Genomic DNA, 57,671 nt, shown 5'->3' with positions numbered 1-57,671 from the left:
GGTACAGCGTGACAATGACAACAATCAGCATAAACAGGGTATTCAGCGTATGGAAAACGACGGGTTCCAGGCGAAACTGACTCTTGACTTCTGTTTTCATTTCCCCGTCCTCCTCTATACCAATCGTTCTTCGCCAAGACGCTTTGCGATGGAATTCGCAATAAGCACGAGTATGACGCTCACGATCGTTTTAAATATGCCTGCTGCCGTGGCAAGAGAATAATTCCCCATCGATATCCCGTACTTCAGCACGAAAATATCAATCGTTTGCGACCAGTCCACGACCAGGCCGTTTCCCAGCAAATACTGAACCTCAAATCCTGCATCCAGGATATGCCCGATATTCATAATGAGCAGAATGATAAAAGTGGACTTGATCCCAGGGAGCGTCACATACCTCATTTTATGAAACCTGCCTGCACCGTCGATGGAAGCTGCTTCGTAAAGGGACGGATCGATCGAGGTAATGGCAGCCAAATAGATAATCGTATTCCAGCCAACCTCTTTCCAAACGTTCGACAGCCCGACGATTCCCCAAAAATAGTGCCCTTTACTCAGCCACATCACGGGCTGATCAATCAGATGCAGCTTCATGAGCACGGTGTTGACGATGCCGTCATCCACAGATAAGGAAGTCGCAACAATGCCTGCCGCGATGACCCATGACAGAAAATGCGGCAGATAGGATATGGTTTGTACCGTCCTTTTAAAGAACCGCACCTTGATTTCGTTCAGCAGCAGTGCCAAGGCAATCGCCGTTACAAAACCCAAAACCAGGTTGATGAAACTCATGGCAATCGTATTTCGCAGCACCCCAAGGAAGGCATCGTCCTGGAACAGAAAACGGAACTGCTGCAGTCCAACCCAATCCTGCTTCCAGAAGGACAGGGCCGGACGATAGTTTTGAAAAGCCATCAGCCATCCCCAGACGGGGACATATGAAAAGATGATTAAGTAAATGGCAATTGGAACCGACATGAATATCAGCTGTTTTTGGGCTTTCAGGGTTTTCCAGCTCAGGCTGACACCAATTTCCGGGTCCACTCTCTTCTTCTTCTTCTTGCTCTTGACCTCCCCGGTCAGCACGATTTCAGACATCTCGTTGTTCCCCTCCCTTATGTCATTTCCAATACGGGGCGGGGAATGAATTCCCCGCCCCGTTTGGATTTCTACAGCTCTTACTTGCTGCTCCAGTTCTTAATCCGCCATTGAATTTGTTCATTCATGCGGTCTTCGTAAGCCTTAATATCCAGCTTGTGGATCTGATTCACATAATCCTGCCATACACTATCAAATTCCGAAGGGGAAGCCATAATCGCTTTCGGCAAATATTTTACCGACAGGTCGTTTAATTTGGTGCTGGCCAGTTGAGCGGCCGAACCGTCCTCCAGAATGATGGTATAAGCCGGGAAATATACCGGGTTCGGGCCGGGCTCCTTGAAAAATTCCGCCCAGGTTTTATGGTTGTATGCTTTCAAGATTTCTTGATCATACGGCTTCAAGCTATCATAAAATTCCTGCGGCTGGGTTCCGGGATCCGTCGCGTTGCCATCACTGTAAGATCCCTGCATTTTAGGCATGTATCCAAAGAACGAATCTGCCTTGTTGGCTAATTTCCAGGTATTGTTGTCGGCATTTTTCCGCTGCTCCGGAGTCCGGTAGAACGTGCCGTCTTCTTTGACCTCATAATCTTCTCCCTTGATTCCCCATTGCAGCGTCTTCTGCCAATCCTCTGTCATCAATGCATCCATAAACTTAATGATCCGAACCGGATCTTTGGCTTTTACGGAAATACCAAACCCGCGATTGAGGTTCAACCCTCCGCGATCACGATAGTATTCCTTTGCACCGGGATACATGAGCGGAAAGCCGACGTAAGTGCTTCCAATTTTCCCTTGGGAAATCAAGGAATTCTCACCATCTTGGAAGTTCCAATGCTGATCGAACATGCCGATCACTCGCCCGCTGGCGATTTTGGCCAGGTACTGGTCATAGTTCTGCACGAAGGCCTCTTTATCCAGCAAGCCCTGTGCGTTCACTTCATTCAGCTTCTTATAGTAGGTCTTCGCGATATCCTTGTCCGCAAAAATTTGCGCCTTGTTGTTGTCCACGATCACGCCGCCGTCATTAGGGTGACCGGATAAATGCTCCGGCGCGTTCTGGAGCGGAAATACCCTCCAGTCAAAATTCAAGGTTTCAAATCCGATCATATCCGGATGCTTAGCCTTATATTTCGCGATAATATCAAAGTACTCTTCCAGCGTTTTCGGCGTAGGATAGCCCATTTCTTTCAAAACATCCTTTTGCAAATAGAACCCCGGTCCCTGATAGGTCGTATCGTGAACCGAACCGGTATACACGCCGTAGCTTGGGAGTACATAAATATGTCCGTCCTTCGGATCCTTCATTTGATTCCATACTTCCGCATAATGCTTCTTCAAATTGGGCGCATACTTCTCAATTAAATCTTCCAGCGGAATATAAGCCCCCGCATTGATCAGTTTGTCATTGCCCGAGATGAGATCCGGGTAGTCGCCGCCTGCGATCATAACGCCCAGCTTCTGCTGCAGATCCCCGACCAAAAATTCCATATTCAGACTGACGCCGGTTTTTTCTTTAATCAATTTATAAATTTTGTTGTCGGCCGTAGGCTGCTGGCCCGGGGCGTCCATAAACACAGACAGGGTAATGGGTTTCGTATCGTCCCCGCTTGATTCAGCCGTCGATCCCCCGCCGCTCGTTTTTCCTGATCCGCTGCAGCCGGATAGCAGCAGTGCCGTAGAAATCATGCCGATACACAAAATGATGAGTGAACGTTTTACCTTTTTGCGCATTTCTTTGTGCCCTCCCCTTTTTCATCTATTGTCACATATTCTCACCTGGTGATAACTAAATTATATCTTTCTAGAAATCGCTTACAATTCACAAACTCAAGATGTTCCCCCTAAAAATATAGTCGCCCAAGGTTTAACACAAACAAGCGCCCCGCGGCGAATTGACGGCAGCCGCGAGGCGCTTGTAAACGGTGGATCATCTCATGACCCGGTCACTGAACATATTTCCTGATGCTAAGGTAGAACTCATAGGGTTTCGTTCATATTTTCCTTGTTATAGTATAGTAGAAACATCATTCCAAGGAGGGATAAGGATGGCCCGTATTCATTTTGTTGAGTATAACACGACGCACCCAAGCAACTTTGTGATCGATGTTCCCGTGGGTCATCACTGGCTTCTTGTCATCACCAAGACTCCCGCGCAGTTCTGGGTCAATGGTGCGCTGAAGGAATATCCTACGCACAGCGTTATCCTCTACCGCCCGCAGCAGAAAGTGTATTATCGGGCCTGCGCCGATCAATTCATCAATGACTGGATCCGCTTTGAATCTAATGAGCCCTATATTACGGAATCGCCGCTGCCGCTCGGAGTCCCCTTTTCCCTGGATGATCCGGACTACTGCCGCAAGCTGTTTGAACTGTTGACCATCGAACACAACTTTCATCGGGATTACAAGGCTTCGTCCATCGACTGTTTGCTGCGGACGCTGTTCAACAAGCTGTTGGAATCTTATTTTCACGAACCGATTACGCCTCAGTATTATAACTTGTTGAAGCTTCGAACCGCGATCCAGAACGATCCGGGCGATTACTGGACGATTGCGAAAATGGCCGAATATCTCGGAATCAGCCCAGGCTACCTGCAGAGCATCTACAAAAAAACCTTTAAGGTCACCTGCATGGAAGACGTCATCAACAGCCGAATCCGGTTGGCCAAAGAATATTTAATTCACAGCACCCAAAACATTGCTGAAGTCGCCTCCCGATGCGGGTATCAAAATGTGGAGCACTTCTGCAGACAGTTCAAACAGATGACAGGCTATTCGCCAAGAAAATTCCAGGAGCATAAACAAGCTTGATATCCATATCACGCCATGCTAAGCCTCTGGCTGCAAGACGGGTCTGTTCTTCTTGAAATATTGGCGCACCAGAAATTTCATGATCTCGCTCGGCTGCTCTTGGGAAAATTCAGCCTGATCCGCAAAGAGCATTCCATAAGGGGCTTCCGGGGTATAAGGCTCCCATCGCGGCAGTTCCTCTCCCGTTGCATCCAGCCCGTTCGGATCACCGTTACGGATGAAGTTCGCCCAGTAATTGCACATCTGGCGGGCCAAATCGTAATGCTTGCCGACAAACGGCCGCCAGCATTTCGCCAGCGTTTCGAAGAAAAACCAGAGATCTACCGAGTGGAAGGTGCCCGGATCATCCCAGCCGGGGATCTCGGCATCAAAATTGTAATAGTACAATGGCGTACCGGAGCCGGTCTCGGCATTGGCCTGTGCGGCGATGCGGATCGCATATTCGATGCCGCTCACCGCAGCCTTCTGCCGCCTCTCCTCCACGTTGGCCGATGGCGCGCCACACAGTTCCAGGAACGCCTCTGCGTCGTCTCCGAACATGTCTTCGGCCAGCTTCTTGAATTCTTCAGGCGTATGGACATCCGGAGTACTGAAGAACTCGGAGGACGTGTGGCCAAACATGACCGGCACATTCCAGCGCTTGTTCTCAAGGAACAATTCAAACGGATTGCCTACGCTGAACACCTGATCTGCGACGGTGCCCCAGAATCCCTTGTATTGCACAGCCTTGTCGCGGAGAGTGACGGCATCCAGCTGCCGGGCTTCCGCAAGTGAAGATACGCCAAGATATTCAAAAAATTTCACGCCATCCTGTTCGGCCTCAGCCAAATGACTCCGAAGCGGGGGCACGCGAGTCCCCGGATACAGCTTCGTGTAGATTCCGCTTTGAATGATCGCCTTTTGAAACAGCCCCTCATTCTGAGGCGAAGTCAGCTGGGTCATCACGCTGCCGCCGCCGGCGGACTGACCGCCGATCGTGATGTTGTCCGGGTCGCCGCCGAAAGCCGCAATATTGCGCTTGACCCATCTGGTGGCCGCCTGCTGGTCGAGATTGCCGAAGTTAGCCGGCGCTTCGGGCGCTTCCGCCGTAATTTCCGGATGGCATAAAAATCCGAACACATTGAGGCGGTAGTTGATCGTGACGACCACGATCCCTCTTCTGGCGATGCGCTCACCGTCGAACTCCATTTCAGCCGTATGGCCGACCTGAAGACCTCCGCCAAAATACCACACGTAGACCGGCAGCTTCTCATCGGTCCGATTAGCCGGTGTCCATACGTTCAGGTAGAGACAGTCCTCGTCCATGGCGATGTCCGGTTCCACGGCCCATTCCCGGGTATAGATATTGTTTTCGTCGATCTCCTGCCTTACCTGCATCGAGATTGGCGCGAATTCGTACGCCTTAAGCACGCCTTCCCAGTCGTTGGCCGGCTGCGGGGCACGCCACCGGTTGTCGCCTACGGGCGGAGCGGCGAATGGGATTCCTTTAAAACTGGTGATTCGGGGGTCGGCTGCCGGTAGTCCCTGCACCACCCCGTTTTCAACTTGTACGATTCGAAGCATGTGTAACGTCTCCCTTCATCGTTAGAATTTACCGGCCTTCACTGCCGGTGCTCTTATTTGCCGGCCGATGCCTCGGAACGCATTTGAACGATTTTTTGCGCTTTTGCCGTATCCGCAGCAAGTACGTCATTCCAGCCGAGACCTGCCACATCCGTTTTCATCTTTGCCCACAGCTGGTCAAACTCCGCCTGATCCTTCGCAAACACCATTTTCCAGGATGCATTTTTTACATAGTCCGAAATCTGGCTGCGTTTATTTTTAATATCCGACGAGTCGACGCCGAAGCTTGTATTGATATTCGGCACGATGTCGATCATCTTATTTTTCTGATAGTAGTCTGTTGCGTTCTTGGCGTCGTAGGTTTTTTGCCAGTCCGTGGTCAAGGCGGTCTTGTTAGCTTCTATAGTGGAACTCCAGTAATTGTTGTTATAGAATTCGCCGGTGTCCGGATCCTTGACAAAATCGCTCATGATCATGCTGTTGATCTTGCTCTGTCCGTCCTGGTATCCGCCGCCGCCATATTGATCCGGTACGGGGGTGTTCTTCTGGAAAGCGGTTTGCCCTGTTTCGGTCAGCTTGAACTTGCCGTCATCCGTCTTTTCGTAATTGAACCCTTCAAAGCCGTTCGTGTAGTAGCGCAAGCCCTCGGGAGAAACCGACCAATCGAGGAATTCCATGATCCTTTCGGGATTTTTGGCCTTTGAACCGATGGCAAAAACCCTGCCGTTGCCGTAGTAGGCATCACTGGTCTGAATGATCCGGGAATCCGCGATCGGGACTGAAACGTAGCCGTCGCCGTTTTTGCCCCTTTCGATGGAATTGTAGAACCCTCTTTGCCAGGAATACCATAAGAGGAGCACCTGTTTGTTGGTCAGTTTTTCAGAGACTTTGTTCCAATCCTGCGACGCGGAATCCGGATCGATCAGCCCCATCTGATTGGCCGTAAAATAAAATTGCAAAATCTTTTTGTACATGCTGTTATCATCGATGAGCGGAACGATATCGCCTTTCGCATTCAGCTGTAAGGTTGAAGTGCCGTCAGGCTGCTCATAGCCGTACCAGTTACTCAGCCAGCGTACGTTCTCCATCCCTCCGCCATCCCAATCCTTCCACAGGGTGATCGGAACGATCGGTTTCCCGTCCGGAGTCTTGGGATATTTCTCCTGCATTTTTTTCAGTACATTCAGGAGGTCGGTCAAATTGTTCAGCTTGGGTGCCCCTACCCCCTTGTAATAATCCCAGGGCAAAATGGGGCTGGAATAAGGCTGGTCTTCCGAGAAGGTCGTTGGCGAAGTATCGGCTGTAAACGTCGGTAACGCATAAATTTTGCCGTCCGGATTCACTTTATCGAAAGCTTCGTTGAAAGGTTTAAAGTGATTATCCACATACTGGGACAAGTACTTGGTGTTCTTGACCTTATCCGTCAAGTCCATAATGAGACCGGCCGGGATGAGCTCTTCCAGCTGACTGTTATCGATGATCAGGAGATCCCCCAAATTTCCTGCTGCCGACCTCGTCTTGTATAACTGATCCCCGGCAACCTGCGGAGCAAGGATGTTCAGCGTCAGATTAAACTTGTCTTTAAGCAGCTTGCCATACCATCCGGTCTGCTCGCCCTGGTAATTCGCCGCGTTATCGAACACCGTAATCGTCAGCGGCTTGCTGTGATCGATGGCTGTGTTATTCTCGGAAGTCTTTGTATCGGTACCCGGCTCCTCATTGGATCCGCTTCCACAGCCGGCCAGCCCGACCGAGGCGATGAAGAGGCAAGCGAACAATAGCATGACCGATTTTTTTGCTGCTTTCTTGCTTTTACTCATTGACCATCCTCCTAATCCATTTTTAATCCCATGCGAAAATCAACCTTTGACCGCCCCGATCATAATTCCCTTGACGAAAAACCTCTGGAAGATCGGGTAGACGAGTAATATGGGGGCAACGACGATAATGGTAACGGTCATGCGAATGGAAGTCGTGGTTTGCTCTGTGGCTAGACTGGCTATGGCCGTCGAACCGGCATTTTGCAGGTTAACCATGGTCGATAATGAGCTCGCCTGATTGATATAGTTATAGAGAATAAATTGCAGCGTGTATAATTTGCTGTCCGTAACGAGCAGCAGCGTATCCTGAAAAGAGTTCCACTGATCCACTGCAGTAAATATCGCGACCGTCGCCAAGATCGGCTTGCTTATCGGCAATATGATCCTGAAGAAGATCATCATCGTGCCCGCTCCGTCGATGCTTGCCGCCTGCTGCAATTCCTTCGGCGTCGATTCCACGAAGGTCTTGACCAGAATGATGAAGAACGGGGCTACGATCGTCGGCAGAATGTATGCCAAAAAATTGTTGGTCAGATGCAGGGAACGCATGGTGAGATACCACGGAATAATGCCGGCGTTAAAGAACATGGTGATGACGGTGAACCGGTACCAGAATCTTCTCCCCCACATATCCTCTTGGGAGAACATAAATCCCAAAAAGGCGGAGGCCCCTACCGTCAGCAGAGTTCCGATCACGGTTCTGCCCAGGGAGATCAAAGCCGCATTCCCCAATCCCGGTATTTTAAAAACGTCCAAATAGTTCTGGAAATGGATATGCAGCGGATAAAAGACGACGTCCCCCCGGGCACTGATATCGTTTGCGCTTATCGTATTAATGATGATGGAGTAAAACGGATAGACGCACACGCAAGCAAACAGGGAAAAAAGGACGTAGATCACTACGGTGATCATTTTGTCGGTCGGGCTTACCTGAACTGCTTTTCTCATACGATATTCTCTCCTCTTAACAATTTAGAGAATCCGTTTACCGAAAAGAGAAGAACAACACTAATCAAACTCTTCAGCATGCTGATCGCGACCGATACGGAGTAGCTGCCGCCCCCCATCGCCAGGTTATAAACATACAGGTCCAGAACTTGTATATTTTCCTTGTTGAAAGCATTCTGGAATACGAAATATTGCTCCAAGCCATTATTCAGAAAGCTGGCGATCTGCAGCATCAGCAGAACAAAATACGTCGGGAGCATGCTCGGCAGGATGACGTTCCATATCACCTGCATTCTCGTTGCCCCGTCCACATGGGCCGCCTCATAAAGGGAATCATCAATTCCCGTAATCGCCGCTATGTATAAGATGGCGGACCAGCCTAACGTTTTCCAGATCGTCCACAGCCACATGGTGATCCAGACGTGATCGGAGTTCTGAAGGAATAAAATCGGGGAATCGATCAGTCCCAGCTGCTTCAACAGACCGTTGACGATGCCTTCGCTGGAAAACATGGAAAACGCCAAAGAATATACCAGTACCCAGCTGATAAAATTCGGCAGGGTCGTTACCGTCTGCACAAACTTCCGGAACCGCACGGCCTTTATTTCGTTCAGGAATATGGCAAAAATCATGGGGAGCCAGGAGAACAGCAGCCCCAATCCACTCATCCCGAACGTGTTCTTGATGACCTGGAGCAGCTGGTCGATCTTGACCTGGTTTTCGATCAAGGAACGAAACCACTGTAAGCCGACAAACGGAGATTTGGACAACGGAATCGGCGGCGAGTAGTCGAAGAATGCATAGACCCATCCGTATAGCGGATAGTAGGCAAAGACAGCAAGCAAAAGCATGAACGGAAGTATGTAGAGGAATTTCCTGAAAGATATGCCTTTCGTGCTGTACTCTCGTATGCGCATCGTGTCACCTTCCCTAAAGATTCGTAGATTTGACGGGGAACCACAATATCACTCCCAGCCAATCATTCGAAAACGCTTTCAATAATAAGCAAAAAACGCTCTGACCCCATCCATTTCTCCAATCACAATGGTCCCATCTGTTTTTTCGGAACACCTCCATACATTCTCTCAAGATATCATTGTATCTCTATATGACTTGCACTAAATTTAAAAAAATTGTAAATGACTCCCCTGATTTAAACAATGATCTATACCAACATCTAATTGATATATCGTCACATCGGGCAGCCAGGGCCGTACAGAGCTTTATGAATTCGATCATCTTAACAAAAAGGAAGCCTATCTATAAAAGATAGACTTCCTCTGATCATGTCTGCATCAACAAAAGGGTGTTATTCCGCTATAAGCCGGAACAAAGAAGCTCCATGCGGCGGAACGGCAGAAGCCAATGTGCCGCCCAGCTCCCTGCGCTCCTCTCCGGTCCACAAATTTCGCGCATGCGCCGAGCCGGAAATGCCCAGCTCAGCCAGCGACACGGAAACTTCGGCAGCCTCCTCGCCGGTATTGAACAGCGCGGCGTAACGCTCGCCATGAGGACCCTCAGCAGCCCATATCACTCGGCCTTCGCTCCGGCTCACCTGGCGGGCGCCGAAGCTGTGCTGATGCATGTCCAGCACGTCCCGGTTTGTCAGCAGCGATAACGTCCACTCGTCGTTGTCGCGCATCTCCCCGCCGAACATAAGCGGCGAGCGGAAGATCGTCCACAGCGTCATCATCGTCAGCTGCTCGTCACGCGTAAAGTTCGTCATCCGGTCGGGATGACTGCACCGGACGCCGATGCGGCCCAGCGGGAGCATGTCGCAATCCGGCCAGCAGCCGGGCTTCGGCCGTCCCTGCCAGGTTTCGCAGCGGTCGAACATATCAAGCAGCAGCGGCCAGCGGTCCCAGAAATCGTCGGTCATCCGCCACATGTTGGCATGGGTTTCAAGGAAATCGGCATGCTTCACAGGTGCGGGTCCCGGCGACAGGCTCAGCACCATCGGCCGGCCGGCATGGTCGATCGCCTTGCGGATCAGCTCTATTTCCGCCAAATGCGGCCCTCCGTGCAGCCAAGAATCCGCAATGTCATCCACCTTGACGTAATCGACGCCCCATTCGGCGTACAGCTCAAACAAGGAATGATAGTATTCCTGAGCCCCTTTCTTGCCCGCGTCGACGCCATACATGTCCGTATTCCACCCGCAGAAAGAGCAGCTATGGGCGATATCCCGGGCCGTAACGTTCGTGCCCTTGATCGGCGTATTATCATGTACGGCCTGCCGTGGAATGCCTCGCATGATATGGATGCCGAATTTTAGTCCAAGGCTATGTACGTAATCCGCCAGCGGCTTGAAGCCCTGGCCTCCCTCCGCAGACGGAAAGCGGTTCACTGCTGGAATGAGGCGCGAGTAACCGTCGGTTTCCAGCCGGACGAAGGGCCTGTACAGGTCTGAGACCGCTCCCGGCTCGTACCACTGAATATCGACGACAATGTATTCCCAGCCGTAATCCTTTAAATGGCGTGCCATATATTCGGCATTGCCCCGAACTTCCGCTTCCGTAACGGTTGCGCCGTAACAATCCCAGCTGTTCCATCCCATAGGGGGTGTTGGTGCAAACGAATGATGCTGCATGACGTTCCTCCCGAATTGATTTCGTATCATAAAATTGCTTTTACGCCTCCTATATTACGTCCGGGAAGAACAACGTTTCCATAGTAATCTTTCTTCTATTACAGCAAAATATTGCGGTTTATTCGCCGACTAATCAGAAAAACGTCTATCGACGTTATAATCTTCAAAAAACATCCGGCTGAACGTCAGCTGCCCCTCTTCGGAGCGGAAGCCCCCGGGTGTCAGCCCGGTCATCTTGCGGAATACCTTGATCAGGTAACTGCCGCCGGAATATCCGACCTGCTCCGCGATCTGTTCAACGCTCATATCCGTCTGCCGGAGCAGCCGCATCGCTTGTTCAATGCGGACCCGGTTTAAATATTCGCTCGGGGTCTGGCCGACCGCAGCCGCAAACGTGCGCAGCAAATGGTATTTGGACCACCCGAGCCGGTCCGACAGCTGGTCCAGACTGATCATCGAGCGGTAATTCGCATCCATATACTCGGCGGCCTGGCGCACTTTCTCCGGCCAGTTCCGTCGCTCGTCATGCGGCGCTACCGCATACCGGCACAGCTCAGAAATGAAAGAGTATACACAGGAAGAGGCCGTGTAAGGGTCGGTAATCCGGCCGTGGCCCGCCTGATCCCAAATCTCCAGCAGCGCGCGGACAGGCCGGCTTGTGGGCGGCAGGTAGGGAGCCTCTCCCAACCGCAGCTTTGCTTCCTCCCAATTCGGCAGGATGAGCGATGGGCGTATCAGAATAAACACGAAGGACCATTGCGACCCATCCGCCGGAAAGTAGTAGCGGTGATCACCCGGGATCTCGGCCATAATTGCCCGTCCCTGATCGATCCGGTACGTCTCCGTCCCCGACTCGAACATGCCTTCACCCTCAAGCGTATACTGGAACAGCAGCAGCGGACCGTCCTTCCGCTCCTCCCCGTCCCATCGGTACGACGGATGCCTGATCTCGTCCCGCCCGACCGCAAACAATTCGCACAGCGCCAGGTGCGAAGGCGCCGTGAAACGAAAGCCGTATGTGCCTGTCTCCGTACCGGATGCCATGCGCTTCCCTCCTGTTCAAACATGATCTTTATATGATAAGGCTTAGTTATAACTATAATCCTTCACCGTTCATGCGCATATAGAAAAAGACCGCTGCACTGGAGGCTTCCCCTCCATTTCCAATGCTATATTCTTCAAAAAAAAAATTAGCAAAAGGTAAAAATATCTAATGTTTCACGCAAGGAATCATTTGAAAATCACGATAGATTATCCTAAGATATTAAATATCATTAAATCCTAGTGGTTTACACGGATTTATTCTATTTAATTCATAGGGGAGTGACAAACGGATATGAACAAAATTTATGCACCCATCCTCATTTTTACGGTTATGCTCACACTTCTTCTTTCCGGGTGCGGAGCCGGAAATTCAGCCAGCGATTCGTCCAACGAATCAGGGTCCGCCTCCGGCAATGTCACGCTGACATACGGACTGTGGGATCAAGTCCAACAGCCAGCCATGGAGAAAATTATCGCGAAATTCGAGGAACAGCATCCGGATATCCATGTTGAGATCAAGTTAACCCCATGGAATGAATACTGGACCAAATTGGAAACGGCAGCTACCGGAGGCAACCTCCCCGATGTATTTTGGATTAACGGAGCAAGTTTGCCGAAGTATGCATCCAACAATCAACTGCTGAATCTGGACGACTACGCGAAAGACACAAGCCTCGATTTCGGGAATTATCCTCAGGGCCTCGTCGACATTTATACATACGATGGCAAACATTACGGGGTACCCAAAGACATGGACGCTATCGGTTTATGGTACAACAAAAGTTTATTCGATCAAGCAGGCATCCCTTATCCGGATGAAACATGGGATTGGAACAAGGCCGCCCTGGCCGCGCAGAAATTAACTGATCCGGCCAATGGCATATGGGGACTTCCCGCTCAGTTCCAGGGACAAACAGGATATTACAATACAATACTTGAGGCCGGGGGTGGATTCTATACGGATGACGGAAAGAAATCCTTGTACGATTCTCCGGAGAGCATTCGCGGCCTCCAGCTTCAGACCGATCTGATTCACAAGTATAAGGTTTCTCCAACGCTTGCCCAAATGACGGATACGTCGCCCAAAGATCTGTTTAAATCCGGAAAAGTAGCCATGCTGATAGATGGATCTTGGAATGTCAAAGATTTTGCCACCAATGAGTATACCAAGAACAATGTCGATGTTGCTCTTCTACCTAAAGACAAGTTAAGAACAAGCGTCATTCATGGGCTGGCTAATGTAGGTGCAGCTAATACGAAGCATCCTAAAGAAGTCATCGAATTCCTTGATTTCCTGGGTTCCAAAGAATCTGCCGATATCCAAGGGGAAGACGGAACCGCACTGCCTGCATTTCATGGCGGACAGGAATTGTGGCTCAAATCGGTACCCCAGTTCCACCTGCAGAACTTGCTGGATATGGCTAACGCTGCAAAAGCATTACCGCGCGGACCGCAAAATGCCAAGCTCGACGGTTTGGAAGAAGAGTACCTGAAAAGTGCTTATACAGGTGAATCCACTCCTGAAGAAGCCGCCAAAGCGTATGCCAATGCTGTGAACGAAGCCATCGCATCCAATCCATAAACGTCATTGCATCGGAGGGAAACTCATGTGATGAATGCAAAACAACCATCCACTATCAACGCCAAGCGTTCAAAGCTGAAGAGGAGGGAATATGGATGGGGATACGCCATGGTATTACCCCTTCTGTTCGGCATGAGCGCGTTGTTCATATGGCCGGTACTGAGGACCATTTATTTATCCTTCACGGAATGGAGCGATTTTGGCAATTATCATTGGACAGGTCTGAGCAATTACACCAGGCTGATCCGTGATACGGCCGTATACCATTCCCTTCTGCACACGCTTCAATACGTAATCATCTATGTGCCTGCGATTGTCATTCTGTCCACCTTGGCGGGTGTTCTGCTGAGCAGCAAAGTTCGCGGCATATCGGTGTATAGGACGATTTTTTTCCTGCCGTCCGTGTTGATGCCGGCTGCCATCGCCATGTCTTGGAAATGGATATTAAATGGCGATTACGGGCTGCTGAACGCCGGCCTGAAGCTGCTTTCGATTTACGGCGTTAGCTGGCTGACGGATTCCCGAACCGTTCTCATCTCCGTCGTAGGCGTAGCTGTATGGGGAGCGGTTGGTCTTCAAGCCGTTATTATCATATCGGGAATTAAGGGAATTTCCCCTATGCTTTATGAAGCGGCTTCCATCGAAGGCGCAGGCCGAGTGTCCCAATTTTTCCGGATCACGCTCCCTTTGATCACGCCGACCCTGTTTTTCGTATCGGTTACTTCGCTCATCGGAGCCATGCAGGTATTCGATCTCATTTATATGATGGTCGGCACAGTAGCCATCGATCATGTCAATACGGTTGTCTACTTGTTCTATCAACAAGCTTTTATTAAAAATGATAAGGGATATGCGTCTTCCATTGCCGTTCTATTATTTATCATGATCCTGATCGTGACGGCGCTCCAATTCAAACTGCAGAAAAAATGGGTGCATTATGATTAAGGAGGGGCCGCAAAGATGACCACAGTCACGCATGCAAAACAGAAACGAAGATTCCAGCCTATGATCATCCATATCGTGCTCATGGTCGGGTCGTTCCTTATGGTTGTTCCTGTATTATGGTCACTCCTTACTTCCTTAAAAGCTCCTGATGAAGTGACCCGGATCCCGATCACGATTCTTCCGGGCGAGCTGCATTGGGACAATTTCCAAAAGGTAGCCGACTTGCTTCCTTTTATGACGTTTTATTGGAATACGGTTGTAACGACGCTCGTCAAGGTGCTGTTCGGTTTATTAATCAGTTCCCTGGCCGCTTATGCCTTTGCCAGAATTCATTTTCCCGGCAGAACCCTGCTGTTTTTGCTGGTTTTATCGGTTATGATGGTGCCCGGCCAAGTCTTTCTGATTCCCCAATACTTATTAATGAAAGATTTGGGGTGGCTGAACTCCCTGAAAGCCATTACCGTAACCGGTATGTTCAGCGCGTACTCCACTTTTCTGCTTCGTCAGTTTTTTCTCGGGCTTCCTTCGGAACTCGAGGAATCTGCCAAGATCGACGGGTGCAATCCCTTCCGTATCTACTGGAATATTATGCTCCCGTTAGCAAAGCCAGGATTGATTTCCGTGGCGATCATCTCCACCCTATGGTCGTGGAACGACTTCCTCTGGCCGCTTGTGGTCAACGATTCGATGGACAAAATGACGCTGGCCGTCGGACTTGCCTCCCTTCAGGGGCAGTTCACGACAAATTATCCGGTATTGATGGCAGGCATGCTCTTGGCCGTATGGCCCATGATCCTTATTTTTTTTCTGCTGCAAAAGCAGTTCATCGAGGGAATTACCTTAGGCGGGTTAAAGGGATAACGATTCAAAACCTAAATGACTGGAGGGTTTCATATGGAAAAGTGGAACGTACTTGTAATCACGGCACATCCCGATGACGAAGTATCCTGCGGCGGCACGCTGGCCAAACTGGCCGAACAAGGCCATTCGGTAACCATCGCCATCGCGACGAACGGGAATCGGGGAACGCAGGATACGTCAGTGAAGCCGGAACAATTAGCCCAGACCCGCGAAAGGGAAATGGCGGATGCCGCCCGTATTCTGGGTGTGAATCGAGTGATCCAGCTCGGATTCGATGACGGAACCTTAAGCGAACAGCCGGACTTGAAGGAACGCATCTTCCGCCTGATCCGGAACGAAAAACCCGTTGTGGTGATCACTTTGGACGCCTGGAAAAAATGGGAATTCCATCCCGACCATCGCGCACTCGGCCTAGCCGCTGCCGAAGCCGCTTATTTGGCCGACAGCTACGGTTATTATCCGAAGCATCTGGAAGAAGGCATTCAGCCGTGGAAGCCGCGCGAGGTCTACCTCCTATGGTCGGATGAACCTAATTATACGGTGGATGTCACTGGCACATGGGAGGCCAAGCTTCAAGCCGCTGATTCGCATGTCAGTCAAGGTTCCGGAGGCAGAACGTTCAAGGAGAACTATTTGAGACATGTCCAGTCCGCTTCGAAAGATGGCGAGCTTCGGAAAACCGAATCCTTTCGCAAAATCTATGGCAGCTCATATCTCATATAATCCAATAAAACCGGGGGAGGATGAAGAGATGGATAAGCACAAGAACAATATCTCCCCGAAGGATGGTCTGCCCGATTCATTAAAAACGTTCCAGGGATTCGATGAATTTCAAATATTTACGAATCTAAACGAGGAAGAGTGGCGGATGCCCTTTGAATGGCATGAGCAGTTGGAGGTGTTCTATGTCTTATCGGGACGGGGGCAGTTTTATATCGATAACAAAACCTATGTGTTTGAACCAGGCGACCTGTTCGTCATCGGCAATCAGGAGCTCCATAAAAGCCAGCTGATCAACAACGAACCGTTTGAAGCCAAAGTACTGATGTTCAACCGGCAGCTTGCCGAAACCGATCCGCTGCTGGACGAGGTCAATCTGCTGTCATTGTTCGAAAAACGCGAGCCGGGGTTCTCCCATTGCCTTAGAATCAATGAACCTTTAAAAAAGAAGCTCGAATTCGGCTTCAGTCAGCTGCAAGAGCATTACAACCATCAAAACCGTTATTCAAGCCAAAAAATCAAGTCACTCCTGCAATGGATTTTACTGGAGATCAAAGAAGGTTATGAGAACAATTCCCCATATTCTAAGATGGAGGACGCGTCGCATGTGCATTTCAAACCCGTTGTATCCAAAGCCATGGAATACATCGCGCAGTACTATACCGAAGAAATCACTCTGGACCGTATCGCCGATTTTATCGGAGTGAATTCATCCTATCTGAGCCGCGTATTCAAGCAAAATTCAGGCTTTTCCGTCGTGGAGTTCATTACCTTCAAACGCATTTGGCGGGCCAAGGAAATGCTCCTGTATACGAACCAGCGGATTACGGATATCGCTCATTCGGTCGGGTTCAATAACGTCACCCATTTTCAATGGACTTTTAAAAAAATGTTCGACATGAGCCCAGGGCAATACCGCAAATCCCCGCGCAACTATTACCACTTGGAGAAATACTGAGCATCTTCTCTGATTCAAGACTTGTGGTTGCATAAAAACTACCCGCCCTATAAAAGGGCGAGTAGTTTCTTTTCAAATCGACTACAGCTTTTTCCACAGTGTACGGTACCAATAAAAACAACCATTACACATTTTCGGCCTCAAAAAACAAGTTACGCGTATGAAATTAAATTCCTTCCTAAACATAGATCTCCGTAACCACTCTCACAGCATCTTTAGTGATTATGAACTTATCGCAATTCAGAATGTCATATACATTCAGCGAATCGGCTTCTGTGGTTTGTACACCCGGAATGTTATTTGCGCTTTTAAAGATCATATGATCTTTTTCAGGTAAGACAATGAGCGCTTTTCGATCGGAACCCAGAGCATTCAGCATGGCAACGATGGTCTTTGTCCTGTAACTCTCTAAATGAATGCGGTCGACGACAATGAGCTCGTAATTTTGTACTTTAGCCGACAAAGCCGATTTGATCGCCAGACGCTTGACCTTTTTATTCAGGCGGTAACCATAGTCGCGAGGTTTGGGGCCAAACGCAATCCCTCCATGACGCCAGTGCGGCATACGAATCGAACCCGCTCTGGATCGGTCGATTTTATTTTGTTTATAGGGCTTTCGGCCTCCGCCTCTAACTTCGCCGCGGGTTAAGGTGGAATGCGTCCCGCTGCGCTTATTCGCGAGAACATTGACCACCGCTTCATGTAAAACGGATTCGTTCGGGACAATGCCGAAGATGGATTGTTCGAGCTCCATTTCACCGGTCACTCTACCATCCATATCATATACTGAAATCTTTAACAATCTAACTACCTCCTGATGATCCTCTAGACGTAATGGGCATTATATGCGTAGGTACGATCAGCCCTTAAGCAAGCATAAATAGCGATAATTAGTTGTTACCCGTATAATTTATCTTCTTACTTTTATGCTCACTTAAACTACAACCGAAATATTTACGATGGCATTCATGACTTTGACCCCCTCTTCCCTGCCTACATTTATACGTTAACAGATTGGATTTTCCTGATCTATATACCGAATGATGCTGTAGCATTTCGTAGCAACAACGTAAAAACCCCCCTGCAAGTCACACCATGCTTTCCTTTAGCACGATTTGCTTGAGGGGGGGGATCCACTTCTACTTCTACTTCTGATAAATTATTTTTCTGATCGCATAGGTCGATAAATGGAACGATTCCGAAAGCTCCTCGACGGATGCTCCCAGTAAATATGCTTTCAGTATTTCACGGTTTCTTTTATTAATCTCTTGTCGGGCGCCGGATAGCTCTCCCCAGCTTCGATGTTTATTTTTTATAGCCGGTATATAGAGGTATTCCCCTTGGACAAATTCCTGTAATTTTTCAACCAATTCCTCCGGCAGGACGGCAGAGGCGTTAATGTATCTCACTGAGACTCACTCCTTGAAAAAATGGTTCAGGCAGCAAAATTTCAAAATCTCACTGTGATCCGTACAGCTGACCGCATGCTGCGTTGATATCGGAACCGAACTGGGTTCTGACGGTAACATGGACTCCTCTGGTCTTTAAGATTTTAAGAAACATGCTGATTCCGCTGTGATCCGATTCTTTATAACTTTGCGGGGTGGCCGTGGTGGCATTGTAAGGGATGAGATTGACGTGATATAAATGTTCCCATGGTCCTCTTCCCCGCAGTAAATCAGCAACCGCTTCAGCATGTTTGGCCGAGTCGTTGATTCCCCTCAAAAGGATATAAGCAATGTATACCTTTCGTTTCGTCGTTTGAATATGCTCATCAAGCACCTTCATCACTTCTTCCAGCGGAAAATGATGATTGATGGGCATGAGCTCGCTTCTCTGATCCGGAAATGGGGAGTGGAGAGAAAACGTTAGATTCATCTGCGGAAAATCCTTCATTAATTTCTTTACTCCAGGCAGGATGCCTATGGTAGACACCGTAATTCTCCGATGCCCCAGGCCAAAAAGCTCAGGATCGGTCAGCACATGTAAGGCATCAAACACATACGGATTTGCAAGGGCTTCGCCCATCCCCATAAAGGACACGCTGTCCAATGGGTAGCCGTTCAAATGGAAATAAAGAAGCTGGTCCGTGATTTCATCCGCTGTGAGATTTCTCTTCAACCCCAACGTTCCCGTAGCGCAAAAGGTACAGCCAAACCCGCAGCCGCACTGGGATGAGATACAATAGGATTCCCACCCGTTTTTATAACTTAACTTTACGGACTCAATGTGCTCGTCGCCAGGGATGGCAAAAAGAATTTTGCTTACTTGCTTGGACTGCTGCACGATTTTGGGCGTAATGCTCAGCACAGGGTTGCCAATCTCCTTGATTAATTCGTTTCTTACGGCTTTAGGCAAGCTGCTCATTTCTTCAAAATGTCCGATTTTCTGCTTGAAAATAGCATCAGTTATTTGCTTGTATCTATAATCCGGTTGTTTCAGGATAGATAGGATCTGACGGATTTTTTCATACTTAGTGATGTGCTTCAACGTTAACGATCTCCTTTTACACGGAGACAACGCAAAAAAAAAGCACCAGCATACCGGTGCTTTCTTGCGATACATTAACCAAGCTATACACAAACAAGCGACTATTTTAAAAACAAGTCACCTGCGATATTTATGCATAGAAGGATAAAGCTCCGGTATCCGATTTGTGATTTGGTGAACCTTGCCCAGCATTGCTCCCGAAGACAGGTTCACCTGATCATCTACAATCTCAGAAATCGTCATCGCTTTATCCCTCCCTGTTCATTTGATATGGATGAAACTATCACAGAATGCCTCTCCCCGTCAAGCATTTGTCATGCTGCTCTGGAAGAAAACGCGATACGGGTTCAGATAACGGACCGGCCTGCTCATGATGCAGCTTCGATCGTTCGTTTTTTATGCGAGTACCCTACGCTATCAGTCCATACCTCTTCCTTCTTTGATCATAGAATACATAGAACTTGATTAAAGGAGGACTTATGATGGCGGAACAAGTAAAGGTTAGCCCGCAGTTCAAAAGACTTTGTACCCAATTCGGAAAAATATTGGGAGGCGAATCGGAAATTGAAGCAGGTCCGGTTTGCTTTGTTACGCGGATGACGAATTTAAGAGAAACCATTCTTGGCAAAAGAACACGTTCCCCTTTGGTTCAAATGCAAATGTTTTCCTTCGAATCTCTTGATAAGTCGGGCCGCGCGCTTTGTTTGGGTGAAACGGCCGTTCACCAAAATCAGGTGAACCGGTTGATGTCGAACCTCCGTAAACGCGGGATTAAAGTAACCGCAGTCCATAACCACTGGCTGAAAGAGCAGCCTCGCTTAATGTATATGCACTGGGAGTCTATTGACAATCCGGTTGCATTCGCCAGAAAAACAAAAGAATCCATTAAATTCCTGGGCTAACACGGTTAAACGGGCAGGCTGTATTATATCATTTCATGGGAGGATGATTTCGGATGGCGCAAGTTAAAGTAAGTCCTCGCTTTAAAAAACTTTGTAACGAATTCTCAGCTATTTTAGGTGGAACGGAGCACGAAATCACAAAAGGTCCGGTTTGTTTTGTCTCCAGAAACCGGGTCATTAGAGCCTCGATTTTAGGAAGACGTACCACTTCTCCTTTGGTCCGCTACCAGCTCTTCTCCTTCGAATCCCTGAACAGTTCAGGCAAGGCACTCTGTTTAGGCGAAACCGCTCTCTTCCAAAGTCAAGTCAACCGCTTGCTGAGCAATCTCCGCAAAAACGGGATTAAAGTGACGGCCGTCCACAATCACTGGTTATTCGAGAATCCGCGCTTGATGTACGTTCACTGGGAGTCGATCGATGATCCCATTGCATTTGCCAGAAAAACCAAAGAATCCATTAAGTTTTTGGGCTGAGGAACAACAAGGAGTAAAGCGCTTCACGCATCAGCTGCACAGCATATAGAAAAAGTCCCCGGGTTTTCGAGCTCGGGGACTTAGGTGTTATTTATGAATAAGTTGAGTTCATTACTCTTCGTCACCCTCGGATGGATGTCTTCTGCCTTTTTTATCCGGCGATATCAACTGCCTGGCAATCGTATAACCAATAAGAAAAGCAGCGGCTGAAGTATTGCCGTCCACCGTATATGGAATGATGGAAGCATCGGCAACGATTAAATCCTCCACCCCATGCACATGGCCCGTTCGATCCACAACCCCTCCCTTTTTTAGCGGAGCCATGCGAAGGGAGCTTTGCTGGTGATGATTATGGTCGAAATTCTGTTTAATATACTCCTCCAATTGGGCGTCGTCCTCAATCATATCCAGTGTCGGCGAAACAAGCTGGTACGACGGATCGATGGCTGCGAGCTCTGCCGCTATATTTTTAACATAGGTTCTAAATATATTTTTTACGGCTTCCATGTCATCCGGATTGGTCAGAAATCCTTCATCCGCAAGCACGATTTTAAGCGGATCCTTGTTCTGAATCTTAATCGAGCCGCGGCTCTTGGGTCGCAAGTAAAGAACCGCTAAAGTTAACGTGCTGTCAGAACCAATGCCAATCAGTTGAACCGCCCGGCGATTGCTGTTTACACCCGTCGGATCGGGCAAAAAGGCCCCCCCTGTATAAAGGGCATCCGGGTCATTCGCAGGCAGGGCAGCATCGTTCGGATTGGTAGTGAAAGCGGCAAAGTTAAGCGTATGATTTCTCAGCCTCTTACCTACGTTCGGGTTATTAAAAATCACGGGGATACCCGCTTCTTTAAGTAATGCAGCTGGACCAATTCCGGACAGCATTAATAGTTGAGCGCTATTGATGCCTGCAGAGATAATGACCTTTTTTTGGGCGTAAGCACGAAGGCGTCTTCCTTCTTTCAGGAATTCCACTCCTGTGGCGCGTTTCTTGTCAAAAAGCACGCGCAGAGCCGTCGAATTAAAGAACACTTTAAGTTTCCTGCCGTCTACACCCCGGCCGGAAGGCGTCATGATATCCGAGGAGAGAAAGGCTCTAGAGGAACTTTCTCTTCGGCCTTTGGGATTTTGATACAACTGCCAGCGGGTAAATGGGCCCAGGGGAGTTTTAGGATCGTTATAATCGAGGATCTCGGGATAGCCTGTAGCCCTCTCAATAGCCGTCGTGAGCTTTTCCGCCATAGATGTGGGATTTGCCGGGGCCTGCCTGATATCGATCCGTCCATTGAATCCATGGGCGTTCAGATTATCTGTTTCTCCATTATACTTCTCTAATTTCTTGAATCGGCGAATGGCCCGTCTAGGTGACCACAGCGGACCTAAGAGCTTTTCCCATTCCCTGAAAACGGCTGATGTAGGACGTACATACTGCTCACCGTTAATCGATGACCCTCCGCCTAAAAGGCGTCCCGTTGTCCATTCAAATGCCCGTTCATCCAGCTCCTCTTGCGGAACCCCCTCCCCCTGCCAAAAATATTGGGGAAAGAACTGTTCTTCCAATTCCAGTGCGAATGTAGAGTCCTTAATGGGGGTGTCTTTATCGTTGTTCCCACCGGCCTCCAGGACAAGAACCGATACTTCTTTATTATCGCTTAATGTTTTGGCGATGACGGCACCAGCAGGACCAGTTCCTACGATAATATAATCAAAGGTTAATTTCCGGCTCATCTAAGCGCTCCTTGTTATATGGTCTAATGTAAGGATATTACATTGACCTGTACCATGTTCCTGAGCGGAATGTGGTCTTAATTCTAAGATATAATTAACAACGAATCCATGAAAGTTACCCCCCTCACAAAATCATGGGAGAAGAAAGTTACAGCGGAGATGCTTTTGAGCAGGACGACTTCGTTTGGGTGATTGATCCCATCGACGGGACAACAAACGATGTGCATCAGAAGCAGAGTTTTGCGATCTCCATCGCTTTATATCGGAATGGTCAGGGGTTATGCGGGGCTGTATATGATCCGACTCGGGAAGAGCTATTCTGGGCGGAAAAAGGCTCCGGTGCTTATCTGAACAACCAGCGACTATGGATTCATACTGAATCAGTGGAATTATCAAGATCGTTAATTGCGACATACATTCGATATGACCAGGAAGAAAAAGAGCTTGGATTGGGCCGGTTTGTACACCAAATAGCTAATGACTCCAGAGGAATCCGCATGACCGGATGCGGCTCTCTGGAATTAGCCTACGTGGCTTGCGGGTGCGATTTGATGCGTATTTTAGTTCTTACCAAAAGCCGTGGGATTTTGCTGCCGGTAAATTGCTAATCGAAGAATCAGGCGGTACCGTGACTTGTTTAAACGGAGAACCGGTTAATGTATACCTCCCTGGCACCAGCATTCTTGCTGCCGGAGAAGACCTCCACCAAGAGATATTAGGAATGTCCAAAGCCGTTTTGTATTTTTGAGACTCTAACAAAATATAAAGTGTCCAATGAATAGTGCAAAAGACTATCCGTCATCGGATAGTCTTTTGCTTGTTTACATTAAAAGTTTAAATGGCTTCAGTATGACCGCATGGTTCAATATTCGAACGTAAATACCGGATGTTCAAGATCGTTGACGTAGACCCGAAATTCACCCGGTTCGACCGTCTTTCGTAAATCGGCATCTACATATCTTAAGTCCTCCAAGGTGATGGGCATCTCGACGTTCGCGGAACCATAAGCCGGAACCGGAACGACCTGGTAAGCCTTCATTTCCCGAACCGGACGAACCGTCCTGGATACGACATCTTCAATATACAGGATGACGATCTCCGAGTGTTCGTATTGGCTGGGATTATTAATCTGAAAGGTCACCCATAAATCCTCGGTCTCCGTGATTCGGCTGCCTGATATTACGAAGTCCGAGTAGGTCGCTTGAGCATAGGTTAACCCATGGCCAAACGCGAACAGCGGTCCGATGTCGGAATCCTGATACCGGCTGCTGTAGCTGGATGTGTTGGCTGGCCGGCCCGTGCTGTACTCGTTGTAATAAATCGGCGTCTGTGCCGAAACGCGGGGGAATGACATCGTCAGCTTTCCGGTCGGAGTCTCTTGACCGGTCAGAAGCTTTGAAACAGCAACCCCTGCCCTTGTCCCCGGGTACCAGCACCATAGCAACGCCGGCATATCGTCGACGATATCCTGCAGCGCCAGCGGCCGGCCGGAGAAGCAAACACAGGTATACGGCAGCCCGGTTTTCTTCACATCCCGAATCAGCTGCTTTTGCTTGTCTTCCAGCTCGAGATTGACGCTGCTGTGTCCCTCTCCACTTTGCTCCCAATACTCGCCGATCGCCACGACGATGTAATCACACCGGGCCAGCACCTCTTTCGGGCAGTCCTCCAGTGAGTCAAAGGCAGCGACCGACAGCGAGTCATCTGCCTGTTTTAAACCTTCTTCCAGCGATACGGCATCGCGGAAGCGGCCTTTGCAGGCCCAATTCCCGAGCAGCTCCCGCGTGCGGGCGAACGGTCCCACGAGAATAATGTTTCGGTGCTCCGGACGCAGCGGCAGCATCTCATTCTCGTTTTTCAGCAAAACGCAGCTTCGTATGCCCGCTTCTTCAGCGAGCGCAAGGGAAACCGGATTCAGAATAACTTCGTCTTCATTGGCTTCGTCCGCGAATGGATTCTCAAAGAGGCCCAGTTCGTTTTTGAGTCGCAGTACCTTCATCACGGCCGCGTTCACGTCCTCCAGCAGTTCCGGCCGTTCTGCAACGATGGCCTCAAAATGCTCCAGGTAATGCGTCGAAACCATCTCGATGTCGACGCCCGCTTCCAGCGCCAATTCGGCAGCTTCTTTACCATCTCGGGCCACGCGGTGCTTCTGCAGCTCGGTAACTGCGCCCCAGTCAGAGATGACCAAATCCTCAAATCCGTACTGGCCTCTCAGAATTTCCTTGAGCATTTCGGAGCTGGCTGTTACCGGCACCCCATTGAAACTGTTAAACGAGCTCATGACCAATTTCGGCCGTTCCTGCAGCGCGATCTCATAAGGCTTGCCGTAGAACTCGAAAAATTCCCGCATGGACATATCGACGGCATTGTAATCTTTCCCCGCAACTCCCGCTCCGTACGCTGCAAAATGCTTCAGGCAGGCAGCGACGCCGTCCGGGGCGATTCGCCCATCGCGGAGGATTTTCTGATACCCGCGGATCATGGCTCTGCCCAGGTTGCCCGATAGCAAAGGGTCCTCGCCGAACGATTCCATGACCCGGCCCCAGCGGGCGTCCCTGACTAGATCCGTCATCGGTGAGAAATTGACGTGGATGCCGCCCGCCCGCAGCTCGGAAGCTGTCTCTTCAGCCACCAGTTTCACCAGCTGCTCGTCCCAACTGCAGGACAGGCCGAGGGGGATCGGGAAAATCGTCCGGTAACCGTGAATCGCGTCATGCATGAAGAGCAAGGGGATTTTCAACCGGGAGCGCTGCAAGTACTCTGCCTGAATCCGATTGGTCGTTTCGGCGCCGGAGGCGCCAATGACGCTGCCGATCGTGTAGATTGTGTCCTCGTCCAGGATGTGCTGCGGGTAGGCGGGTCCAGTCTCCACCATTTCCTCGTCGACTTGGCCGACGTAGAGCTCACCTGTAATTTGCGACAACTGTCCGAACTTTTCTTTCAGCGTCATGGACGCCAGTAACTCTTTCAATCGGTTATTATCCATCGTAAGGCCTCTCTTCCAGATTACACCCATTCGAGGGCGGGCAAAATGTCCTTTTGGAGCTCGCACATTTCGTCGATCATCGCGCAGGCCTGATAATAAGTTGGCGCGCTTGGATCGAGCAGAATCGCTTGCAGCAGCTTCGTCTTCGACTTCTCAACGAACGCTTCGAGCAGCAGCTTGTGAATGGTGCCTTGAATGTGAATCGTACCAATCACCGCCGTCGGCAGCTCAACGGTCATCGGCTTCAGTGTGATACCTTGCCCGTTGACGAACGCCTGAGTCTCAACCACCATATCGTCGGGAAGACCACGGATAGCCCCGTTGTTCGGCAAGTTCACGGAATTGATCTGCACCTCGTCATCGAAAAAGATCGCCTCAATGATCGGAATGGCGTATTCGTTGCTCGGACTAACTTTCTCTTTATCGAATGTGTAAGCTTGTTTAACCCAGCTTTCCTGCGATTGCACACTGTCGAACAGTCCTTTGTCCAGGCTGCTGCCGCTCGCAGCATAGACAAAATCAGGCGTTCTCGAGCCTTCCTTCCACAGCTGCTCCCGAATTGGATTATAGCGGTACTGCAGAGACAGCCCTGCATAAAAATCGTCTGCATAAGATACGTATTCACCGGAATGGTTCGTCCCCGGGTATGGATAATAGCCGTAAATGTGATACATCGCTCTTGACAGCCCGATATGATCGAACTGTGCCAGGCGATTTGCTTTGCTCTCTTTTTCGCGGAACAACGGATACAGATCTTCACCTGTCTTCTTGTCCCAAATTTTCGTGAAGAAGCCAAAGTGGTTCAAGCCGCCGCCTTCGATGCCGATTTCTTCCGGCTTCCGCTCCAGAAACTCGCACAATTGATGAATGCCCATATCCAAACCGTGGCAGAGGCCCACAATCTTAATGGAAGTCAACTTGGAAATGGCCTCCACCAATTTTGCTTCCGGGTTCGTGTAGTTGATGAACCAGGCGTCCGGGCATACTTTTTCCATCGTCCGGGCGATTTCGAGCATTGGCCCAAGATTGCGGAGCGTATGAAACATCGATCCCGGTCCGCCGTTCTCCCCGTAGATTTGCTTGCTGCCGTAGCGGCGTGGAATGTGGAAATCTTGGGACCAGTAGAAGTAACGCTCCACCTCGATCGCAACAATGGCGAAGTCGGCACCCCGCAGCGCTTGCTCCAGATTCGTCGTCTGCCAGATCGAAGCCGGGTGGGAAAAAGAATCAAACATTTCCTTCGCATATCGATACGTCCGGTTGACGTTCTCCTCGCTAATATCCATGAGTGCGATTTCAAGCTCCGCTTCGTTTCTGAGCCGTGGAGACAGAACGATATCCTGAAGGGCTCCCAAGGCGAACGAGACGCTTCCCGCTCCGATTAACGCAATCTTCATCTTTTTCATCGTTAAACAACTCCTTTGTGATCTATTCTTTCAAAGCACCCACCATGACGCCCGAAATAATCTTGCGTTGGAAGATGATGTAAGCCAGCGCAGCCGGAAGGGCCGAAACAACGGCAGCCGTGGCAATCATGGGATAATCCATGGTGAACTTGGTTTGAAAATAATTTAGTCCGACCGGCAGCGTTCTCAATGCGTCATTCTGGATCAAAATGGTCGGAAGCATAAAGTTGTTCCATGTTCCGATTGCCGTAAACACGATGAGGGACACCATGGGTGGATACAGCATCGGCATGATAATATGATACAAATTTTTCGCTTCAGTCGAGCCGTCGATCCGGGCTGATTCCAACAGGGCATAAGGAATGTCTTTCATAAACCCTCTCAGCAGAAAAATAGAGAACGGAATATTCATCGCGATTTGCGGCAGAATGAGTGCCCAAATCGTATTCAGCAAGCCCATGGACTTTAAATTGTTGAACAACGGAATGATGATCAAATCCAAAGGAACCGTTAATCCCCAGAGGACGATCAGGAAAAATATGCTCTTGCCCCTGAATTTCATGAACGCAAATGGATAAGCGCCGAGCATAGATAACAAGACGACCAACACAACGACCACGACGGTAACGATGACGCTATTCTTATAATAGATAAGAAAATTGCCGACTTCCCAGATACGAGAATAATTCTCCCAATGGAAAACCTGCGGCAGCGCTAAGGGGCCGTCCATGTTGATATCGTTCATCGTTTTTAGTGATGTACTGATGACGAGCAGAAACGGAGCGACCGTCAACAGCGCCGTGCAGATCATGAAGGCATAAACAAGTGTGCGTCGCAAAAGCAAAGATCGGGTCATATTCATCAGCTTTGATCCCTTTCTCTCATCCAAATGATGGTTCTCGAAACGATGAGAATAAATAACGTCATGATAATGGAAGCGGCCGCTGCAAATCCCAACCGATTGACGATAAAGCCTTGCGTGTAGACATAATAGGAAATGACGTACGAGCTGTATCCCGGCCCCCCCTTGGTGGTGGCCATAACGATGTCAAACACGCTGAAGGAACTGATCGTCATCAGGATGATGACCGTCGTCATGGTTTGCCGCAGACCGGGAATGGTGACGTTCCAGAACTGGCCCCAAGCGCTGCAGCCGTCAATATTAGCGGCGTCGTACAATTGCGAATCCACGCTCTGCAGTGCTGCAGTGAAGAGCATCGTCGTATAGCCGAAGCTGCCCCATACGAAAATGACAAACAGAGCGTACATGACAAGATCAGGATTACCAAGCCAGCCGGTCATCGGTCGTGCGATGCCGAGATGATCCAGAATCGTGGACAGCGGACCAAAGCTTGGATCGTAAATCCACTTCCAGATCACCGCTGCAATAACGGAAGAGATAATTTGTGGGAAGAAAAAGCCCATTTGGAACCACTTCGTGAATCGGATATTCCCACGAACAAGCAAATTAGCAAAAATAAGACCCAGTCCGACGGGAATCGTCGCGCCACCAACGACCCACAGCAGCGTGTTCTTGATCGCCTGCAGGAACATAGGCTCGTCGGTAAACAGATGAATATAATTTTGTAATCCGATAAACTTCTTCGGACTAATCCCATCCCAGTTCGTCATGCTGATATAAACCGTTTGCAGCGCCGGCCAAATCATGAAGAGAGCCAGCATCGCAAATGCCGGCAGAAGGAACAAGTACGCCAGCGGATTGGTCTTCTCGGCTCCTCTTCGTCTGAACGTACGCCTTTGCTGGGGCACGGCTTCTTGTCTCATATTAATCACCTCAATCTTGCAGGATGGATGTCCTTTAACCTGGACGAGTTAAAGGACATCTTGACATGTGTCCATGTGCCTACTGTCCCTGAGCTGCCTCGGTCAGCTTGTTGTACTCCTGCTTAATCTCATCCCATGCCTTCTCAGGTGTGGTTTTCTGGAAGTACATTAACTGCATTTGTTTGTTGATAATATCGAGCAGTCCCGGAACGGCATTGTCGAGGTAGTAGCCCAGCTGGGTACCTTCAATGGCCTGATCGAAGTCTCTCTTCAAGTCGGAAGCCTCAACCCCAGACATGTCCGCTTTAATCGTTGGTGTCATGCCGCCTTCATACCAAAGCTTGACGACATCCGGGTTCATGAACGTGTCGATGAAATCCAGTGCCGCTTGTTTTTTTTCACCGCTTAGATTGGCGTTCAGCGCCCATCCGCCATCTGTTGGATTTACAATCCGGTGTTCCTTGCTGTTCACATCTTGCTGAGGGAAGGCAAATGCTCCGAGCGGCATCTTTGTTTCATCAAAAGTTGGGATGACCCAGTTGCCGCTAAGCACCATCGCGGACTGCCCCTTCGCAAAATAGGTCGGCACCGCAGTGTCGTCGATCGACGCGTCTTCCTTCCGAAAATATCCGCTTTTGTCCCATTCGTTAATTTGGTTCAGCGCTGCCGTAAACGCTTGCTCGAACTTAGGCGTAATACCTTGCTGGAAGTAGAACTTATTGATATCGTCCACCGGCACCTGGTTATACAGCATGTGGAACACTGCCCATATTTTCGTTCTATTGGTCATACCGCCATTCTCCAATGGAATGTATCCGGCTTCCTTGACCTTGGCCAGAATCGCGTTAAATTCATCTACCGTCTTCGGCGGCGTCAAATTCAGCTTCGAAAAAATGTCTTTGTTGTAGTAAACAACGATGGGAGCATTCGCAAACGGAACGCTGTAGTATTTGCCTGGCGTTCTGGCGTTTTGGAAGTCTATCGCCCCGTCTACTTCTTTGTCGACCCAGCCTCGGCTCTTTATATCGTCAGTAATGTCCATCAAATAATTGTTTTTCTGCAGCATCTGCTGCATCGTATCGTCGACGTAGACGATATCCTGACCTGAACCGGAATTGAATGACAGCTTTAGGTTTTGCGTATATTCAGACCATGGACTAGGGTTGTACTCAATGGTGACGTCGGGATGTGTCTTGTTGAAGATCTTGATCGTTTCATTCATGATGTTGACCCGGGCTTCGTCGGTCATGGAGGAAGTGACGTTCAACGTGATTTTTCCTGAACCGGATGAGCTGCCGGAAGAAGACCCAGCCGAATCTCCCCCATTGGAACCGCAACCAAAAAGGCTGACAATCATGACGGTCAAACTGACGAACAAAAGACCCGCTTTCATTTTAGACATTGGAATGCCCCCTCTTCTCATCTCTAAAATAGTTTACTGCCTAGCCGTGGGGTTCGCTTTTCAGCGAACCCACGCTGCGGCTGCCTCGTCCATGTAGACGTAGACATTTGGATGGCGCTGCAGAACCGTGACCGGTATTTCGTTCGTCACCTCGTGCTTAAGAGCCTTTCTCATGATATCTGCTTTTTTGTCTCCGTCCGCGATTAGAATCACAGTTCCGGCCTGCATTAGATGTTTGATCCCGAGTGTAATTCCTTTTTGGACGTCCTTCTGATCCGGAAAGTATTTCACGGAAACCTGCTTCGTAGTAGAGTCGAGGTCCGTCACATACGAATACCCTTCAAAGTCGGCATAGGGTTCATTAAAGCCCAAATGACCATTCATTCCAACGCCGAGCAGCAATAAATCAATCGTTCCGTGTGCCCCGATGAAGTCGTCCATCGCCCTGCATTCCGCTTCCAGATCATTGCTGGTCCCGTTAAAGAAATGGATATTTTGCTCCTTAATTCCGCAAGGTTCAAATAAATGGCGGTCCATCGTCTCCCGGCAGCTTCCTTCATCCGAAGCTCCTAGGCCAACCCATTCGTCCAGACTGATAAATTGGCACTGATCAAGGCTTAACCTTCCCTGGTGCACCGCTTCTACCAAACAGGAGAACGTGCCGAGCGGAGTATTGCCGGCAGCAAAGCAAACCAGCGAGTCGGGTTTTTGCTTGATTTGATGAATAATCAATTCCGCGGCTTGTGACGACATTTCATGATAATTGCGTGCGATATGCGTTTTCATGCTAATCCCCCCTGTTTAAATCCATACCTGCTTTTTCAAATGCTAGCGCGACTGCTCCGATGGCCCCCGCTTCTTCCCCGATCGAAGTCAACTCGATCGAAGTGGGAATCGGCGTCAAGCTCGACACCGTTGAGCGAATAAGTTCGAGCACCGGTTCCAACGATTGTGAGACTCCACCGCAAAGAATGACCTTCTGGGGATTGAGCAGACTCACCATGTTGGCAATCCCGATCGACAAATCTGTCACGAACTGTTGGATGATTCCTTTCGACTTCTCGTCGCCGCGAGCGTATTGCTCGAATAGTTCATGAGGCAACGCACCGTATTGTGATAAGGCAACTCCTGAGATCTTCTTCTCAAATTGGCCGAAATCGCCGAAAGCGTTAACACGATCGCCGAGCATGTCCTGCTCGACAACCAAATAAGCGACTTCCCCTGCCATGTGGTTGCTGCCCTTTACCAGCGATCCGTTCGCCATGATCGCACTGCCCACGCCCGTTCCGATCGCTACGACGACAAAATCCTCCGAGTTTTTTGCTGAACCAAGCCACTTCTCGCCAAGTGCCGTACAATTGACATCGTTGTCAACAAAAATCGGCTTGTCGAAGTACTCCTGCATACGTTCCCGAAACGGTACATGATCCCACTGCAGCGCAGGCGCCTCGATCACGCTGCCTTCCTCGCTGTTGGTAATGCCCGGAACCCCGAAACCCATGGCGGCCACTTGATCCAGAGAGATGCCGGCGGCGCGCAGACTTTCCTTGATATGCTCAGAAATAACGTCAAATTCGCCGCTGGTGTTCACTTTTTTCCTGTGTACGATATCGCCGGCTTGATTGGCGATCAGAATCATGATCTTCGTACCGCCGATATCGACTCCGACACCGTATAACTGTTCAGCTTGTGACAGCTGTGCATTGTTCCTTTTCACTGTTTAATCACTCTATCGGCACCCCAGTTTCCGCTGATTTATGTTTGTTTGTACTGTGTACGTACTAACTAAAACGAATAATAAACCGATTTCATAGAGATGTCAATAAAAAAATGCGGTTGGTTCTACATTCGAACCAACCGCATGATGAATCAAGTTTGTGAGCAAACCGCTCCTAAATAACGTTCTGTTCCTGATCAAAGGCGTAAGCGATAACACCGAGAACCCCAGCTTCTACACCCATTTGTGAAGTCTCTACTGTCGTTCGAATCGGAGTCATCCGGTCAACGGTGGAACGGATTTCGGCTAACACGGGCTCCAGATACCCGGCCAATTCGCCTCCAAGAATCACTTTTTCGGGGTTAAGCAGGCTGACCATGTTGGCGATCCCGATGGATAGGTGTGTAACGAAATGGCTCACCGTTTGAACGGATTGGGGATCACCTTGTGCATAGGCACGGAAAAGAGCCTGGACCGAGCTCTCGTCATCAGCGAGCGACTTGCCCGAAACCTTTTTCTCAAAGACGCCGAATTGTCCAGCTACGTTCACCTGATTCCGTATGACGTCTTCTTCTTGGATCAGATATGCGATTTCTCCGGCCATGAAATCCTTGCCATGCACCAGGTTGCCATTCGCGACAATCGCACTGCCGACACCCGAGCCCATTCCGATCGAGATGTAGATAAAATTCTCCAGATCCTTGGCCCCGCCGCCCCAACGTTCACCAAGAGCCGCGCAGTTCACGTCGTTGTTTGCATAGATGGGCTTGGCCAAGTATTTTTTCATTTCGTCGACAAAGGCAACATCCTTCCAGCCAAGCTCTGGCGCATCCACAATGATTCCTTTTTTACTGTTGGTGAGACCCGGAATACAGAATCCAATGGCTATCACTTTATCCATCGATATAGACGCTTTATCTAAACTCGCTAGGATGCACTCGTAGATTGTCTTAAAGTCGTTGCCTAAGTCCGATCGATCTTTCCATACTATGTTCCCATCCAAATCCGTGATGCAGATAAACAGTCCGTCCGCCATCAGCTCGACGCCAATCCCGAAACCGGATTTCGGATTAAATTCGAGCTCGATCGCCCGTCTTCCGCCTTCCCTGGTTGATGACCCGAGACCGGTTTCCACCACGAATTTCTTTGCGATCAATTCGTCGACGATGGACGAAACTGTCGAACGGCTGAAATTGAGACGTTGTGCAACTTTGGCACGGCTGATGGGCTGTTGGGAGCGTATCGTTTCGAGTACGAGATCCCTATTAATTTTTTTTAAAAGCTCCAAGTTTCCTTTTCTCACAATCCCATTCTCCCTGCATTAGGTTTAAGCCTAATGTAATCCATAGGATTAAACCCGTCAAATGGACAGATCTGCAGGAGATTATTCTTTTGCTCCGGTTTCACACTGACAATTCAAACAAGGATGCAGGCAAATGCGTTGTTTCGCACTCCCTTCGAAGGGTAATTCCTCATAACTCATCATATTGATGTAACGAAACAAAAAAATAATGTTTCAGCGTCCCGATGCGATTTGAACTCAGGCGGTTTGCAAGAAAAAGACCCGACGGCATGGATCGTCAGGTCCTACTGATCAAAAGAAAAGAGCAAACGCAATTTTTGCTCTTTTCTCCGTTCAAGCATATGTTTAAATTTCAATAGCAAGGCAATTGACGTACTCCGTCGGCAGCCGCTCCGGCAGCGAAACGATGAGCGCGCCGAACGATTGCTGGAACGGCACTTCTCCGGCACCGAGCAATCGAACGTTCTTCACCTTCTCCTCCGAGCCGAACGTTCGGATTACGGCAAGACGGTCTTTCGGCATACCCATCTGGAACGCATAGACCGTGCTGCCTTTCTGCGTGAACCGGAAATCCGATGCGGTCCACTCCACCTTGTCTTCCTTAAAGTGATCAATAACGACGCGAGTACCACCTTCGCCCGACACGCGGAACGGCCGGGTTCCATATACACCCTCCCCGCAGGCTTCGATCCACCGCGCCATTTCCTTCAAGATGTACCTGCATTCATCGTCGATCGTGCCATCCGGCTTCTGCGGTATGTTCAACAGCAGATTGCCGTTCTTGGCAATGATATCTACAAACATCTCGATGACATGCCCCGGCTTTTTGTAGACCGACCTTACATTGTAGAACCAGTCGCCCACGCAGGTGTCCGTCTGCCACGGTTCTGGTTTGATATCCGGTTCTTGGCTGCGCTCGATATCCATCACGCCGATGCTGTAAATCTCTTTCTTGCGATCCTTCTGGTTATAAACTGCCCTGTTTACGCCGCCGTTAAGCGACGCGCTCGTGTTGTACAGGTGCGCGACTGCGTGCAGCCCCGTCTGATAATCAGGATGATCAGGATTACAATCCGATTTGTCCCACGTGTTGACAAACGGCAGCACGCCGTCCGAATACAGAAGGTCCGGTTGATACAGGTCGATAACTTCCTTTACGACATCGAACCAGCGCTGGTGCCACCATTGATTCGGCGTATACCACGGGTCCAGATCGTACATTTTCTTGCCTGGGTCGTGATGCTCGCGGTTAGGCAAGTACAGATCCTCATACTCGGGATCATTGCCGTCATAGGGAACGCCTTTATACAGTCCTTCCTTGTCCTGCCCTTTGTTCCAATGGAACCAACTAAACGTAGCGCCCAGATGTTCGGTCAGGCCGAACGGCAGTCCCCGTTTCACTGCAGCCTGCTTCCATAGCGCGACGATATCCTTTTTCGGCCCCATGTTCACGGAATTCCACCGATGGATCCTGGAGTCGTAATTGAAAAAGTTGTCGTGGTGCATCGCCTGCGCTACGAAGTATTTAGCTCCTGCCGCTGCGTACAAGTCCATCAGCTCTTCGGGATCGAACTTCTCGGCCTTCCACAGCTGTACGATGTCTTTGTAGCCAAATTGCGACGGATGTCCGTAGTGCCGGACATGATAGCGGTACTGTTCCGAGTTTTCGACGTAAAGGTTGCGTGCATACCAGTCTCCGTACATCGGGACCGATTGAGCACCCCAGTGCGACCAGATGCCAAGCTTGGCGTCCCGGAACCAGTCCGGGCATTCGAACGTCCGCAATGAATCAAAGGTTGGTTCATAGGGACCCTTAGCAATTTCTGTCTTCAGCAAACGTAAAACCTCCTAATTGGTTGTCTTGGCATGATCTCCATTACTTTGCCATTTTGTCGTACGCGTTCTGGTAAATTTCCAGATAGCGTTTCAGTTTTAAGCCATCGAAGCCCTTCACGTACGCGTTCCACTCATTGTCCGTAAGCTTCTTCGATCCGGTTATGAACTGCGCCATATTCGAGCGGATGTAGTCATTAATTTGCGGCTTCAATTGGTTAACCTCCTTGGCGTCCGCCGTTTCCATGAAGATACCGAGCGGGAAGGTCTCTTTCGGCTGCTTGTTCTCGTAGTTGTTCTGCGTCTCGAGGAACAGTCTGTACTCATACCCTTCCTGCGTCATCGGATCTTTCGGAGCAACCCAGGATTCGCGGATATCGCGCGTCCGGCGTGTGATGCCCATTTGATCCCACGTATCATTATTTGTAGTAGAAGAAGCCATATCGAAGTACTCAGGCTTAAGATTATACTTCGCCGGTCTGCCTCGGACATCAACGGTTCCTGGAGGCGCCTTCTCCCAGAACTTTCCTTCCAATCCGTATTCGTTCGTGATCGCATGATCCTCGGACCACATGTAATCCGCCATCTTGATCGCCGCAATCTGTTGTTCTTTCGACGCCTTGTTCGTAATGGCGAATTGCCCGTTACCATACGATTTGTAGTAAGCCGTATATGCGATGCCGTTCGGGCCCGTCAGAGGAGGAATGGATACATAATCTTTGTGGCGTGTTTGGTCGGTTGCAAGGCTGAAGTACAGACTAGGAATGCCGCCGGCGATGACGCCTAGCACGTTATCGCCATCTTGGTTGGCTACCTGCGAAAGCGCGTCACTGTTTTGCGTGAACGATTCCTTGTCGATGAGTCCCTCGCTGTACAGCTTGTTCACATATTCGAGGCCTTGTCTCCATTCCGGTTTATTAGCGGAAAGATCAACCTTACTGTCCTTCATGATAAAGAAGTCCTCGTCATTGTCATAAATAAACGCATTCATGAGGAAGTTTGAAGGAACGCCATGCCATGTTCCAATGGCGCCGGAATAGGGAATCTCATCGGCTTTGCCGTTGCCGTTCGGGTCACCCGTCTTAAACGCCTTGAGAACGTTATAGAAGTCGTCCGTCGTTTTTGGCATAGCCAATCCAAGCTTGTCTAACCATGCCTTGTTGATCCATGCTTTCTGGGAGTACCAACAATGGAAGCAATCATTCACATGCGGAAGCGCATAAATGTTGCCGTCCGGCGCCGTAACGGCCGTTTTGAGATCGGGATCATCCTCGAATGCTTTTTTGATCTCATTGCCGTATTGATCGATCAGATCGTTTAGCGGCAGCAGCACACCCTGCTGGCCGTAATCGATCTGTTCGGACTGCGTGAAATCTCCGGAAAGAAATACAGACGGATAATCGCCGCTTGCCATAATCAACTTCTTCTTATCCCCTGCGCTCGCACTCGGCGCAGCATCGAACTTGAATTTGATATTCAGCTTATTCTCGATATACTTGGTAACGGCATTTGATTTTATATCCTCAATGCGTGGAGATAATGACAGGAATACATCCAGCGTAACCGGACCTTTGCTATCCGGCGCCTGCTCGCCTTCGACGTTTCCCGTATTGTTGTTGCCACCGCTGCATGCACTCAGGATCAGGGCGATTATCAACGCGAGGCTGACGGCCATTCCGATTTTTCGTCTCTTTTCCAAGATGACTCCTCCTTTTTATTCCTTTGCTCGGTTTGCGTCATTCTGCTATCTTCCGTTTTTCTTGCCCGCTTTCGGCCTCACCTTCCTACTATGCGATTTCCCGCTACCCTTTGATAGAACCGATCATGATCCCTTGGACGAAAAACTTCTGGACGAACGGATAGATACAAAGAATAGGGACCGTCGCAACCACGATAAGAGAAAATTTCAAAAGATCGCGCAACCCCTGTCTCGCGGCCATCTGATTGGCATCCACGAGTGAAGATGCATCAATGCTATTGAGAATAAGGATGTTGCGTAGAATGATCTGAAGCGGATAAAGTTCGGGTGATTTTAAATAAATCAGCGCGTCGAAGTAAGCATTCCAGTTGCCTACCGCGTAGAACAATATCAGTACGGCCAGGATGGCCTTCGAGAGCGGTAGGACGACTCGCCACAGAAATCCGATATCCGAGCACCCGTCAAGCTCCGCCGCTTCGCCCAGTTCCTTCGGAATGGTAGACTGGAAAAACGTTCGCGCAACGATAACCTGGAAGACAGCTAGCGCTCCGGGCAAAACCATGGCCCACCTTGTATCCAGAATGCCAACCGCCTTGACGGTCAGGTAAGTCGGAATCAGTCCACCGCTGAACAGGATGGTGAAGACGAGAATCATCATGATCAAATTACGCCCCACGAACGTCGACTTAGACAGCGGATAGGCGATTGCCACAGTCATTACAATGTTTATCAAGACACCAAGCACGGTATAAATGAACGAATTGATATAGCCGGTTAGAATTGCCGGATTAGAGAAGATTACCTTATAACCCATCAGACTAAAGTCGACCGGCCACAGCCAGACCCGTCCGCTGACGACAGCCTGCGGCGAACTGAACGAGGAGCTGAGGATGAAAATGAGCGGATAAATGACCACGACAAGCACGCAAAAGAGAAAGATGTAGATGAGCCCAAGGAAAATTCTGTCCCGGACCGATTCGCGTATTGCGTTTACACGGTTCATGAATGTCGTTCCTCCTTTACCACAGACTATTTTCGGAAATGCGTTTGGCAATCGAATTGACGGTAATGAGTAGAATCAGGTTGATGACGGAGTTGAATAGGTCGACGGCAGACGAGAAGCTGAAGTTCGCTCCGAGCAGACCCATCTTATACACATAAGTGGATATGACTTCCGAAGTGCTGACGTTAAGCGGATTCTGCATCAGGTAAATCTTCTCGAAGCCGACGTTCATAATCTGGCCGACGCTTAGAATCAGCAGGATGATTGCCGCCGGAGCTATGCCCGGCAAATCGACATGTCGTATCTTCTGCAATCGTGAAGCGCCGTCTACCTTTGCCGCTTCGTACAGCTCCGGATTGATGCCGGCTAATGCGGCCAGGTAAATGACGGCCCCGTATCCGATTCCCTGCCAAACATTGGAGAGGACGTAGATGCTCTTAAAATAACCCGGCGTGCCCATGAAGTTGATGGAATCGAAACCGAGCCCGCGAACAATGTAATCCACGAAGCCGAGCCGCGGAGAGAGAAAAATAATGATCATGGAAACCATAACGACGGTCGAGATGAAAAAGGGTGCGAAGGTTACCGTCTGGACGGTCTTCTTGAACTTCATGCTCTTGATCTCATTAAGGGCCAGCGCCAAAATAATCGGAGCAGGAAAACCGACGGCCAATGAGTACAAGCTAATGCCGAGCGTGTTCTTGATCAGCAGCCAGAAGTTTGGCGATTGAAAGAACGATTGAAAGTGCTTGAGTCCTACAAATTCACTTCCCGTAAATCCCTTAATGACGCTGTAATCCCGAAACGCAATTTGCGCGCCGTACATGGGAATGTACTTAAAGATCACAATATAAGCCATTGGAGCAATAATGAGCAGGTACAGCTGCCAATGCCGCTTGATCCCTTTCCACCTCCTCCTGGCGGACGGCAATCCGCTTCTCTTGTACTTGCCGCGCGCATCCATAACTCGAGTTGTTTCCATTTACCCGACCACGCCCTTTCCTTGCGGTAGATTCAATCTGACTGGCCTAACGATAGCGAACTCCGGCCGAGACCGTCAACGGACAGAAATCTACTGCCGAGCAGATTTCTAAAAAGCGCTTACACGCCTGTAAATTTAAGGAACCGCTCATCTTTCGCATACCGGTCAATATTCTCCAAACAAAATAAAAGCCTTGAGTCAGAAGGATTTTCTGAACCAAGGCCTGTTGTTATTTTTGTTTATAGGCATCGTAAGCGTTCTGATGGATCTCCATATACCGGTCGAGTTTCAACTGCTTCAGTCCGGCCACATAATCGTCCCAATCGGCAACCGTATCCTTCACGCCCGTAATGAACTGAACCAGGTTTGTTTGAATATATTCATCGATAGGGACCTTCAATCGGGCGGCTTCCTCGGCGGCGGAGGTATCCATAAAGATATAGTCCGGATAGACCTCATCCGGTTCCTTGCCCGCATACTTCCGCAGCGTCTCCTCATAAAGCCGATGCTCATAGTCTACGAACGAACCTGGACTCTCCGTCACGGCCCACGACTCCCGCAGGTCCCGATCCCGATAGAGCAGGCCCATCTGAGCCCAGACGTCGTTCTGCGCGGACGAACTGGAAAATTCGGGATCGAGCCAATATTTTGCGGGCCTTCCGTGCTCGTCGTATTCCCCAGGCCGTCCTTTCCGCCACCACTTGTTCTTTGGCCCCCACTCGTTAAGGATAGTCGCCTCTTCCGTCATGAGGAAGTCGGCTAAGCGTAGAGCGGCAGCCGCTTCGGCAGCCGTTGCTTTATCGGTCACGGCAAAGGCCGCGCGGTCGAATGAGCTGAAGTACCCGGCAGTCTGATAGCCGGAAGGACCGATCAAAGGCGGGACAGCCTCATAATTGCGGCTCCGGATGCCAGTGTTGCTATCGAAAACCATCCGGGCAAATCCCGTAGTGACCGCGCCAAGCACGTTATCTTTGCGAGATGCCGTCTCCACTAGCCCGTCAAGGGATTGGGTGAACACTTCCGGGTCGATCAATCCCTCACGGAACAGCTTGTGGATATAGGCAAGCCCTTCCCGCCATTCCGGCTGGATGGCAGCCATTCCGACAGTGCCGTCATGCACATAAAAGTAATTGGTGTCTGTGTTATAAATAAAGGCGCTCATTAAAAATCCCGTGATTTCCGTATGCCAGCTGTTCATGGCTCCGCTGAGCGGAATCTCGTCCTGGAGCCCGTTTCCATTCGGATCCTTCAGCTTGAAGGCGCGAAGCACCTGGTATAGCTGCTCCGTCGTCTTTGGCATTTCCAGGTTCAGCTCATTCAGCCACGATGTATTGATCCATAGCTTCTGCGCATACCAGCAATGGAAGCATTCATTTACTGACGGAAGCGCGTAAATGTTTCCGTCGGGAGCCGTAATCGACTTCTTTAAATCCGGATTTTGGCGAAAAATTTCCTTCAGACGGTCGCCATATTGGTCTACTAAGCCGTTCAGCGGACGAAAGATGCCCCTCTGTCCATATCGCACCTGTTCATCGGGTGTAAGACTTCCGTCGAGAATGACCGCCGGGTAGTCCCCGCTTGCAAACAACATGTCTTCCGCATTGTCCAGTTCGCTCTCTTTGGCAATGACGAACTGGAGATCAATGCCGAGCTTTTGTTCCACATATTTCGTGAACCAGTTATTCTCCAATTCCTCTTTCGTAAGGTCGGAGCCCACCAATACCTCAAGCTTCACGCGCTTGTCGGCGATAGGAAATTCACCCGGCTTTCGGATGACCGTCTCCGCGCCGCGATTCAGGGATCCGCCGGCCGAAAGGCCCCTTTCACGAATGATCCATAACATACAGCTTATCAGCGCGATTGCAGCCGTAATCGCCACGGATAATACAATCGTTCGACTTCTGATCATCGTACACCACCCTCCGGGCAAGCTTGAGCCGATCTGGCGGCAAGCAAGTTCCTACTCCTTCATTCGACTGCGATAATCCTGCGGCGGCAGTCCCTCCATCTTTCGGAATACGCGGCGGAAAGTCGCGGAATTGGGGTATCCCACTTTTTCGCCCACCTCCTGGATTGGAATCTCGCTGTGGATCAGCAGCTCCTTTGCTTTACCGATTCTTACGGAAGCCAGGAAGTCCAGGAAATTTTCGCCGAATGTTTCTTTGTATAATCTGCTTAGGTATTTGGAATTGACAGAAAATCTATCGCTCAGGAAATCGAGCGACAGATTCGGGTTTGCGTACTCGTTCTCTATGCACTCCTTGATGTCCTGTAATAAGTTATAATAGGCTCGCGGCGAGCGCAATTCCTGCAGCTGTCTGCTGCATTCGTCCAGCACCGCGAACAGCGTCTGGCTCAGTTCGTTCAGCGTATCGAACGTCCCCATCTTAACGCGAACGTCTTCGAGCGCCTGCCTGACAATCTGGTTTTCCTCCTTGGACCCGTTCGAGTGATGAAGCCCCAGGTAGGCGAACAAATAATCTAATAGTTTGACGATCTCGGCTTTCCTGGGTTTATCCGCGCGAATATTGTTGAAGAGCTTCCAATATAGAGTCTTCCACTGCTCCTCCCCAAGGCGAAAGGCGGACGAGATCTCGTGAATCACACGAAGATGCTCATGCTCATTCTTACGCTGCTGGTGCTCGGCGTCCGAGTACCGGATGATCCGGTTCGTACCAAGCACGGCCTTGAAATGCAGGATCGAGCAAGCCTCTTCATAGGAAGACCGAATATCTTCAAGACGGGATACCACACGACCGACGCCAATGGTGACGGTGAACTTAAGATTTTTGGCAATCCAGTCGACAATCGATCCATAGACGGAAGTGAGATCCTTCTGATCATGCTGGAAAATAACAGCGGACAATTGAGTAGGAGATGTCCATTCCTGCCAGACGGATGTACCCGGTTGCTGTATCATTTCGTTGACAACGCTGCTGACGACGAATTTGAATAGCGAGCGGTCCCGGCCGCTGTATGTAAAGAATGCCTGCTCCGCATTGTCAACCTCGATCACAATCGCCTTCACCGTATGGAATGCCGGCAATTGCAAGTCTTCGAAAGACGTCTCCGACAATTCTCCATTCTCGTAATGGCCGCGAATCAGAATGCTGAATACATGTTTGCGTTTCAGGATGGCCGTCTCGCTGAATTCCTTCTCGACAAGCTTCGACTGTGCTGCGAAATTATTGATAGCGGATTCAATAAAAGCAAACTCATCGAGTGATACGCTCCCTGTTGAGCCGTTTCCGTCGAACAGTGAATGATTCAGCTTCACCACCAGCTCTTCAAGAGGCTTATAGTTCGCTCGCGTAATGTAAATGGTGAGTATAAGCCCGCCGACAAACACGAGTACACCGACTGCAAACCAAACGCTGGAGAATGCCGATGTTGACCGGGCCAGCAGTCCGCTGTTCATCCCGCTTTCTACAGTCCAGCCGGTGTAATCGGACGTTAGGCTGGCCATTACTTTGCGGCCCGGTTCCAAATTACCGATATAAATCGGTTGCCGGTTCCGGCCAAAAATATTCACGTAAGTGTTGGCTTCGTCGTAAAGAGAGGAGACGGTTGCCCGAATGGAAGAAGTATCGATATTCACCACAATAATCCCTTTCGATCCGGAGCTGACCGGAACCTCATGAACGAGGCTGACGACGCGCTTCGTGTTCTGGAAAGAGAGTTCACGATACTCCCGTACATCGGTCCAAAGAGGCCCGTTACGGAAACCGGAAACGGACCGAGCAAACGCCCGGTCTTCAAATATATCGATATTTTTCCGCATATTTCCCGAAAGAATGGTTCCGTCGCTGTATCGGTACAAATAGAAGGAATCGATCAACGGCACTTCCCGCTTCAATTCGTTGAGACGCTCCAGAACCTCATAGTTTAAATAAACGCTGCCGGTTCCGCTGTCTTCGAAATAACTGGCCAGCATCTTGCTGTTCAGAAGCTCGCGGATCACCATATGATCCACCGTTTTCAAGGAAACATTGACCGACTGCAGCAGTTGGGCGGTGAATACCTCGCTGGAATCTTTCGCATTCTTTCGATTCTGGTCCACGATTACCCGAAGAAAAACGAAAAGCAAAAAAGAAAAAACGATCAGAAAGAGCGGGATGTATGACCAGATCATCTTTCGAAGCCAAATCTTACTCATTAGCCTCCTCCTCCGCAACTCCCCAGATAAAAGTCGAGCTAACCAATCCCGTTAATCGGATAATGTAAATTCGACGGTAACGTCTATACCGGAATTCAGCAATAAGTGAAGATGTTTGCCAGATCCCCCTTCAAGAGCCGCTACTTCTCTTCCGTTGACCGTTGCTTTTGTCCAAGGAAGGCCCATTTTCAATATGATATCGTTGGCATTAGCAATGGAATTCAAGGTAACGCTCGCCGTTTTGGATAAGAGATCCCATGATAAACAACGGCCCTCCACCCGGGTTCTTGCCATTAACCCAAGAATGGACCCCGATTGCCATTCGGAAGGCAGTGCCGGAAGAAGTTCAATTTCACCGGTGTTGGAGAATAGCAGCGCTTCATTTACGGCTCCCACAGTACCGAATAAAGTATCTGTGCAATAAGTATCGCATCTTCTGTTTGTATCATGGTCCGTCATCAGCGATGCGTAATAACCGGAATCCGTCATCATCGGAAGAAGGGCAGCGGCTACTTCGTTGCCTTCCTTTAATCTCGCAGAGACCAGCGCCTTGTGCATCCAGCCGTGCCCCGCCGTGGCGTCCGACGTATTGTATTTGTTTCGGTTCTTCACCGCGGTAATGGCGGCTTTCGTGAGCTCCGCATCGTTCTGCGTCTCGTATGCTGGCCATGCCGGGTAGAGATGGCTCAAATGACGGTGGTTGTTGTTCTCCGTATATTCATTCATCGCCCATTCGCGCAAAGCGCCGTCCTTGTCCACCTTGTAGTCCGGCAGCAGCTCCAGCAATGACTCCCACCTAGCGACCGCTGCTCTGTATCCGTCACGCATGACCGCTCGTTCCACGGCTATGACCATATGCAGTCCGTCCCGCGCAGCCGAAATATCCATGGTGGCATTGGCCGTAAGTGTGCTGTTGTAACCGATCGGGTTATTCTCCGGCGAATAGGCAGGGATGAGCAGATATTTCTCGCCTGGATTAAGCACCGACTTGCCTTGCTCATAGCACGCGCTGCCGTTTACATCCGTATAGTACTCCGGCGTACATAGCTGCTCCCAGAAATTAGCCTGCTTGGTCAGCAGCGGAAGCAAAATATCTTTTTCCAAATCCAGATATCCCGTTTCGAGCAGCTTTTCGAATTCTTCATCCGTCAGCCCTCCATCCTTTACGCTGAGAATCGGCTTCAATTCATGGATTCTCATGTGATTGTTGATCGGAATCTGTTGGTTGCCGTAGCACTGCCAATATTCGAAGATGGGAAGCAGACACCAGCTTGCCCCCGCATTCCAATATTGAAACGGGTATTCATTGTCGTATTCCACGTGCATTCCACGGTCGATGTCCGAGTTGACCGACACCTGAAGCGCATCATGCATCCCGTAGGCCATTCGAGCATTGTATTCAAAATCGGGCGTATTTCTCAAGAAGAAGGTGATATATCCAAGCTGGGCATGCGTCATGTGGCCTGTATTCATGGGAGAAACCTGTAAATTCACGTTGGCGTCGAGGGTATAGATGGCGCGCCAGCCCGGATTCCACTCTCCGGTCCACATGCCATACAACCGCGGCGCGCTTGAGCCGCTGCAGCAAATCAAGGCGTATCGTCCCTGGTTGTATACCTGTTCCATAAAAGCATGATGGATCCTCGATTTGGATGCCTTCTGCGCGTTGATCAGCGTTACATTGTCTGCGATTTTGTCGTCCTCGTCGCCTGCAAGAGAAAAACGCACGGCGTTGAATTCCGCGGCATGCTTTAGTGCATGAGGCGCAAGGGCGGCGTTGTAATCGAATTTACCGGAAACGTCCTTATATTTTTCAGCGACAGCACTCGTATTCTGAAACAGACGGTTAACGACCTCGTATTGCGTCATACCTGCAAAATCATCGATTTTGCCCATATCAAATGTTCGGTTCGATTGCGTAATTAAATATACGGCGTCGGCATCGATTACTTGAATCGCCGGATTCTGTTCCTCTCCGACATTCATCGGTTCATTCGTGTCCGCGAGCAGCACTCTCTTCTGGGTTCCGTTAACGACCATAACCCGGGTCAGGCCTGCGTATCCTCCATCGATCAACTCGCTGCCCGGGTAGGACGGGTAATGGGCAACCTGCGCGATATAGGTCGCATTCGGGTCAATCAGCTTCTTGTATTGGAGCGCCGTCAGCTTGGACGCCCCGTCCCGCGCTTTGTACATGCCCGAAATGTCATCGATGGAAATGATCATGTTGATCTTGGCGCCGGCGGACGATTGCGCGATCTTCGTAATCGATACATTGTCTTCCCTGGACGTAAACGAGGTTCGGATCCACTCGCCGCACTCATCGGAATAACGGACGCCGGTTTCCGCCGTCTCATAGTTCGTCCATCGTTCATAGCCGGACACAGTTCCCTTGTTCTTGGCGTTTAATCTGAGCTGGTGTCCCGGATGATAGCTGTACAAAAAGGTTCTTTTCCTGGTTGACCCGTCCGGAAAAGTAATCTTCCATTGATCGTTAAGATGAAAAACATTCCCCCTGGCCTCGGCAAGCTGTCCCGTCAGTTCTTCCGGAATCACTCTCGGATCGCCGGACGGATAGTTGAACCACATATATTGAAAAATAAAGGTGTCCGCATACGGCGATCCCGACGTGACGTACCCGTTCTCGCCGTTTCCGCTAACCATTCCGTCCCGCCACGCCCGACCGGGATTGAACGCTGGAATCTCGGTATAAGTGCCGGCATAATTGCCTTTTTCGTACAAGCGTACAGAATTCGAATCTTTCGTCATGCTATGATTCTCCTTCACCTCGTTTGACTATTATTATAACGATCACCTCGTATAAAGCGGCATTCACTAGAACGACAGATCCTTGTTGTAAATGTCGCAAATTCACAGATCTGTTATAATGGGAACATAATCGGTCCGAGGAGCGAATGGAGCATGAATTTACCGCCGATCCACTTGGAAAATACGAATCTGAAAATCACAGTCGGCGGGCTTGCACTGAATGTGCTCTATATCAAGTTGGGCATTTTTTATCGTTCTTTTCCGGAACACAGTCATAGCAAACGAAGCTATGAAATGCATTTTATTCCTCTCGGGCAAGGAACGTTGATCGCGAACGGCCACAGTTATCCAATCATCCCCGGCACCTTGTTTATGACAGGCCCTGATGTCGTCCATGAGCAGATTACGAATCCATCGGATCCTATGTCGGAATATTGTATTTGCTTCGAGCTGCTGGATCACGAGCCTACTCGGGATCGGGAACTTGATATCTTGACCGAAGTATTCGCGCAAACTCCATTCTGGTTCGGCCAAGATTCGCAAAACTTGATGGCGCTGTTCGAACAGCTTTCATTCGAAACGACTTCCAAATCCATCGGATATCACCGGTATGTAGGCACCATTCTCGAACAGATTGTTATCAAGCTCATTCGGAATTATATGGGGGACCAGACGGCCGTATCCGTCTCGCCGACACCGCTGCAAACGCGGGACGACAATCGACTGGCCACCATCGAACACAGCTTTCTGGCTCAATATCGCTTCATTACCGTACAAGCGCTTGCGAGCACATTGGGCTTAAGCGTTAGACAAACGGAAAGAACGATCAAACGATTTTACGGCATGACGTTTACTCAAAAGCGTAATATGGCCAGGTTAAGCGCAGCCGCCCATTTTCTTACCACGACGACCATGACAATCAGCCATATCGCAGAAACGGTCGGATACTCGTCTCTAGAGCAATTTTGCTCGGCTTTCAAAATAAACTATGGAATGTCGGCAAGCCGGTATCGATTATCGCGCTCTGCTCAAATTTTCAAAACCGCTGACTAAAACGAACATTTTATCTATTGTTACGATACTTTCTGGCAAATATTAAAAGACTCTATTCCTAACAATTACTTGCCGAACTTATTAAACTTGAGTAACCCATTGGATTTTCTTTTAAATTATGGTGGCAATAGATAATTCAAAAAAACCAGAACTGTCTGGTCTTTTTGAGTGATTATAAATATTTATGAATACTTATTATTTGTTCTTCTTCAGAAGGTTTAAAAAAACAATTGATTAAATCGAGGCATATCAAGAGGTATTTTCACAAAAGTTACAACGGGTTCTTCTTTTAATTTGAAAATAGTAGTTAAATTCTTTCTAAGATCTGCAAAAGGTTGATTTCTTCCTTAAAATTCGAAAAAGCTCTTAAATATTTCATAATGTTAGCAAACGGATGCATCTTGCAGATGGACCAACATAATCGATCATAAAGTATGAAAATGGTGTCGGATATTAATTACCCGGCTCCTTTTCATTTGTGAAAAAGTGTTAGCATAGCCTTGCTATTCCCGGCGCGGTGACTTATAAACTTAAATATTGTCCTGCTGAGAAGCCATTTATTCGCCGTGTATGGGCTTTCCATCCCTCATCATGTAAATACTTCAAAAGTAAAAACCGCTCCAAGAGCGGTTTAAAAGTCAAATAACTTAATAAAGGAATAGTCCATATCTCAGCTATTAGCAGCATACTGAATGATGCCTTTATTACAGCATAAGAGGCAAGCAATGAAGGCAAAAGCAATAAAAAGATAACAACCCAATATTGAATGTCTCCGGGATCTGTACGAAACCAAAAAGTCAAAAATACGGACAGAACAATTCCTAAAATTGATCCAATAATGCCCCAGACCCTTTCTATCGCTCCGATGAGATTCACCCTTCAACTATTGTGTGGTAATGAAATGGTAGACACCGACCAAAATTAATAGACATATTACAACAACGAATCCTATCAGAAAATTCTTTAGCATTGTCCCCTCACCTCGGATACCATAATAATACATTTTAGGTAGCAGGGACCACAAATAAGTAAATTTAAAAAAGGCAGGTGAGTTCCATTTGGCGATTAGTCTTGTTCATCTAAAATAAAAACGAAGCGTTAAATACCGCTTCGTTTTTTGTAAACTTTTTCAATTAATGAGAAAAAACGCAAGAATATTTTCTCAATCTTTATCGAAATAGCCGATCTTGGAACCCACTAGGATTTCACTAAAAACCCAGTCGTGGCGCACGTTTAACTGGCCTAAATACAGCTCACTTCTAACCAGCTCTCTCTCTATCATCCTACCATCAACACATCCACCTTAAGAGCACTTGCTGTACCCGCAGTTGCCGCAAGTCTTGCAGCCCTCAATGTTGATCAGCGCCGCAGCCCCGCAGGACGGGCACAAATCCACCGACGCCTTCGGCGCATCATGGCTGTGCGAGTGAGTGCCGCCATGGTCGACCGTCTCCGGTGCCAGCGTAGCTGCCACGGGCGCAGGCTCCGGATGTTCATCGTCGATGCCGCTCTGCACGTGGGCTTCCAGCGCCTTGGCGACCGCGTCGGCGATCGATTCCACGCGGTTGACGCCAAAGCCGATCGCGCCGGACCCGCCGATGCCCTTCAGGTGCTTGATCAGCAGCTCCACCTTGTGGCCATGGTCGCCGTAGCGGAGGAACAGGGAGCAGACGCGGCCCAGGGCTTCCGCCATGGCGAACACGTCGGAGCCTGCCTTGCCTACGTTCAGGAAGATTTCGCTCGGAATGCCGTCGAGGTCGTTGATCGTAATGTACGCCATGCCAAACGGCGTATTGATCTTATAGGTTGCGCCGCGCAGCACCTGCGGCCGGCGCTTGTACTGCTTATCCACTACGGAGCTCTGGCTGCTTGCCACGGCAGCGGCTACCTGGGCACCCGCCTGCTCTGCGGCAGCCGGCACGGCAGCCTCGGAGGCCGCTGCTTCCGCAGTCGGAGCGGCCTTCGCTTCGCTCTTGTCTTCCTTCTTCTCCGTTTGCAGCACCTGCACGTCGCGGCTGCCGTCACGGTAGATCGTCACGCCCTTGCAGCCAAGGTCGAACGCCAGCTCATACAGCCGCTTCGTTTCTTCGACCGTGAAGTCGGCCGGGCAGTTCGCAGTCTTCGAGATGGAACTGTCCACCCAGCGCTGAATGGCCGCCTGAGCGCGGATATGGTCTTCCGCCGTCAGATCCATCGCCGTCACGAAGTAATCCGGCAGTTCTTCGCCCGGATGGGCGTCCAGCCAGTCCTGCGCGATCGGCACAAATTGCTCGTCGAAGCCGAGGCGGCTCTGACGGAAGTATTTAAACGCGAAGTATGGCTCGATACCGGTCGACGTGCCGACCATCGTTCCCGTGCTGCCGGTCGGCGCCTGGGTGATGACGGTCACGTTGCGCATGCCCTTCTCACGGATGGCCGTGCCGACTTCCGGGAACGCCTCGGTCATATTTTTCATAAATCCGCTCTGCAAATACGGATCCGCGTCAAACGCCAGGAACGAGCCTTTCTCTTCCGCAATGTCAGCCGATGCCAGGTATGCTTCGCGGGCGATAAAACCGTACAGCTTGTCGAGGAACTCGAGTGATTCCGGACTGCCGTACCGGATGTTCAGCTTGATCATCAGCTCCGCCAGACCCATCGAACCGAGGCCGATCCGGCGCTCCTTCTTCTGGTTTTTCTCGTTTTCTTCAAAATGGTACGGCGTCGTGTCGATAACGTTATCCAGGAAACGCACGGAGTAGCGCGTCACCGTCGCCAGTTCGTCCCAAGCCACGTCATGCTTCTCTTCATCATAGAACTTGGAAAGATTCATCGCAGACAGGTTGCAGACGCCCCATGCCGGAAGCCCCTGCTCTCCGCACGGGTTCGTGCAGATGATCGGGTTGAAGTACCAGCTGTTGGACATCTGGTTGTAATATTCCATAAAGACGACGCCCGGCTCGGCCGATTTCCACGCCGATTCGATAATCGTATGCCAGATTTCGCTCGCCTTCACCGTCCGGTACGGAATGACGGCATGGCCGCCCTGCTTCCATTTCTCAAGGTCGCCGTCCCACAGCTCGTCGTAATCCGGATCCGTCGTATCCGGGAATACCAGCTCCCAGTCCAGGTCCTCCTTGACCGCCTTCATGAAATCATTGCTGACACAGACGGAAAGGTTGGCGTTTGTCACTTGTCCCATCGTCTGCTTGACCGTAATAAAATCGAGCACGTCCGGGTGCCAGTCGTTGATCATGAGCATCAGCGCGCCGCGCCGGCTGCCGCCCTGCTCAATCAGGCCGGTCGTGTAGCTGAACAATCCGCCCCAGGATACCGCACCGCTCGAGGATCCGTTCACGCCCTTGACCACGGATCTGCGCGGACGGAGCGAGGACAGATTGATGCCGACACCGCCGCCCCGCGCCATAATTTCGGTCATCTCGGACAGCGTCGCCATGATACCGCCGCGGCTGTCCTTCGGCGAAGGAATGACGTAACAGTTAAACAGCGTCAGCTCGTCACTGGCACCCGCTCCGGCGGCGATCCGCCCGCCCGGAACGAGTTTCCAGTCTTCCAGAATGTAGCGGAACTTCTCTTTCCACTCGGCCTGCAGCTCCGGCGTCGGCTCCGCCGATGCCATGGCCCCGGCCAGCCGGTCCCACATTTCCTCCGGCGTCTTCTCGATATTCAGCGTCAGCTTCTCGACGTCCGTCTCCACCAGCTCGCCGCGGCGTGTTTTTACCGTCGCCCGTTTCCCCTCACGCGATACGATCTCGCCGACTTCCTTTGTCGGAAACTTCGGATCGTCCTTGGTCAGTACAAGTACAACGTCCCCTACTTTGGCGTGATTCGGGTCCGGGTCCTTCCAAGCATACCGGTCCAAAAAGATTTTTTCGCTTAACCCCTCAAGCTTCTGTTTGCTCTGAACTTGATTCACTGTTACATTCTCCTCCCATGACTGTTATGCCGAACGTATCGGCTCTTAGTTCCGATCAGCGGATGATGTCGGTCTGCCGACTGCGCTAAAAGTGCCGGTTCACTTCCGGGAAAGGCCTGTATGTAGCCGGGTTCCTTCCATTCAATAAACGAAATATCCCCATTTAAAACGCAAATCCGCTCGTCATGTACCATATATTGTGTGCATTGATGATTATACTATACCACATATTGTTACTCCACGCCTTAATCCTGAAATTTAGACCATGAAAGCTCTTCACTCTGGGACAACCTTTGCTTTTCTCCGCCAATCTCACTTTTTTGCTTCGGTTCCTTTGAAAAAAATTGTGAAAATCAGCGGATGCCTCCATCCATACGGAGGTTATGAACTCTCCGGTTTACGTGCATACTACTGATACGCGAGATTACGAACCTATGAAGGAGGTACAAGGCTTGAAAACTTCTCATCTCGGTAGCGGGGCGCAGGCCGGGGACCTTCCCGTTCCCCTGAATATTGACCGCAGCTGGCTGGATAACCTCGAATCCCGCCTGGATAAAGGCGGCCCCTGGGGTGACTTCCGGCTGTTTCAGCTGGCCGTTCAGGGCGAAGAGGCGCGGCTTGTGACGAGCTTTGACGAGCTGCAGTGTGTGAAGCATTTGCAGGACCTGTCCCCCCTTCCCCATCAGATCGACACGGCGCGGAGGGTGCTGTTTGAGATGTCCGGCAGAGCTATTCTGGCCGATGAGGTCGGACTGGGCAAGACGATCGAAGCGGGACTCATTTTAAAAGAATACATGGTGCGCGGGCTGGTATCCAAAGTGCTGATTCTGGTACCCGCCTCCCTGGTGCTCCAGTGGGTCCGCGAGCTGAACAGCAAATTCGGCATCCCGGCGGTCGCCCAGAAAAAGGCTTATTCCTGGCATTCCGACGTCGTCGTCGCCTCCATGGATACCGCTAAGCGCGAGCCCCACAAGGACATGCTGATGGAGCAGGAATACGACATGCTCATTATCGACGAGGCGCACAAGCTGAAGAACAAGAAAACGACGAACTATCAATTTATCCAGAAGCTGCGGAAAAAGTACTGCCTGCTGCTGACTGCGACGCCGGTTCAAAACGATATGAGCGAGCTCTTCAACCTTATTACGCTGCTGAAGCCCGGCCAGCTCGGGCGGCAGGGGGATTTTGCGGCCAACTTCGTTGTCGGCAAACGGCAGGCGAAGAACGAGGGTCAGCTCCGGGACGAGCTCGCCAAGGTAATGATCCGCAACCGGCGCGGCGAAGGCCCGGTGCAGTTCACCAAACGGACGGTGCGCAACGTCAGCCTGCAGCTCTCTCCTGAGGAGCAGGCGCTGTACGACGGTGTAACTTCTTTTGTCAAGAACCAATACAAAGCGTCCGGGGGCAATCTCAGCAGCATGCTGTCCCTGGTCACGCTGCAGCGCGAGGTGTGCAGCAGCCGGGACGCGGTGTTCCTGACCCTCGTGAACCTGTCCAAGAAGATTCCGGACGACTCCCCGCTTACCGCCGAAGTGTGGGAGCTGGTGAACGCAATCCGGAATATCAAAGCGAACACGAAGGCCGAAAAGACGATCGAGCTGATCAAGGACATGAACGAAAAGGTCATCGTGTTTACGGAATACCGGGCGACGCAGGAATACCTGCTGCAGTATTTTCAAAAGCACGGCTTGTCCTGTGTACCGTACCGCGGCGGAATGAACCGGGGCAAAAAGGACTGGATGATGGACCTGTTCCGCGGCCGGGCCCAGGTCATGATCGCCACCGAAGCCGGCGGCGAGGGCATCAACCTGCAGTTCTGCCACCATATGATCAATTTTGACCTGCCATGGAACCCGATGCGGGTCGAGCAGCGGATTGGCCGCGTCCACCGGCTTGGGCAGCAGAACGATGTGAAGATCTACAACCTGTCCACCACCGGAACGATCGAGGAGCATATCCTGAACCTGCTGCACGAAAAAATCAACATGTTCGAGACGGTCATCGGCGGCCTGGATGTCATTCTGGAGCGTTTCGAGAAAAAGGAATCGTTCGAGAAAAGCCTGTACAAGCTGTTCCTCGAGTCGGAGTCGGATGAGGAAATCCGCAGCAAGGTCAGCTCGCTCGGGCAGTCGCTTGACCAGATCAAGCGCGAGATCGAATACGAAGATGCGGAAACCGTCATTGAGGAGGAAGCTTGATGAGCCTGTCCCCGCAGGAAGTTCAGAAGCAAGTGCTAACCTATCTGGAAACGACCGAATGCAGCATTATCGAGAAGTCCCCTTATCACGTGACTGTCAAACTGTCACCGCAGGCGGACAAACAGTTGACCAACCGCCCCTACTACTGGGGCTTTATTGAACGGACTGGGGCGGAGCCGGAGACTCTCTCCTACACCTTCGTCTTTGATCCGGACCAATATAACGAACAGGCGGCCAAAACCCCGCTGCCTTCAGCGCAGCCTCAGCCGCAAGACAGCATTCTGTCGAGGTATTTCGGGGTGAATCCGGCAGGGCCGCGGATCGGCCCGGGGCGGATCCCCCGCGAAGACGTCACATACGGCAGCAGCCGGCTGCAGCAAATTTGGGCCGTAGCCCGGCAGGAGGGCTCCTGCGTGTACCTGTTTGAGCAGCCGGGCCCTTTGCAGCGGGAGACGCTGTTCTCCGCCCCCTACGAGCCTTGGCTGGGCGTCTGCTTCAAGGTCGAGATGACCTGCGACGTGAAGAAAGAAGCGCTCCACTTCATCGGCATCTCGCTGGTGACGGGGCAGATCGACCAACAGTTTGCCCAGCGACTGGAGAAGCTTCAACTCGGGCCGCGGCTGCCCGAGAATATCCATATCCAGCCGGGAAGCCTCTCGCTCGCGGGCGCGGCCAATCTGCTGGAGAAGCATATGAAGGATCAGCTGGGGGGCGAGGATTACAGCTGGGCGGAAGCCGCAAGGGAGCGCCTTAGGGATGAGCTTGCGGTGATCGACATGTATTACGAAGACCTCCTCAAGGAAACCGAGGAGGAGAAGCTTACGGCCATCCGGGAGCAATACGACAACCGGCGCAGCGAAATGACATGGCAGTATGAACCTAAGGTGAACCTGTCCGCCATAACCTGCGGTCTGTTTCACTTAAGATCCATCCGTCCATGAGCATTTGACCTCCCTCGCTAAAAGAAGGCAAAAAAAGACCCGTGCCCGCGCCCCAAAGCCCGACACCTTGCAACAGCCTTTTTACGGCTTGTCCGATACAATGATGTCAATAAAGCTCTGAAATCGAGGAGGGTGAATGTGGTGAGGATGGTATCTCTCGCTTTAAAAGTGACGGCGTTGACCTGTGCCGTCAGCTGCGCCTGGCCGGCCTGGAGTCCTGCGGTCCCGCAATCGGCCGCAGCGGTCGGCATCGCTGCCGCCAAGGCGGCAAGCCCCGCGCGGGCTGCCTTGCTTCGGATCGCAGCGGGATCGGACATGCAGGCGGTGCCCGCGCCGCTGGAGAGCTTTGCCGGCTCCGTCGTCCGCGAGCTGTCCGCGCAGTCCGAGTTTCAGCAGTGGGACGGCGCCGCCATCGACTATTACCCGCTAGGGCCCGGCACCCACAGCTGGCTTGCGGTCGTTTCAAAGGATAGCAAGCAGCTGGGATATTTAATATTCACCGCCAGGGAGGAAGGCGGATATATGCTCAGCGAGTACGGCAGCGGTCCAGCCATCCCTTACAGCAGCGATGCGCTTCATGACCGGCTGGCTGAGGATGGCCTTATTCCCGATCACCCCGGCCTCCCCGCAAACGTTCAAATCCAAGCTCAATATTCGGCAATGCTGCCGGTTTGGAAAGTGACCCTGCCCGGCAAGCCGGCCATGTACATCAATGCGCTGACCTTGGAGCTTCTGCCGGCAAATGCCGTTTCCGCCAGCACCGCCTCCGTTTCTAAGACGGCGGTCGTTACCAATCAGAACGGTCTCCGGCTCGAGGCATCGTCACCTGCTGCTAAGATGGATGGCAACGATCCTTATGACGACCTGCTCTGGATGACCTCCCCCCGGCTGAACATCCGCCGCGGAGACGATCTGCTGAAAGCAGTCGCATCCGGCGGCAGCCTGATCTTCACCGCTCCCGGCCGTAACGCGTCCTATGGGGCGCCGTTTGCGGTAAGCGGGATTCAGACATGGTCCCCGGCCGCAAGCGCTCCTGCGGTCAACTACGCGGCCACAGGACGTGCCGGAACCCGGTACCTCCCTGTCTCCATGCTGATGGCTGCCGGAGAATTTCATGCCCGCCCCTAGATCTCCTGCATGATTATCTGTTCCTGCCCTTATCACGTTTCATTCCCAAAAAGAAGCGGACCTCGTATCCCACGAGGTCCGCTTCTTTCATTTTCGTTCAGTCATGAAGATTCCGCATCTTGATTTTTCGCCGCTTCGGATGGCGTTTGTCAGCCGTCCGGCCTCCCCATTGGGACAATCCGAACGGGATCATGCCGAACCATTTGACCGTCCACGGCTCTTTATATTTTTGCTTCCTTCGTTCTTCCTTGGGTGTTTCCATGTAGCTGACGACGCGCTCTGTAATGTATTTTACAAGTTCATCTCCACTGGCCATTTCCATCCCCCCCACAATGCCAAATTACAGCTCTGCTATGCTCTTAGTTTGCACAGAGATACGGTAATCTAAACGGAGGAATGCGGACGGTGCATTATTTACCGTTTATTGCACATTCTAACTTCGACATCAATTTTTCGCTCCAATCCCGCTTAACGAAAGGAGGGCCATCCTATATGCCTATCAAAAGCTTGATCGCCGCCATCCTCCTGATCCCGGCAATGTTGTGCGCAGGCAGCTCGTCCGCTTGGGCCGTTGGCCCCGGTGACCAAAGTACGACCGCCTATCCGGAGCATCCGGCTTTTCCGCATGAAGTGATTATCGTGGATGCAGGACATGGCGGTGTTGACGGAGGGACTTCATTTCAGAACATTCTGGAAAAGGACATTAACCTCGCCATCGCCCAGAAGCTGTTTATGCTGCTGCGCAGCCAGGGGTACGACGCGGTCTTGAACCGGACGGCTGACTACGCCCTCAGCGACGACAATCACTGGCTCCGCAGCTCTTCCCGCCATAAACGCGATCTCGCGCAGCGGAAGGAGTTAAGCCATCAGCTGCCGACCCTGATCGTCGTGAGTCTTCACGTCAATTGGGGCCGCAATCCTTCAAAGAACGGGGCGCTTGTGCTTCACCAGAACGAAGGGCGCAGCGTCCTGCTTGCGGACAGCATTCAGCAGCAGCTTAACCCGCTGTACCAGACGAAGGGAAGCATCCGGCTGGGAAGCCCGTTTTACCTGCTGAACCAGGTCAAAGATCCTGCGGTTATCGTAGAGACCGGATTTCTCAGCAATGCCGCAGACCGGGCGATGCTGTGCAATCGGCGCGGGCAGCTCAAGATCGCGCAGGCCATCGCAAACGGAATCAATTATTATTTGACGGCAATATAGGCGCCGGCTTCCAATCCCAGATATCCCGGACGAGATCGCTGATTCCTACAAAAGATACGGAATTCTGCATACCGGTGATGCTTTGGCGAATGGCCTCCGCAGTCTTTTTCCCCTGCACGCCGACATGCCCGATCGTTACACAGTTCTGATGTTCGCTCGCCCAGGTTTCAACGGCTTTCATTTGTTTGCTGACATGGCTGACGGTGTGCCGGTCGTCCAGAAATATGTTATTGGCCACCGGAGGCATTCCCATCTGAACGGCCAGCTTGCCGACAACGGAATGGTAGTTGGTCTTGCTGTCCACGAAGAACAACCCGCGTTCGCGGCAGACCTCCAGCACGATGGACATGATCCGTTCGTCTCCGGTAATCTTCGATCCCATATGATTGTTCATGCCGACCGCATACGGCACGTTGTCGATGGCCTCCTCCACCCGTTTGCGAATCTCCTCATTGCTCATATTGGAGGTAATGGCGCCTGGACCTAGCCACTTGGGATTGCCCTGCTTGGGCTCCATCGGCATATGGACAATGACATCATGCCCCTGTTTATGGGCCAGCTCCGCGTCGGTTTTACTGGTAGGAAGAAAAGGCATGATGGCCACGGTCAGCTTAATCGGCAGGGACAGCATTTCTTCGGTTCCCCCTTGCCCGTTCCCGAAGTCGTCGATGATGATCGCAACCTTTTTATCCGGCTTCATGTCACTTTGTGGCTGGTCTGCCCCGGGCTGCTCCGCTTGCTCGTTGAAGACCCGCTCCGCCGCCAGTGATCGTTCCCCATCCGCGAAGGCGGTTTGACCAGAAAGCGCAACCGTAAGCGCCAGTCCCGCTGCCGCAATATTCCGCCAGCCGCGATGCAGCTTATTGAAAGATGATGTACTCAAGCAACTTCCTCCTTTACTCGGTATCTCCACGATGTGGTTTCATTGTTTGAGGAAGTTGGAGGAATTATGTATAGCAAAAATCCCCGCTGCTCCCCTCTCAGGAAAGTTACGGGAAATAACAAATAACACAAAAAGGCGTCCCCGTTGTTCAAAACGGGAACGCCTTATGTATGTATGCGGTCGAGAGGACTCGAACCTCCACGGGGGGTTAGCCCACACGGACCTGAACCGTGCGCGTCTGCCAATTCCGCCACGACCGCAAATCGGTCGGTCACTCTTTGAAAGATTCAATCTTTCGCGGCGACAAGATAGATCATACCATGCTGGACAGGTATAGTCAACACTTTTTCAAAAAAAGTTTAATTTCCTCTTCATTCTGAACAATTTCCAGCTCCTATCTATTGAATAATCCAAGCATTTGCGGGTAAAATAAGAACATAAGTTCGTACAGGTGGTGATATGTATGGCAGCACCCGGCATGACGTCGGAAGAGACATCGCTGATTAAGAGTTATCTGCTCCTGATTTTTATTCATAAAGTTTTCGAACGGGACATTCGGATTATGGAGGAGAGCGGCGTATTCAAGACCCCCCAGTTGTATTCGGAACTGATTGTGAACGGCGACCGGCAGGCCGGCACGCTGCTCGCTGAAGTCAAGCGGGAAATGAGAAGACGCAAGATCCGGATCCTTCGTATCTTACAAGATGATACCGGGGTCAGGGCGGAATATTCCTGCAGAGGCTATACCGACGAAATGAATATCCTATGGCC

At 50.5% G+C, this 57,671-nt stretch carries 48 protein-coding genes and 1 tRNA gene (2 of these 49 cut by a window edge); 16 read left to right on the top strand and 33 right to left on the bottom strand.

Annotated elements, in window-relative coordinates:
• The 3 genes from BCV73_RS04060 to BCV73_RS04050 form a co-directional block, all read right to left on the bottom strand.
• Positions 1-100, bottom strand: partial view of a carbohydrate ABC transporter permease gene (locus BCV73_RS04060; RefSeq protein WP_076169204.1) — the beginning only. 812 nt of this gene lie to the left of the window's left edge; only the first 100 of its 912 coding nucleotides appear in the window; it begins with the start codon at positions 98-100; its stop codon lies beyond the left edge, outside the window.
• A gap of 14 nt (positions 101-114) precedes the next feature.
• A complete protein-coding gene (locus BCV73_RS04055; protein ID WP_089546140.1) occupies positions 115-1,098 on the bottom strand; it encodes an ABC transporter permease in 984 nt (327 codons plus the stop codon).
• An 80-nt stretch (positions 1,099-1,178) separates the two neighbouring features.
• Entirely contained in the window at positions 1,179-2,834 is a 1,656-nt protein-coding gene (locus tag BCV73_RS04050; protein ID WP_076169206.1) for an ABC transporter substrate-binding protein, read from the bottom strand.
• Positions 2,835-3,148: 314 nt separating this feature from the next.
• On the opposite strand from BCV73_RS04050, the gene BCV73_RS04045 reads away from it, so the two are divergent.
• Entirely contained in the window at positions 3,149-3,913 is a 765-nt protein-coding gene (locus BCV73_RS04045) for a helix-turn-helix transcriptional regulator (protein ID WP_089546138.1), read from the top strand.
• Between the two features lie 18 nt (positions 3,914-3,931).
• Here BCV73_RS04045 and BCV73_RS04040 read toward each other — a convergent pair whose 3' ends face one another.
• The 6 genes from BCV73_RS04040 to BCV73_RS04015 all read right to left on the bottom strand — a co-directional run bounded on the left by BCV73_RS04040 (position 3,932) and on the right by BCV73_RS04015 (position 11,878).
• The gene (locus BCV73_RS04040) at positions 3,932-5,476 is read right to left on the bottom strand and encodes a carboxylesterase/lipase family protein (RefSeq protein ID WP_089546136.1); all 1,545 of its coding nucleotides are present in this window, start codon (positions 5,474-5,476) and stop codon (positions 3,932-3,934) included.
• A 53-nt stretch (positions 5,477-5,529) separates the two neighbouring features.
• On the bottom strand, positions 5,530-7,296 hold the full coding sequence (locus tag BCV73_RS04035) for a type 2 periplasmic-binding domain-containing protein (RefSeq protein ID WP_089546134.1): 1,767 nt from the start codon (positions 7,294-7,296) through the stop codon (positions 5,530-5,532).
• A gap of 39 nt (positions 7,297-7,335) precedes the next feature.
• The gene (locus tag BCV73_RS04030; RefSeq protein ID WP_089546132.1) at positions 7,336-8,244 is read right to left on the bottom strand and encodes a carbohydrate ABC transporter permease; all 909 of its coding nucleotides are present in this window, start codon (positions 8,242-8,244) and stop codon (positions 7,336-7,338) included.
• Positions 8,241-9,161: an ABC transporter permease subunit gene (locus BCV73_RS04025; protein WP_089546130.1), complete on the bottom strand. Its 921-nt coding sequence runs from the start codon at positions 9,159-9,161 to the stop codon at positions 8,241-8,243. The genes BCV73_RS04030 and BCV73_RS04025 overlap by 4 nt, the downstream gene beginning before the upstream one ends.
• A gap of 392 nt (positions 9,162-9,553) precedes the next feature.
• Positions 9,554-10,834: a glycoside hydrolase family 27 protein gene (locus tag BCV73_RS04020; RefSeq protein ID WP_089546128.1), complete on the bottom strand. Its 1,281-nt coding sequence runs from the start codon at positions 10,832-10,834 to the stop codon at positions 9,554-9,556.
• Positions 10,835-10,963: 129 nt separating this feature from the next.
• Entirely contained in the window at positions 10,964-11,878 is a 915-nt protein-coding gene (locus BCV73_RS04015) for an AraC family transcriptional regulator (RefSeq protein WP_089546126.1), read from the bottom strand.
• A gap of 292 nt (positions 11,879-12,170) precedes the next feature.
• Between BCV73_RS04015 and BCV73_RS04010 the strand changes: the two genes are divergently transcribed.
• The 5 genes from BCV73_RS04010 (at position 12,171) to BCV73_RS03990 (ending at position 16,944) form a co-directional block, all read left to right on the top strand.
• The gene (locus tag BCV73_RS04010) at positions 12,171-13,460 is read left to right on the top strand and encodes an ABC transporter substrate-binding protein (RefSeq protein ID WP_256992732.1); all 1,290 of its coding nucleotides are present in this window, start codon (positions 12,171-12,173) and stop codon (positions 13,458-13,460) included.
• 108 nt (positions 13,461-13,568) lie between these two features.
• On the top strand, positions 13,569-14,405 hold the full coding sequence (locus BCV73_RS04005) for a carbohydrate ABC transporter permease (RefSeq protein ID WP_256992731.1): 837 nt from the start codon (positions 13,569-13,571) through the stop codon (positions 14,403-14,405).
• A gap of 15 nt (positions 14,406-14,420) precedes the next feature.
• Positions 14,421-15,266 carry a carbohydrate ABC transporter permease gene (locus tag BCV73_RS04000; protein WP_089546124.1) on the top strand — a complete coding sequence of 282 codons (846 nt, stop codon included), beginning with the start codon at positions 14,421-14,423 and terminating at the stop codon, positions 15,264-15,266.
• A gap of 33 nt (positions 15,267-15,299) precedes the next feature.
• Positions 15,300-15,989, top strand: coding sequence for a PIG-L deacetylase family protein (locus tag BCV73_RS03995; protein ID WP_179231877.1), 690 nt, complete (start codon positions 15,300-15,302; stop codon positions 15,987-15,989).
• 28 nt (positions 15,990-16,017) lie between these two features.
• Positions 16,018-16,944, top strand: a complete 927-nt coding sequence (locus tag BCV73_RS03990; protein ID WP_179231876.1) for an AraC family transcriptional regulator — start codon at positions 16,018-16,020, stop codon at positions 16,942-16,944.
• 178 nt (positions 16,945-17,122) lie between these two features.
• On the opposite strand, the gene rplD is transcribed toward BCV73_RS03990, so the two are convergent.
• The 3 genes from rplD to BCV73_RS03975 form a co-directional block, all read right to left on the bottom strand.
• Positions 17,123-17,746, bottom strand: a complete 624-nt coding sequence (gene rplD, locus BCV73_RS03985) for a 50S ribosomal protein L4 (RefSeq protein ID WP_089546120.1) — start codon at positions 17,744-17,746, stop codon at positions 17,123-17,125.
• Positions 17,747-18,089: 343 nt separating this feature from the next.
• Positions 18,090-18,353, bottom strand: coding sequence for a CD3324 family protein (locus BCV73_RS03980; RefSeq protein ID WP_089546118.1), 264 nt, complete (start codon positions 18,351-18,353; stop codon positions 18,090-18,092).
• Positions 18,354-18,402: 49 nt separating this feature from the next.
• The gene (locus tag BCV73_RS03975; protein ID WP_089546116.1) at positions 18,403-19,434 is read right to left on the bottom strand and encodes a Cfr family 23S rRNA (adenine(2503)-C(8))-methyltransferase; all 1,032 of its coding nucleotides are present in this window, start codon (positions 19,432-19,434) and stop codon (positions 18,403-18,405) included.
• A gap of 482 nt (positions 19,435-19,916) precedes the next feature.
• Between BCV73_RS03975 and BCV73_RS03970 the strand changes: the two genes are divergently transcribed.
• Positions 19,917-20,336, top strand: coding sequence for a DUF1259 domain-containing protein (locus BCV73_RS03970; protein ID WP_076169217.1), 420 nt, complete (start codon positions 19,917-19,919; stop codon positions 20,334-20,336).
• A gap of 53 nt (positions 20,337-20,389) precedes the next feature.
• On the top strand, positions 20,390-20,809 hold the full coding sequence (locus BCV73_RS03965; RefSeq protein WP_076169218.1) for a DUF1259 domain-containing protein: 420 nt from the start codon (positions 20,390-20,392) through the stop codon (positions 20,807-20,809).
• Positions 20,810-20,920: 111 nt separating this feature from the next.
• Here BCV73_RS03965 and BCV73_RS03960 read toward each other — a convergent pair whose 3' ends face one another.
• Positions 20,921-22,534, bottom strand: coding sequence for a GMC family oxidoreductase (locus BCV73_RS03960; RefSeq protein ID WP_089546114.1), 1,614 nt, complete (start codon positions 22,532-22,534; stop codon positions 20,921-20,923).
• A 104-nt stretch (positions 22,535-22,638) separates the two neighbouring features.
• On the opposite strand from BCV73_RS03960, the gene BCV73_RS03955 reads away from it, so the two are divergent.
• Entirely contained in the window at positions 22,639-23,142 is a 504-nt protein-coding gene (locus BCV73_RS03955; RefSeq protein ID WP_256993116.1) for an inositol monophosphatase family protein, read from the top strand.
• On the top strand, positions 23,040-23,282 hold the full coding sequence (locus tag BCV73_RS36190; protein WP_089546111.1) for an inositol monophosphatase family protein: 243 nt from the start codon (positions 23,040-23,042) through the stop codon (positions 23,280-23,282). The genes BCV73_RS03955 and BCV73_RS36190 overlap by 103 nt, the downstream gene beginning before the upstream one ends.
• A gap of 114 nt (positions 23,283-23,396) precedes the next feature.
• Here BCV73_RS36190 and BCV73_RS03945 read toward each other — a convergent pair whose 3' ends face one another.
• From BCV73_RS03945 to BCV73_RS03875, 15 genes are all read right to left on the bottom strand, one after another.
• Positions 23,397-25,523, bottom strand: a complete 2,127-nt coding sequence (locus tag BCV73_RS03945; protein WP_089546109.1) for a glycoside hydrolase family 3 N-terminal domain-containing protein — start codon at positions 25,521-25,523, stop codon at positions 23,397-23,399.
• A 20-nt stretch (positions 25,524-25,543) separates the two neighbouring features.
• On the bottom strand, positions 25,544-26,929 hold the full coding sequence (locus BCV73_RS03940) for a family 4 glycosyl hydrolase (RefSeq protein WP_089546108.1): 1,386 nt from the start codon (positions 26,927-26,929) through the stop codon (positions 25,544-25,546).
• Positions 26,930-26,951: 22 nt separating this feature from the next.
• Positions 26,952-27,773, bottom strand: a complete 822-nt coding sequence (locus tag BCV73_RS03935; protein WP_218828096.1) for a carbohydrate ABC transporter permease — start codon at positions 27,771-27,773, stop codon at positions 26,952-26,954.
• Between the two features lie 17 nt (positions 27,774-27,790).
• Entirely contained in the window at positions 27,791-28,714 is a 924-nt protein-coding gene (locus tag BCV73_RS03930) for a carbohydrate ABC transporter permease (RefSeq protein WP_089546104.1), read from the bottom strand.
• 79 nt (positions 28,715-28,793) lie between these two features.
• On the bottom strand, positions 28,794-30,116 hold the full coding sequence (locus BCV73_RS03925) for an ABC transporter substrate-binding protein (RefSeq protein ID WP_179231873.1): 1,323 nt from the start codon (positions 30,114-30,116) through the stop codon (positions 28,794-28,796).
• Between the two features lie 60 nt (positions 30,117-30,176).
• Positions 30,177-30,902: a glucosamine-6-phosphate deaminase gene (locus BCV73_RS03920; protein ID WP_089546101.1), complete on the bottom strand. Its 726-nt coding sequence runs from the start codon at positions 30,900-30,902 to the stop codon at positions 30,177-30,179.
• 1 nt (position 30,903) lies between these two features.
• Positions 30,904-31,833, bottom strand: coding sequence for an ROK family protein (locus BCV73_RS03915; protein ID WP_089546099.1), 930 nt, complete (start codon positions 31,831-31,833; stop codon positions 30,904-30,906).
• 175 nt (positions 31,834-32,008) lie between these two features.
• Positions 32,009-33,121, bottom strand: coding sequence for an ROK family transcriptional regulator (locus BCV73_RS03910; RefSeq protein ID WP_218828095.1), 1,113 nt, complete (start codon positions 33,119-33,121; stop codon positions 32,009-32,011).
• Between the two features lie 360 nt (positions 33,122-33,481).
• On the bottom strand, positions 33,482-34,972 hold the full coding sequence (locus BCV73_RS03905; protein WP_218828094.1) for an alpha-L-fucosidase: 1,491 nt from the start codon (positions 34,970-34,972) through the stop codon (positions 33,482-33,484).
• Between the two features lie 40 nt (positions 34,973-35,012).
• Complete coding sequence (locus tag BCV73_RS03900; RefSeq protein WP_256992730.1) at positions 35,013-36,668, bottom strand: type 2 periplasmic-binding domain-containing protein; 1,656 nt, start codon at positions 36,666-36,668, stop codon at positions 35,013-35,015.
• A 103-nt stretch (positions 36,669-36,771) separates the two neighbouring features.
• Positions 36,772-37,671 carry a carbohydrate ABC transporter permease gene (locus tag BCV73_RS03895; RefSeq protein ID WP_089546096.1) on the bottom strand — a complete coding sequence of 300 codons (900 nt, stop codon included), beginning with the start codon at positions 37,669-37,671 and terminating at the stop codon, positions 36,772-36,774.
• Positions 37,672-37,687: 16 nt separating this feature from the next.
• Entirely contained in the window at positions 37,688-38,635 is a 948-nt protein-coding gene (locus tag BCV73_RS03890) for an ABC transporter permease (protein WP_256993115.1), read from the bottom strand.
• Positions 38,636-38,882: 247 nt separating this feature from the next.
• Positions 38,883-40,562 (bottom strand): type 2 periplasmic-binding domain-containing protein, encoded by a 1,680-nt coding sequence (locus BCV73_RS03885; protein WP_089546092.1) that lies wholly within the window; start codon positions 40,560-40,562, stop codon positions 38,883-38,885.
• Between the two features lie 51 nt (positions 40,563-40,613).
• Complete coding sequence (locus tag BCV73_RS03880; RefSeq protein WP_089546090.1) at positions 40,614-42,809, bottom strand: helix-turn-helix domain-containing protein; 2,196 nt, start codon at positions 42,807-42,809, stop codon at positions 40,614-40,616.
• A 51-nt stretch (positions 42,810-42,860) separates the two neighbouring features.
• Entirely contained in the window at positions 42,861-45,578 is a 2,718-nt protein-coding gene (locus tag BCV73_RS03875; RefSeq protein ID WP_089546088.1) for a glycosyl hydrolase family 95 catalytic domain-containing protein, read from the bottom strand.
• 153 nt (positions 45,579-45,731) lie between these two features.
• Here BCV73_RS03875 and BCV73_RS03870 point away from each other — a divergent pair, with 153 nt between their 5' ends.
• Complete coding sequence (locus BCV73_RS03870; RefSeq protein ID WP_089546086.1) at positions 45,732-46,631, top strand: AraC family transcriptional regulator; 900 nt, start codon at positions 45,732-45,734, stop codon at positions 46,629-46,631.
• Positions 46,632-47,153: 522 nt separating this feature from the next.
• Here BCV73_RS03870 and BCV73_RS35350 read toward each other — a convergent pair.
• Entirely contained in the window at positions 47,154-47,507 is a 354-nt protein-coding gene (locus tag BCV73_RS35350; protein WP_218828093.1) for a hypothetical protein, read from the bottom strand.
• Positions 47,508-47,934: 427 nt separating this feature from the next.
• On the bottom strand, positions 47,935-50,547 hold the full coding sequence (locus tag BCV73_RS03865; protein ID WP_089546085.1) for an adenosylcobalamin-dependent ribonucleoside-diphosphate reductase: 2,613 nt from the start codon (positions 50,545-50,547) through the stop codon (positions 47,935-47,937).
• A 452-nt stretch (positions 50,548-50,999) separates the two neighbouring features.
• Here BCV73_RS03865 and BCV73_RS03860 point away from each other — a divergent pair, with 452 nt between their 5' ends.
• The 3 genes from BCV73_RS03860 (at position 51,000) to BCV73_RS03850 (ending at position 54,814) form a co-directional block, all read left to right on the top strand.
• A complete protein-coding gene (locus BCV73_RS03860; RefSeq protein ID WP_263880528.1) occupies positions 51,000-52,745 on the top strand; it encodes a DEAD/DEAH box helicase in 1,746 nt (581 codons plus the stop codon).
• Positions 52,745-53,686: a YqhG family protein gene (locus BCV73_RS03855; protein WP_089546082.1), complete on the top strand. Its 942-nt coding sequence runs from the start codon at positions 52,745-52,747 to the stop codon at positions 53,684-53,686. Before BCV73_RS03860 ends, BCV73_RS03855 begins: the two co-directional genes overlap by 1 nt.
• 141 nt (positions 53,687-53,827) lie before the next feature.
• Entirely contained in the window at positions 53,828-54,814 is a 987-nt protein-coding gene (locus BCV73_RS03850; protein WP_143811822.1) for a hypothetical protein, read from the top strand.
• A 97-nt stretch (positions 54,815-54,911) separates the two neighbouring features.
• Here the strand turns inward: BCV73_RS03850 and BCV73_RS03845 are convergent, their stop codons facing one another.
• A complete protein-coding gene (locus BCV73_RS03845; RefSeq protein WP_076170208.1) occupies positions 54,912-55,130 on the bottom strand; it encodes a YqzE family protein in 219 nt (72 codons plus the stop codon).
• Between the two features lie 176 nt (positions 55,131-55,306).
• On the opposite strand from BCV73_RS03845, the gene BCV73_RS03840 reads away from it, so the two are divergent.
• Complete coding sequence (locus tag BCV73_RS03840) at positions 55,307-56,017, top strand: N-acetylmuramoyl-L-alanine amidase (RefSeq protein ID WP_089546079.1); 711 nt, start codon at positions 55,307-55,309, stop codon at positions 56,015-56,017.
• Here BCV73_RS03840 and BCV73_RS03835 read toward each other — a convergent pair.
• On the bottom strand, positions 55,992-56,900 hold the full coding sequence (locus BCV73_RS03835) for a divergent polysaccharide deacetylase family protein (RefSeq protein WP_256992729.1): 909 nt from the start codon (positions 56,898-56,900) through the stop codon (positions 55,992-55,994). The two genes, BCV73_RS03840 and BCV73_RS03835, sit on opposite strands and share 26 nt — an antisense overlap.
• A gap of 175 nt (positions 56,901-57,075) precedes the next feature.
• Positions 57,076-57,160, bottom strand: a tRNA-Leu gene (locus tag BCV73_RS03830).
• A 203-nt stretch (positions 57,161-57,363) separates the two neighbouring features.
• Here BCV73_RS03830 and BCV73_RS03825 point away from each other — a divergent pair.
• A protein-coding gene (locus BCV73_RS03825) for a YhjD family protein (RefSeq protein WP_256992728.1) crosses the window boundary here: on the top strand, positions 57,364-57,671 show its 5' portion. The gene runs 154 nt beyond the window's last position; only the first 308 of its 462 coding nucleotides appear in the window; the start codon lies at positions 57,364-57,366; the stop codon falls past the right edge of the window.

The organism is Paenibacillus sp. SSG-1, assembly GCF_002224835.1.
Lineage (GTDB): Bacteria > Bacillota > Bacilli > Paenibacillales > Paenibacillaceae > Paenibacillus_AQ > Paenibacillus_AQ favisporus.
Note: the sequence above shows the minus strand (reverse complement) of the source record. Positions and strands in the feature narration are given on the sequence as shown.

Excerpts from the sequence above, each read along its gene's own strand:
- BCV73_RS04045 (WP_089546138.1), top strand. The coding sequence starts at position 3,149 with ATGGCCCGTATTCATTTTGTTGAGTATAACACGACGCACCCAAGCAAC.
- BCV73_RS04025 (WP_089546130.1), bottom strand. The coding sequence starts at position 9,161 with ATGCGCATACGAGAGTACAGCACGAAAGGCATATCTTTCAGGAAATTC.
- BCV73_RS04040 (WP_089546136.1), bottom strand. The coding sequence starts at position 5,476 with ATGCTTCGAATCGTACAAGTTGAAAACGGGGTGGTGCAGGGACTACCG.
- BCV73_RS04055 (WP_089546140.1), bottom strand. The coding sequence starts at position 1,098 with ATGTCTGAAATCGTGCTGACCGGGGAGGTCAAGAGCAAGAAGAAGAAG.
- BCV73_RS03870 (WP_089546086.1), top strand. The coding sequence starts at position 45,732 with ATGAATTTACCGCCGATCCACTTGGAAAATACGAATCTGAAAATCACA.
- BCV73_RS03965 (WP_076169218.1), top strand. The coding sequence starts at position 20,390 with ATGGCGCAAGTTAAAGTAAGTCCTCGCTTTAAAAAACTTTGTAACGAA.
- BCV73_RS03925 (WP_179231873.1), bottom strand. The coding sequence starts at position 30,116 with ATGTCTAAAATGAAAGCGGGTCTTTTGTTCGTCAGTTTGACCGTCATG.
- BCV73_RS04010 (WP_256992732.1), top strand. The coding sequence starts at position 12,171 with ATGAACAAAATTTATGCACCCATCCTCATTTTTACGGTTATGCTCACA.
- BCV73_RS03895 (WP_089546096.1), bottom strand. The coding sequence starts at position 37,671 with ATGAACCGTGTAAACGCAATACGCGAATCGGTCCGGGACAGAATTTTC.
- BCV73_RS03885 (WP_089546092.1), bottom strand. The coding sequence starts at position 40,562 with ATGATCAGAAGTCGAACGATTGTATTATCCGTGGCGATTACGGCTGCA.
- BCV73_RS03920 (WP_089546101.1), bottom strand. The coding sequence starts at position 30,902 with ATGAAAACGCATATCGCACGCAATTATCATGAAATGTCGTCACAAGCC.
- BCV73_RS36190 (WP_089546111.1), top strand. The coding sequence starts at position 23,040 with ATGCGGCTCTCTGGAATTAGCCTACGTGGCTTGCGGGTGCGATTTGAT.
- BCV73_RS04000 (WP_089546124.1), top strand. The coding sequence starts at position 14,421 with ATGACCACAGTCACGCATGCAAAACAGAAACGAAGATTCCAGCCTATG.
- BCV73_RS04015 (WP_089546126.1), bottom strand. The coding sequence starts at position 11,878 with ATGGCATCCGGTACGGAGACAGGCACATACGGCTTTCGTTTCACGGCG.
- BCV73_RS03855 (WP_089546082.1), top strand. The coding sequence starts at position 52,745 with ATGAGCCTGTCCCCGCAGGAAGTTCAGAAGCAAGTGCTAACCTATCTG.
- BCV73_RS03945 (WP_089546109.1), bottom strand. The coding sequence starts at position 25,523 with ATGGATAATAACCGATTGAAAGAGTTACTGGCGTCCATGACGCTGAAA.
- BCV73_RS03990 (WP_179231876.1), top strand. The coding sequence starts at position 16,018 with ATGGATAAGCACAAGAACAATATCTCCCCGAAGGATGGTCTGCCCGAT.
- BCV73_RS04020 (WP_089546128.1), bottom strand. The coding sequence starts at position 10,834 with ATGCAGCATCATTCGTTTGCACCAACACCCCCTATGGGATGGAACAGC.
- BCV73_RS03940 (WP_089546108.1), bottom strand. The coding sequence starts at position 26,929 with ATGAAAAAGATGAAGATTGCGTTAATCGGAGCGGGAAGCGTCTCGTTC.
- BCV73_RS03890 (WP_256993115.1), bottom strand. The coding sequence starts at position 38,635 with ATGGATGCGCGCGGCAAGTACAAGAGAAGCGGATTGCCGTCCGCCAGG.
- BCV73_RS04035 (WP_089546134.1), bottom strand. The coding sequence starts at position 7,296 with ATGAGTAAAAGCAAGAAAGCAGCAAAAAAATCGGTCATGCTATTGTTC.
- BCV73_RS03840 (WP_089546079.1), top strand. The coding sequence starts at position 55,307 with ATGCCTATCAAAAGCTTGATCGCCGCCATCCTCCTGATCCCGGCAATG.
- BCV73_RS03970 (WP_076169217.1), top strand. The coding sequence starts at position 19,917 with ATGGCGGAACAAGTAAAGGTTAGCCCGCAGTTCAAAAGACTTTGTACC.
- BCV73_RS03875 (WP_089546088.1), bottom strand. The coding sequence starts at position 45,578 with ATGACGAAAGATTCGAATTCTGTACGCTTGTACGAAAAAGGCAATTAT.
- BCV73_RS03960 (WP_089546114.1), bottom strand. The coding sequence starts at position 22,534 with ATGAGCCGGAAATTAACCTTTGATTATATTATCGTAGGAACTGGTCCT.
- BCV73_RS04030 (WP_089546132.1), bottom strand. The coding sequence starts at position 8,244 with ATGAGAAAAGCAGTTCAGGTAAGCCCGACCGACAAAATGATCACCGTA.
- BCV73_RS03845 (WP_076170208.1), bottom strand. The coding sequence starts at position 55,130 with ATGGCCAGTGGAGATGAACTTGTAAAATACATTACAGAGCGCGTCGTC.
- BCV73_RS04050 (WP_076169206.1), bottom strand. The coding sequence starts at position 2,834 with ATGCGCAAAAAGGTAAAACGTTCACTCATCATTTTGTGTATCGGCATG.
- BCV73_RS04005 (WP_256992731.1), top strand. The coding sequence starts at position 13,569 with ATGGTATTACCCCTTCTGTTCGGCATGAGCGCGTTGTTCATATGGCCG.
- BCV73_RS03930 (WP_089546104.1), bottom strand. The coding sequence starts at position 28,714 with ATGAGACAAGAAGCCGTGCCCCAGCAAAGGCGTACGTTCAGACGAAGA.
- BCV73_RS03880 (WP_089546090.1), bottom strand. The coding sequence starts at position 42,809 with ATGAGTAAGATTTGGCTTCGAAAGATGATCTGGTCATACATCCCGCTC.
- BCV73_RS03995 (WP_179231877.1), top strand. The coding sequence starts at position 15,300 with ATGGAAAAGTGGAACGTACTTGTAATCACGGCACATCCCGATGACGAA.